Annotated in this window: 44 protein-coding genes, 4 tRNA genes and 3 pseudogenes (2 of these 51 only partly in view); 29 read left to right on the top strand and 22 right to left on the bottom strand. The window is 72.9% G+C overall.

The genetic code is table 11. The annotated features are described in order from the left end of the window. Positions 1-1,522 carry the 5' portion of a pyruvate dehydrogenase (acetyl-transferring), homodimeric type gene (aceE, locus tag C3V41_RS04435; RefSeq protein WP_106109266.1) on the bottom strand. The gene continues 1,229 nt to the left of window position 1, outside the view, so only the first 1,522 of its 2,751 coding nucleotides appear in the window; it begins with the start codon at positions 1,520-1,522; its stop codon lies off the left edge, out of view. Between the two features lie 345 nt (positions 1,523-1,867). Between aceE and C3V41_RS04430 the strand changes: the two genes are divergently transcribed. The 4 genes from C3V41_RS04430 (at position 1,868) to C3V41_RS04415 (ending at position 4,247) form a co-directional block, all read left to right on the top strand. Next, entirely contained in the window at positions 1,868-2,272 is a 405-nt protein-coding gene (locus C3V41_RS04430) for a DUF3052 domain-containing protein (RefSeq protein ID WP_106109265.1), read from the top strand. Positions 2,273-2,456: 184 nt separating this feature from the next. Next, positions 2,457-2,529, top strand: a tRNA-Val gene (locus C3V41_RS04425). 210 nt (positions 2,530-2,739) lie between these two features. After that, positions 2,740-2,830 (top strand) — tRNA-Ile (locus tag C3V41_RS04420). 88 nt (positions 2,831-2,918) lie between these two features. Continuing rightward, on the top strand, positions 2,919-4,247 hold the full coding sequence (locus tag C3V41_RS04415) for an MFS transporter (RefSeq protein ID WP_106109264.1): 1,329 nt from the start codon (positions 2,919-2,921) through the stop codon (positions 4,245-4,247). Positions 4,248-4,352: 105 nt separating this feature from the next. Here the strand turns inward: C3V41_RS04415 and C3V41_RS04410 are convergent. The 3 genes from C3V41_RS04410 to C3V41_RS04400 form a co-directional block, all read right to left on the bottom strand. Further along, positions 4,353-4,434, bottom strand: a tRNA-Leu gene (locus C3V41_RS04410). A gap of 556 nt (positions 4,435-4,990) precedes the next feature. Next, positions 4,991-5,065 (bottom strand) — tRNA-Asn (locus C3V41_RS04405). Positions 5,066-5,156: 91 nt separating this feature from the next. Continuing rightward, entirely contained in the window at positions 5,157-5,672 is a 516-nt protein-coding gene (locus tag C3V41_RS04400; protein ID WP_129591477.1) for a hypothetical protein, read from the bottom strand. A 358-nt stretch (positions 5,673-6,030) separates the two neighbouring features. Here C3V41_RS04400 and def point away from each other — a divergent pair, with 358 nt between their 5' ends. Further along, positions 6,031-6,522 (top strand): peptide deformylase, encoded by a 492-nt coding sequence (def, locus tag C3V41_RS04395; protein ID WP_106109262.1) that lies wholly within the window; start codon positions 6,031-6,033, stop codon positions 6,520-6,522. 332 nt (positions 6,523-6,854) lie between these two features. Beyond that, a complete protein-coding gene (locus C3V41_RS04390; protein ID WP_106109261.1) occupies positions 6,855-7,355 on the top strand; it encodes a DUF3145 domain-containing protein in 501 nt (166 codons plus the stop codon). 81 nt (positions 7,356-7,436) lie between these two features. Here C3V41_RS04390 and C3V41_RS04385 read toward each other — a convergent pair whose 3' ends face one another. Further along, complete coding sequence (locus tag C3V41_RS04385; protein WP_106109260.1) at positions 7,437-8,165, bottom strand: DeoD-type purine-nucleoside phosphorylase; 729 nt, start codon at positions 8,163-8,165, stop codon at positions 7,437-7,439. Positions 8,166-8,341: 176 nt separating this feature from the next. Here C3V41_RS04385 and C3V41_RS04380 point away from each other — a divergent pair, with 176 nt between their 5' ends. From C3V41_RS04380 to holA, 12 genes and pseudogenes are all read left to right on the top strand, one after another. Continuing rightward, positions 8,342-9,955: a sodium-dependent transporter gene (locus tag C3V41_RS04380; protein WP_106109259.1), complete on the top strand. Its 1,614-nt coding sequence runs from the start codon at positions 8,342-8,344 to the stop codon at positions 9,953-9,955. 1 nt (position 9,956) lies between these two features. Then, positions 9,957-10,130 (top strand): methionine/alanine import family NSS transporter small subunit, encoded by a 174-nt coding sequence (locus tag C3V41_RS04375; protein WP_106109258.1) that lies wholly within the window; start codon positions 9,957-9,959, stop codon positions 10,128-10,130. A gap of 42 nt (positions 10,131-10,172) precedes the next feature. Continuing rightward, positions 10,173-10,967, top strand: a pseudogene (locus tag C3V41_RS04370) (HAD-IIB family hydrolase); the annotation flags it as partial. A 176-nt stretch (positions 10,968-11,143) separates the two neighbouring features. Then, entirely contained in the window at positions 11,144-12,760 is a 1,617-nt protein-coding gene (locus tag C3V41_RS04365) for a metallophosphoesterase family protein (protein ID WP_254423678.1), read from the top strand. 59 nt (positions 12,761-12,819) lie between these two features. After that, entirely contained in the window at positions 12,820-13,545 is a 726-nt protein-coding gene (locus C3V41_RS04360) for a vitamin K epoxide reductase family protein (protein ID WP_106109257.1), read from the top strand. Next, complete coding sequence (locus C3V41_RS04355) at positions 13,545-14,285, top strand: metal-dependent transcriptional regulator (protein ID WP_106109256.1); 741 nt, start codon at positions 13,545-13,547, stop codon at positions 14,283-14,285. The genes C3V41_RS04360 and C3V41_RS04355 overlap by 1 nt, the downstream gene beginning before the upstream one ends. A gap of 119 nt (positions 14,286-14,404) precedes the next feature. Next, positions 14,405-14,830, top strand: a complete 426-nt coding sequence (locus C3V41_RS04350) for an HIT family protein (RefSeq protein WP_106109255.1) — start codon at positions 14,405-14,407, stop codon at positions 14,828-14,830. A 218-nt stretch (positions 14,831-15,048) separates the two neighbouring features. Continuing rightward, the gene (locus tag C3V41_RS04345) at positions 15,049-18,030 is read left to right on the top strand and encodes a leucine--tRNA ligase (RefSeq protein WP_106109254.1); all 2,982 of its coding nucleotides are present in this window, start codon (positions 15,049-15,051) and stop codon (positions 18,028-18,030) included. Between the two features lie 110 nt (positions 18,031-18,140). Then, entirely contained in the window at positions 18,141-18,983 is an 843-nt protein-coding gene (locus tag C3V41_RS04340) for a DegV family protein (RefSeq protein WP_106109253.1), read from the top strand. A gap of 126 nt (positions 18,984-19,109) precedes the next feature. Next, positions 19,110-19,883 carry a ComEA family DNA-binding protein gene (locus C3V41_RS04335; RefSeq protein WP_254423677.1) on the top strand — a complete coding sequence of 258 codons (774 nt, stop codon included), beginning with the start codon at positions 19,110-19,112 and terminating at the stop codon, positions 19,881-19,883. Next, positions 19,880-21,526 (top strand): annotated as a pseudogene (locus tag C3V41_RS14360) (ComEC/Rec2 family competence protein); the annotation flags it as partial. The gene C3V41_RS04335 and the pseudogene C3V41_RS14360, both read left to right, overlap by 4 nt. A gap of 347 nt (positions 21,527-21,873) precedes the next feature. After that, the gene (holA, locus tag C3V41_RS04325; RefSeq protein WP_106109251.1) at positions 21,874-22,908 is read left to right on the top strand and encodes a DNA polymerase III subunit delta; all 1,035 of its coding nucleotides are present in this window, start codon (positions 21,874-21,876) and stop codon (positions 22,906-22,908) included. 264 nt (positions 22,909-23,172) lie between these two features. On the opposite strand, the gene C3V41_RS04320 is transcribed toward holA, so the two are convergent. The 14 genes and pseudogenes from C3V41_RS04320 to C3V41_RS04260 form a co-directional block, all read right to left on the bottom strand. Next, positions 23,173-24,660 carry a DUF1846 domain-containing protein gene (locus tag C3V41_RS04320; protein WP_106109250.1) on the bottom strand — a complete coding sequence of 496 codons (1,488 nt, stop codon included), beginning with the start codon at positions 24,658-24,660 and terminating at the stop codon, positions 23,173-23,175. A 196-nt stretch (positions 24,661-24,856) separates the two neighbouring features. Then, positions 24,857-25,117, bottom strand: coding sequence for a 30S ribosomal protein S20 (gene rpsT, locus C3V41_RS04315; RefSeq protein WP_106109249.1), 261 nt, complete (start codon positions 25,115-25,117; stop codon positions 24,857-24,859). Between the two features lie 197 nt (positions 25,118-25,314). Further along, on the bottom strand, positions 25,315-26,043 hold the full coding sequence (locus C3V41_RS04310; RefSeq protein WP_106109248.1) for an ATP-binding cassette domain-containing protein: 729 nt from the start codon (positions 26,041-26,043) through the stop codon (positions 25,315-25,317). Further along, positions 26,036-27,874, bottom strand: coding sequence for a hypothetical protein (locus C3V41_RS04305; protein WP_254423676.1), 1,839 nt, complete (start codon positions 27,872-27,874; stop codon positions 26,036-26,038). The genes C3V41_RS04310 and C3V41_RS04305 overlap by 8 nt, the downstream gene beginning before the upstream one ends. Positions 27,875-28,072: 198 nt before the next feature. Then, a complete protein-coding gene (locus C3V41_RS04300; RefSeq protein WP_165271575.1) occupies positions 28,073-28,486 on the bottom strand; it encodes a lactococcin 972 family bacteriocin in 414 nt (137 codons plus the stop codon). A 198-nt stretch (positions 28,487-28,684) separates the two neighbouring features. Next, the gene (locus tag C3V41_RS04295; protein WP_106109245.1) at positions 28,685-29,458 is read right to left on the bottom strand and encodes a type II toxin-antitoxin system PemK/MazF family toxin; all 774 of its coding nucleotides are present in this window, start codon (positions 29,456-29,458) and stop codon (positions 28,685-28,687) included. 99 nt (positions 29,459-29,557) lie between these two features. Next, complete coding sequence (locus C3V41_RS04290; protein ID WP_106109244.1) at positions 29,558-31,087, bottom strand: hypothetical protein; 1,530 nt, start codon at positions 31,085-31,087, stop codon at positions 29,558-29,560. Positions 31,088-31,272: 185 nt separating this feature from the next. After that, positions 31,273-32,130, bottom strand: coding sequence for a tryptophan synthase subunit alpha (gene trpA, locus C3V41_RS04285; protein ID WP_106109243.1), 858 nt, complete (start codon positions 32,128-32,130; stop codon positions 31,273-31,275). Next, positions 32,130-34,610: a tryptophan synthase subunit beta gene (gene trpB / locus C3V41_RS04280; RefSeq protein WP_254423675.1), complete on the bottom strand. Its 2,481-nt coding sequence runs from the start codon at positions 34,608-34,610 to the stop codon at positions 32,130-32,132. The genes trpA and trpB (C3V41_RS04280) overlap by 1 nt, the downstream gene beginning before the upstream one ends. Before the next feature lie 11 nt (positions 34,611-34,621). Continuing rightward, a complete protein-coding gene (gene trpD, locus C3V41_RS04275) occupies positions 34,622-35,707 on the bottom strand; it encodes an anthranilate phosphoribosyltransferase (RefSeq protein WP_106109242.1) in 1,086 nt (361 codons plus the stop codon). Between the two features lie 24 nt (positions 35,708-35,731). Further along, on the bottom strand, positions 35,732-36,433 hold the full coding sequence (locus tag C3V41_RS13280; RefSeq protein ID WP_174714795.1) for an anthranilate synthase component II: 702 nt from the start codon (positions 36,431-36,433) through the stop codon (positions 35,732-35,734). A gap of 189 nt (positions 36,434-36,622) precedes the next feature. Then, positions 36,623-38,287, bottom strand: a pseudogene (locus C3V41_RS04270) (anthranilate synthase component 1); the annotation flags it as partial. 252 nt (positions 38,288-38,539) lie between these two features. After that, positions 38,540-39,844, bottom strand: coding sequence for a tryptophan synthase subunit beta (gene trpB, locus C3V41_RS04265; protein ID WP_254423674.1), 1,305 nt, complete (start codon positions 39,842-39,844; stop codon positions 38,540-38,542). 237 nt (positions 39,845-40,081) lie between these two features. After that, positions 40,082-40,867 (bottom strand): hypothetical protein, encoded by a 786-nt coding sequence (locus C3V41_RS04260; RefSeq protein ID WP_106109240.1) that lies wholly within the window; start codon positions 40,865-40,867, stop codon positions 40,082-40,084. Between the two features lie 191 nt (positions 40,868-41,058). Here C3V41_RS04260 and lepA point away from each other — a divergent pair, with 191 nt between their 5' ends. Beyond that, a complete protein-coding gene (gene lepA / locus C3V41_RS04255; RefSeq protein ID WP_106109239.1) occupies positions 41,059-42,936 on the top strand; it encodes a translation elongation factor 4 in 1,878 nt (625 codons plus the stop codon). A 39-nt stretch (positions 42,937-42,975) separates the two neighbouring features. Continuing rightward, entirely contained in the window at positions 42,976-43,899 is a 924-nt protein-coding gene (gene trmB, locus C3V41_RS04250) for a tRNA (guanosine(46)-N7)-methyltransferase TrmB (protein ID WP_106109238.1), read from the top strand. A gap of 165 nt (positions 43,900-44,064) precedes the next feature. Here the strand turns inward: trmB and C3V41_RS04245 are convergent, their stop codons facing one another. Continuing rightward, positions 44,065-44,796, bottom strand: a complete 732-nt coding sequence (locus C3V41_RS04245; protein ID WP_254423673.1) for a YwaF family protein — start codon at positions 44,794-44,796, stop codon at positions 44,065-44,067. Positions 44,797-45,163: 367 nt separating this feature from the next. On the opposite strand from C3V41_RS04245, the gene hemW reads away from it, so the two are divergent. Then, positions 45,164-46,681: a radical SAM family heme chaperone HemW gene (hemW, locus tag C3V41_RS04240; protein WP_254423672.1), complete on the top strand. Its 1,518-nt coding sequence runs from the start codon at positions 45,164-45,166 to the stop codon at positions 46,679-46,681. Between the two features lie 359 nt (positions 46,682-47,040). Here hemW and C3V41_RS04235 read toward each other — a convergent pair whose 3' ends face one another. Together C3V41_RS04235 and C3V41_RS04230 are read right to left on the bottom strand one after the other, a co-directional pair. After that, positions 47,041-47,817, bottom strand: a complete 777-nt coding sequence (locus C3V41_RS04235) for a hypothetical protein (protein ID WP_106109237.1) — start codon at positions 47,815-47,817, stop codon at positions 47,041-47,043. Between the two features lie 94 nt (positions 47,818-47,911). Further along, complete coding sequence (locus C3V41_RS04230) at positions 47,912-49,495, bottom strand: plasmid pRiA4b ORF-3 family protein (protein ID WP_106109236.1); 1,584 nt, start codon at positions 49,493-49,495, stop codon at positions 47,912-47,914. A gap of 311 nt (positions 49,496-49,806) precedes the next feature. Here C3V41_RS04230 and hemH point away from each other — a divergent pair, with 311 nt between their 5' ends. The 8 genes from hemH to C3V41_RS04190 all read left to right on the top strand — a co-directional run. Continuing rightward, positions 49,807-50,772, top strand: coding sequence for a ferrochelatase (gene hemH, locus C3V41_RS04225; protein ID WP_106109235.1), 966 nt, complete (start codon positions 49,807-49,809; stop codon positions 50,770-50,772). Between the two features lie 372 nt (positions 50,773-51,144). Further along, positions 51,145-53,178 carry a threonine--tRNA ligase gene (gene thrS, locus C3V41_RS04220; RefSeq protein WP_106109234.1) on the top strand — a complete coding sequence of 678 codons (2,034 nt, stop codon included), beginning with the start codon at positions 51,145-51,147 and terminating at the stop codon, positions 53,176-53,178. Next, positions 53,171-53,890 carry an HIT family protein gene (locus tag C3V41_RS04215; protein WP_106109233.1) on the top strand — a complete coding sequence of 240 codons (720 nt, stop codon included), beginning with the start codon at positions 53,171-53,173 and terminating at the stop codon, positions 53,888-53,890. Before thrS ends, C3V41_RS04215 begins: the two co-directional genes overlap by 8 nt. Positions 53,891-53,953: 63 nt before the next feature. Next, positions 53,954-54,628, top strand: coding sequence for a phosphatidylinositol phosphate synthase (gene pgsA / locus C3V41_RS04210; RefSeq protein ID WP_106109232.1), 675 nt, complete (start codon positions 53,954-53,956; stop codon positions 54,626-54,628). After that, positions 54,625-55,647, top strand: a complete 1,023-nt coding sequence (locus C3V41_RS04205; RefSeq protein WP_106109231.1) for a phosphatidylinositol mannoside acyltransferase — start codon at positions 54,625-54,627, stop codon at positions 55,645-55,647. The genes pgsA and C3V41_RS04205 overlap by 4 nt, the downstream gene beginning before the upstream one ends. Then, entirely contained in the window at positions 55,644-56,825 is a 1,182-nt protein-coding gene (locus tag C3V41_RS04200) for a glycosyltransferase family 4 protein (RefSeq protein WP_106109230.1), read from the top strand. Before C3V41_RS04205 ends, C3V41_RS04200 begins: the two co-directional genes overlap by 4 nt. A 1-nt stretch (position 56,826) precedes the next feature. Then, complete coding sequence (locus tag C3V41_RS04195) at positions 56,827-57,498, top strand: hypothetical protein (RefSeq protein WP_106109229.1); 672 nt, start codon at positions 56,827-56,829, stop codon at positions 57,496-57,498. Between the two features lie 2 nt (positions 57,499-57,500). Then, positions 57,501-57,671, top strand: partial view of a hypothetical protein gene (locus tag C3V41_RS04190; protein WP_106109228.1) — the 5' portion only. The gene runs 1,425 nt beyond the window's last position; the window shows 171 of its 1,596 coding nt (coding positions 1-171); it begins with the start codon at positions 57,501-57,503; the stop codon falls past the right edge of the window.

The following is a 57,671-nucleotide window of genomic DNA, read 5'->3' as shown; positions in this document are numbered from 1 at the left end:
CGGACCCGCTCCTGAGACCGGCGTAGGCCTTGTCCCCGGGCAGCTCCAGGGTCCTGGGGGCGTCACGGCGCTCAGGCAGGAAGCCCCCCAGCTGACGGCGGCGCTCCAGCATGTAGAGCAGGGCCGGGTCGTTAGGGGCCGGCCTGTAGTAGGGGGGCCGGTAGGGGTCCGCCTCCAGCTGGGCGTCCGTGATCGGGATGTGAAGGCGGTCACGCAGGCCCTTGAGGTCGTCCAGGGTCAGCTTCTTCATCTGGTGGGTGGCGTTGCGCCCCGTGAAGTGGCTCCCGAGCATGTAGCCCTTGACGGTGTGGGCCAGGATGACGGTGGGCTGTCCCCTGTGCTCGGTGGCGGCCTTGTAGGCGGCGTAGACCTTGCGGTAGTCGTTGCCCCCGCGCTGGAGGGCCCAGATCTCCTCGTCGGTCCAGTCCCTGACCAGCTCGGCGGTGCGCGGGTCGCGGCCGAAGAAGTGCTCGCGCACGTAGGCGCCGTCGTTGGCGGAGAAGGTCTGGTAGTCCCCGTCGAGGGTCTCCATCATGAGGTGCTCCAGGGCGTGGTCCTTGTCCGCGGCCAGCAGCTGGTCCCAGCCGCGGCCCCACATCACCTTGATGACGTTCCACCCCGCCCCCTTGAAGAAGCCCTCCAGCTCCTGGACGATCTTGCCGTTGCCGCGCACCGGGCCGTCCAGGCGCTGGAGGTTGCAGTTGACGACGAAGGTCAGGTTGTCCAGCTGCTGGTTGGCGGCCAGCTGGAGCATGCCGCGGGACTCGGGCTCGTCCATCTCGCCGTCGCCCAGGAACGCCCAGGTGCGCTGGGCGGAGGTGTCCTTAATGCCCGCGCCCGCCAGGTAGCGGTCGAACCACGCCTGGTAGATGGCCTCGGCCGGACCCAGCCCCATGGAGACGGTGGGGAACTCCCAGAAGTCCTCCATGCGGCGCGGGTGGGGGTAGGAGGACAGGCCGCGCCCGCCTGCGGGGTGGGAGTACTCCTGGCGGAAGCCGTCCAGGTCGGCCTCGCTCAGGCGGCCCTCGATAAAGGCCCGCGCGTAGTTGCCGGGGGAGGCGTGGCCCTGGAAGAGGACGTGGTCGCCGCCACCGGGGTGGTCCTTGCCGCGGAAGAAGTGGTTGAAGCCGACCTCGTAGAGGGTGGCGGTGGAGGCGTAGGAGGAGATGTGCCCGCCCACGCCCACCCCGGGACGCTGGGCGCGGGTGACCATGACCGCGGCGTTCCAGCGCAGCCAGCGGCGGTAGGTGCGCTCGGCGCCCTCGTCGCCGGGGAAGTAGGGCTCGTCCTCGACCGCGATGGTGTTGACGTAGGGGGTCGTGGTCTGGGTGGGGACGTTGACGTTCCTCTGGCGGGCCTGGGCGAGCATGGACAGGAGGATGTACCGGGTGCGGGGAGCCCCCTTCTCGGCAATGAGGGCGTCCAGCGAGTCACGCCACTCGCGGGTCTCCTCGGGGTCGTTGTCGGTGACCTTGGTCAGGAGGCCGTCAATCAGCGGGGTGGAGTCACTGGTGGGGCTCACGGGATCCTCTTTCTCGCGTCGGTGCGGTAGACGGCTCGGTCGCCCTGCGCTCAAGGGCGGTCCCGGCTGGCGCCGCTGGGCTTGACGGGAACCAAATCTACGACCCGGCACCACGGGCCGACACACCTCAGAGGGCACAAGGTCCCATATTGTGTATGAGGTTAGACACTTTTCTTTGGGTTGCAGGCGACCTCCGACGGTACAGCGGCAGCCGGAGGTATCCAGATAGTGTGCCGCGCTTGCGTCAGGCGGGGGTGGTGCGGTGGGCTAGGGGTTGAGGTCCCCGCCCACGGGGCCTCGTTACCGACGAGCATGGGGCGCTGCCCCGGAAGGACGGTCGCAACCGTGGTGAGCACAGTAGGTGGGGCGTTCGGCTTCACCTCAGGGACCATCGTCCAGGAGTTCGGCTACGACGACGACGTCGACCCGGCCCTGCGCGAGGCCGCCGAGGCCCTGACGGGCACCGAGCTGGTAGACGAGGACTACGAGGACGTGGCTGACTCCGCGATCGTGTGGTGGCGTGCTGACGACGGCGACGTGGACGACCTCACCGACCTGCTGGTGGACGCCCAGGCCAACCTGGACGGTGACGGCCTCATCTGGGTACTGACCCCCAAGGCGCGCACCACCGGCGCCGTGCCGACCTCCGAGATCGAGGAGGCCGTGCGGACCGCCGGCATGCACGCGACCAGCGCCGCCTCCATGGGGGAGCACTGGAGCGGTATCCGCGTCTCCAGCCGACGGCGCTGAGCGGCTGGCCCGGGGACGGGCCGTACCCGGGGCCGCCGACTGCGGCATGAGCGTGCGCCTGACGGCCGCTGGCCGCGCCCGGGATGCCGAGGCCTGCGCGCTGGGTAGGTGGCCGTGCTGGCGTCGCGGTGCCCTGACGGCGTAACCTGGGCAGCCGTAGCCTGCCCCGCGTCGGGGGAGGCAGGGACCTGTAGCTCAGTTGGTAGAGCAACGCGTTTACACCGCGTCGGTCGTCGGTTCGAGTCCGGCCGGGTCCACCTGGTCCCTGCTGGCGGCCTCACTGCCGTGAGGCCAGCGGTAGGGAGGGCGGTCAGCCCGCTGTGGCAGTCGTGCGGTCTGGTGACCAGAGTGGCGGGGCGTGGTCAGTCGTGCTTGATCGCTCGCTGTGAGGTATCCTCTGGGTGCTCGTGCCGGCGTCGGCTCGCGGCTCCGGCTCGGGGGTGCGCGTGCTGCTCCAACGCGAGCAGGCCCCCATAGCTCAGTGGTTAGAGCAGCGAGCTTATACCTCGTCCGTGCCTGATAAGCACATGGTCCTGGGTTCGAATCCCAGTGGGGGTACCGCGGCACGGCCCAAGGAGGGCTCCTGCGGACAGTGGGCGCGCCCCGGGTGCGGGCCGGGCTCCCCGGCGGCTGGTAGGAGTGTCCCATGGGAAGACTGCGGGTAGCTGACCGGCTGAGGGTCGTCTCCCTCGTGGCGGTCGTGTTCGTGACCGCTTTTGACGGCCTGGCCCTGTCCACGCTGGTACCCCAGATCGCCGTCGACCTCCACCTGGGCGGTCTCTACGGCGCCTTCACGGCCGTCTACGCGCTCGCCCAGCTCTTTGGCGCGCTGTTCGTCTACGGGCGGGTCCGCTCGGCACTGCCGCTGGGGGCGGCTCTCTTCTGCCTGGGCGCAGCAGGCTGCGCCGTGAGCCCCACGGCCCTGTGTCTCGTCTGCGCGCGCTGTGTGCAGGGGGTGGGCGGCGGTCTCGCCGTCGGGGGCGTCTACGCCTCGATCGACCGCGACGTCGACGAGGGCGACCGCCCCGTGGTGTTCGCCGTCCTGGCCTCGGTGTGGGTGGTGCCCTCAATCATAGGCCCGGGCCTGGCGCAGCTGGTCATGGCGGCGTGGTCCTGGCGGGCGCTGTTCCTGGTGACCGCCGTCGTGGCGGCCGCCTGCGCCGCCCTCCTGGCACGGGCCTCGCAGCCGGGGGAGGGGGCCTCGTCGGCCCTCCCGCTGGGGACCCGGGTGGTCCTCATGACGGTCGGTGCCATCTCCGTGGCCACCGCGCCGTTCGCGGGACGCGGCCCGGTGGCCGTCGTGCTCGCCCTGGTGACGCTCACCGGCCTGGTCCTCATCTACAGGGCCTTCACGCTCGTCAGACCGGTCCCGGTGCCCGGCACCCCGGTCCGCACCCTCGCGACGCCGCTGCTGTGCCGAGGGGTCGCCCAGGCGCTGTACGGCGGCGCGGAGGGCGCGGGTGCGTGGTACGTCCACGGGATCCGCCCGGGTGCGACCTTCCTGGTGGTCACGACCGGGGCCTGCGTCTGGGCGGCGGCGTCCTGGGCCCAGTCACGGGACGCCCTCAGGTCCTGGGTCATCCGCAACGGGCTCGTGGTGGGCCTGCTGCCGGTCGTGAGCGTGGCCGCGTTCACATCCGCCGTCCTCCTTGGCGGCACGGACGCCAAGATCCTCTCCCTGTGTGCCTGCACCACCGCCGCCGGGGCGTTCGTCGGCGTCGTCGAGCCGATTATCAGCTCGGCGCTGTTCAGCCAGCGGGCGCCGGAGAGCTCCACGGCCCTGCCGGTCGTCATCCAGGTCGACGACCTCCTCGTACCGGGCGTGGTCGTCGCGGTCCTGGGCACGGCCATGGGCTCAGCCGCCACCCACGCCCTCCTCGCACTCCTCGCGGGCCTGGGCCTGCTCGCCCTGGTGACGTGGACGGCCTCCGGCGGCCTCACAAGGCGCTGGCTGCACCACACCACCAAGGGATGACGCCGTGCGGACGGCGATGCCGGCGGGTAGCCCCGAGGCGGGAGCCGCGTCCGGCGATCCGGTGGTCCTCGTCAAACCGGTCTCACAGGGCACCCCCACCCAGGGTGCCCCCGACGGGGCTCGAACCCGTACGCCTCTCGGCATCGGCTTTTAAGGCCGCTGTGTCTACCAGTTCCACCACGGGGGCTGATGCCACCGACGGTGCGCCTCGGTGCGCAGGGTGGTATCGCCGCATTCTACTGTGTATCTTACAACGACACCCCTGCGTCGGGCAGGGAGTTGAGACGGCTCCCACGGGTGGACTTAGCCCACTAACTGCCCGGTTATACGATCGCGCTGGTCAGGGGGGCCGACAGGGCCCAGCCTACCACCGCCGGCCGGGTGCGGCAGGGGGAGGCAGGCGCCGCTGCCGTGGGCCCCGGGTCCTCGCCGGTGTGCGGACGACCACCTCCGTGCGTGCCCTTGCAACATTACGCCATCCTGTGCGTACCGTTGGTGGTGTCGGAGGGGGCGGACGCCCTCGAGGACAACAAGAAGCCCCCCGGACCAGCCGGGGGGCGCATAGTGGGAAGGCGCGGAAGGAGGGAGTTCGATGATCCTCAACATCATCGGAATCCTGGTAGCTCTTCCTGCGTCCATGGTAGCAGCAGTCACGCTCTACCGCACGGCGGCCCGGCAGCGGGCGGCACCGCGGTCATGGCCGCCGCCGTCAACGGAGCCCCGGCCGGTGGGGCCGGGGGTGGTGGCTCCCGCGATTGGACTCGAACCAATAACCGTCCGATTAACAGTCGGATGCTCTGCCATTGAGCTACGCGGGAAACGCGCCTGGCGCGGGATGAACCCTAGCAGGCCTGGGCGGGGGAGTCGAATCGGCTACCGGCGCCGATTCGGCGTCGTTCCAGAGCAAGCTCATGCTGTGGGCAGTCCCACAGCGTCGCGCGCCTCCCGGAGGACCTCCTCCAGGACCGCCGCCTGGGCGGGGGAGCCGGGGGCGCCTGGGCTGGTCCGCACGTACAGCCCGCCCTCGGCGTCGCGCCGCACGCTCGCGCTCACCCGGGTGCCGTCCGGCAGCGTGCGCGACACCAGGTGGACCACGGAGGCCTCCACCCGCTGCCGCAGCACCCGGGCGAAGCCGTCCACGTCCCGCCCCGGCGCGTCGGTGCCGACGACCAGGTGCAACGGGGCGGGGGAGCCCAGGTGGACCGTGAAGGTCCGGGTCCCGGCCTCCCACGCCCCGCGCTCGACGTCGTCCCACGCCACCCGGGTCACCTCGCCCTCGGGGCCTGTCAGGGCCAGGTGCGCGGGGCCGGCCACCGCCCAGCCGCCGTCGGCCAGCGGCACCCAGGCCACCGCCCGCTCCCCGGTGGGCAGGAGGCTGGCGGCCTGCGCGGGCAGGGGGCTACGGCGGGAGAGGGACAGGCGCATGGCCCCAACGGTACGCGGCGTCCCCTGGCCGGGCATCCGACGACGGCGTGGGGCGGGCCGGGCAGAGTGCCTTCGGTCACAAGCCTGCGGGTACCCGGGCGCGTGCGGCCCCGCCCCCCTGTCCCGGGGCCGGGCCGGCTACCTGGGGGTGCCTGGGGGCGTGGGCCCCGCCAGCACGCTCGGCCCGCCAGCTCGAGCCGGGGTAGCCGGGCGCGTGCGGCCCCGTCTGGGTCGACCACCTTGACCTCACCGATAACCGGGGGTACCCGGGCACGTGCGGCCCCGCCTTCCCGCCCGCGGGGTGCAGAGCGGTACGCCGTGGTGCCGAGGGTCACCCGGTGCGTGCGAAGATGGGCCCATGGCTTACCGTGACATCCGTATTATCGGCGACCCGGTCCTGCGTACCGCGTGCGACCCCATCACCAGCGTCGACGCCACCGTCAAGGCGCTCGTGGAGGACCTGCTGGAGACCGTTGACGAGGACGGTCGCGCGGGGCTGGCCGCCAACCAGATCGGTGTGAGCCTGCGCGCCTTCTCCTGGAACATTGACGGCGAGATCGGCTACGTCCTCAACCCCCGGCTGGTTGAGCTCTCCGAGGACGAGTACCAGGACGGTGAGGAGGGCTGCCTGTCCGTCCCCGGCCTGTGGTACCCCACCGAGCGCGCCTGGTACGCCCGCGCCGAGGGGACCGACCTGGACGGCAGGAAGGTCGTCGTCGAGGGCGAGGGACTCATGGGCCGCTGCATCCAGCACGAGTGCGACCACCTCGACGGCCACCTCTACCTGGACCGCCTCTCCCGCAGGCACCGTGTCGAGGCCATGAGGGAGCTGCGCAAGAGGGGCCTGTGAGGCCCTGCCCACTGGCCCGTGGGCCAGCTCCCGCGTCAGGCGCGTGACGGCCGCGGCAGGGGCGGGCGACGCCCCGCTCCCGGGTGCGGCTGACGGGACGCTCGCCCTGGACCAGGGGCTTTCGCGCCCGTCCGCGGCCTGCGGCCCGGCCCCCGCACGGCGGGCCGCTGGACCCGTCGCGCCCGAGCAGGAGAGAACCTGCCATCTGCCGTGATAGCGGTCGCCGACGGATGGTAGCCTGTTCCTGCACGCCGCGTGCGTCACGTGATCGCCCGGTCCGGTCCGAGAACGTAGGGGAAGACGACTCTCGAACCGACCAGGAGGAGATACCCGTGAACGGTGCTTACACCCGCGGTGTCCTTTTCGTGCACTCCGCGCCCCGTGCGCTGTGCCCCCACATTGAGTGGGCCGCCGCCGAGGTGCTAGGTGCGCGTGTCCACCTGGACTGGACCGAGCAGGCCGCCGCCCCGGGTATGGTGCGCGCCGAGACCAGCTGGGTCGGGCGCGTGGGCACCGGCCCCCAGCTGGCCAGCGCCCTACGCGGCTGGGCCAACCTACGCTACGAGGTCACCGAGGAGGCCAGCCCCGGCTCCGACGGCGGGCGCTGGTCCCACACCCCGGATCTAGGTATCTTCCACGCCCAGACCGACGTCCACGGCAACGTCGTCATCCCCGAGGACCGTATCCGCGCCGCCCTGTCCCACTCCGCCGACCCCGCGCGCATGCGCCGTGAGCTGGACCTGGCCCTCGGCCAGGCCTGGGACGACGAGCTCGAGCCCTTCCGCTACGCGGGCGCGGGGGCGCCCATCCGCTGGCTCCACCGAGTCGCCTGAGGACCAGCCGCGGGCCCGTCCTCCGGCCCGCCACTGCCGCCCCAGGACCCACCGGGTCCTGGGGCGGCGGCCGTGTCCGGGTCAGCTCAGGGCGGCGGCGGCCGCCAGTCGCAGCGCCCCGGCGAAGCGGGTCTCGCGCTGGGCGGGGTCCATGTCCTCGCGGTGGTCCAGGAGGTGGTCGGAGACCGTGAGCACCGCCAGGGCCCGCCTGCCCGTCTGGGCGGCCACGGCGTACAGGGCCGCGGCCTCCATCTCCACCGCCAGCACCCCGTAGGCGGCCAGCTGCTCGGTCTGCCCCTGGGGGGTGAGGTAGAAGTGGTCGCGCGAGACGATGGTGCCGGTGTGGACCGCCCCCTCCAGCTCCCCGCTGCCCGCTGCCCGCCGGGACTCCTCCCAGGCGGCCCGGGCCAGGTGGAAGTCCGCGACCGCGCTGAAGCGCACCCCCGGGATACGGGCGTCGTTCATGGCCGAGTCGGTGTGGGCGCCGGTGGCGATGACCACGTCCCCGACCCGCACACCCGGGGCGATCCCCCCGGCGGTCCCTACGCGCACAATGCGCTCCACCCCGAACTGGCTGAACAGCTCGGTGGCGTAGATGGTGATCGAGGGCTGTCCCATACCCGAGCCCATGACCGACAGGGGGCGCCCGTCCACGGTCCCGGTCAGTCCCAGCATCCCGCGCACGTCGGTGACCAGGCGGGCGTCAGGCATGAGGGCCTGGGCGATGCGCAGGGCGCGACGCGGGTCGCCGGGCATGAGCACGGCGGGGGCGAAGTCCCCCGGGGAGGCGTCAATGTGGACGGTGGACATAGCGGTCCTCTCTCCTGGTGCGCCGCGGGCCGGACACCGCGACGTCGTCACCCCAGTGTCCCACATGCTGGACACCACTCGATCCGCAACGTGGTACGGGCTACCGTTTCGGCGTCATGACGCCATTATCCCGCGCGGGACCGACGGCGTCCGTCCGCAACCCTGGAGAGGTCACCATGGCCTTCACCCCCTCATCCACCCCTGACGTGCCGCCACGCGAGCAGTGGAGCGGTCAGGTCGGCTTCCTCCTGGCCGCTATCGGCTCGGCCATCGGGCTGGGCAATATCTGGCGCTTCCCCGGCGTCGCCTACCAGAACGGCGGGGGCGCCTTCGTGGTGCCCTACGTGGTGGCCCTCCTGTGCGTGGGCACCCCCGTCCTGCTCCTGGACTACGCCCTGGGGCACCGGTTCCGGGGCGGTGCCGCGACCGTCTTCAGGCGCCTGTCGCGCAGGCTGGAGTGGCTGGGCTGGCTCCAGGTGGGTATCTGCTTCATTATCATGGCCTACTACGCCGTCATTGTGGCCTGGTCCCTGCGTTACACGCTGTTCTCGGTCAACAGGGCCTGGGGGAGCGACGCCGGCGCCTTCTTCACCCGCTACATCGGCGTCAGAGACCTGCCCGACTCCGGTGCGCCGGGCTTCTCCGCCCAGCCGGTGGCCGGGGTGGTTATCCCCCTGCTCGTTGTGTGGGCCCTCGGCATTGTGACCATTGCCCGGGGGGTGTCCGACGGGGTGGAGAAGGCCAACCGGGTCTTCCTGCCGCTGCTGGTGGTCATGTTCATCGCCCTGGTGGGGCGCGCCCTGCTCCTGCCCGGGGCCACCACCGGGCTCAACGCCCTGTTCACCCCCGACTGGTCGGCGCTGGGGGAGTCACGGGTGTGGATCGCCGCCTTCGGGCAGATCTTCTTCTCCCTGTCGGTGGGGTTCGGCATTATGCTCACCTACGCCTCCTACCTCAGGCGCCGCTCCAACCTGGTGGGCACGGGCATGGTGGCGGCCTTCGCCAACTCCTCCTTCGAGATCCTGGCGGGTATCGGCGTGTTCGCGACCCTGGGGTTCATGGCCCACGTCCAGGGCTCGAGCGTGGCCGACCTCAAGGGGATAAGCGGCGTCAACCTGTCCTTCGTGACCTTTCCCACGGTCATCTCCCAGATGCCCGGAGGGGCCCTGTTCGGGGTCCTCTTCTTCTCCTCCTTCTCCATGGCGGGGCTGACCTCCTTCATCTCCATTATCCAGATGGTGGCCTCCTCGGTGGCGGAGAAGTACTCCCTGAGCACGCCCCGGGCCACCCTCGTGGTGGGCCTGCCCGCCGCGGCCCTGTCCTTCGTCCTGTTCGGCACCTCCACGGGCCTGTACAACCTCGACGTCGTGGACGCCTACGTCAACAATATCGGGGTGGTGGGCTCGGCCATCCTCATGTGCGTCATCGTGGGCCTGGTGCTGCGCCGCCTGCCCGAGCTCCAGCGCCACCTCAACCTGGTCTCGGAGTCCCGCGTGGTGGGCCTGTGGTGGCGTCTGCTCATCGCCCTGGTGGTGCCCGGGCTGCTGGGCTTTATGTTCGTGCAGACCTTCTGGTCCTACGCCACCAAGGGCTACTCCTACGCCCACGGCTTCGAGGCCGTCTTCGGCTGGGGGGTGCTGGGCGCCGTGATCGTGTTCGCGGTGGGGCTCCCGGGAGCCACCCGGCTGGTGCGCCGCAGGCGCTCGGGCGAGGACACCCAGCCCGGGGACGACTTCAGGCCCCTGGACCTCCGGGCCCTGGCCGCTGCCGAGGACGAGGAGGTGAACTGACGTGACCGGAACCGCTATCGCCCTCATGCTGGTGGCTATCGTCATTATCTGGGGCGGCCTGGCCGTCTCCGTCACCGCCCTCGTCTCCCGGGGGCGTCGTGAGGCCCGGGACGCCCGGCGGGCCGCCGTGGCGGCCGCCCGCGAGCACCTGGGCAACGCCGGGACGCAGGGCTGAGCGGTCCTGCGCCCTGCCACACGCCTGCGAGACAATATGAGCATGACTGACACCGTCGCGCCCGCCCGGCCCCTGCCCCGACTGGTCGCCTTCGACCTGGACGACACCCTGGCCCCCTCCAAGTCCCCCATGCCCGCCCCCATGGCCGCCGCCCTGCGGGCCCTGCTGGACGTGGTGCCGGTCTGCGTCATCTCCGGGGGCCAGATCAGCCAGTTCCAGAACCAGGTCCTGGCCCACCTGGGCGCCTCCGAGCCCCAGCTCGCCCGGCTCCACCTCATGCCCACCTGCGGCACCCGCTACTACAGGCACGCGGGGGAGGGCTGGGAGCTGGTCTACGCCAACAACCTCACCCCCGCCCAGGTCGCCGAGGGGTTCGCCGTCATCGAGGCCCAGGCGCGCCGCCTGGGCCTGTGGGAGGAGCGCACCTGGGGCCCCATCCTGGAGGACCGGGGCTCCCAGATCACCTTCTCGGCCCTGGGCCAGGAGGCGCCCCTGGAGGTCAAGAAGGCCTGGGACCCCACCGGTGAGAGGAAGGGGCGCCTGCGCGACGCCGTCGCCCCCCACCTGCCCGACCTGGAGGTCCGCTCCGGGGGCTCCACCAGCGTGGACGTCACCCTCAAGGGCGTGGACAAGGCCTACGGCATGCGCAGGCTCGCCGAGGTCACCGGTATCGCCCTGGACGACATGCTCTTCGTGGGCGACCGCCTGGACCCCGAGGGCAATGACTACCCCGTCAAGGCCCTGGGCGTGCCCACCCACGCCGTGGAGGGCTGGCAGGACACCGCCGCCTACGTCACCGACCTCGCCGCCCGTATTGCCGCCAGCGCCCCCGACGGCGCCCTCGGGGCTGGTGCTCCCGGGACCAGCGCACCCGCCGGTGCCCCTGCTGGCGCTCCCGCCGGTGCTGGCTCCCCTGCTGAGGCCGGCTCCCCTGCCGGTGCTGGCGCTCCCGGCGCACCCGGCGCGGCCAGCTCCCCGGGGTCCGGGGCGGGCCCCGACGACCAGGCGTAGCCGTGCCCGGGCACCCCCTGCGCAGGGCCCTGGGCACCTGGTGGCGGGATCGCAGTGTCGGCTTCCGCAGGATTGTGCGCACCCTGGTCCTGCTGCTGGCCAGCACCCTGGTCTGCCTGGGGGCCGGGGCGGTCACGGCCACCGCCTCCTCCCCGGTCGGCCCCCACCAGGCCCGCTGGTCCACCACCCTGGACTCCACGCTCACCGTGGACCTGGGGCCGCTGGGCAGCGCCAGCCTGGACTCGCCCGCCGGGCCGCTGGGGGTGCGGGTGCTCCTGGGGGAGATCCCCTCCGACGCCGCCACCCCGGGCACCGACGACCTGGCCGCCCTCCTGACCGGGGACCTGGGCTCCTACTCCTCCCTCGCCGCCCACCCCGACCTCACCGTCCGCCAGGGGCTGCGGGCCCTGAGGGACGACGCCCTGCGCCGTGCCGGCCTGCTGGAGTCCCTGGTCCTGTGCGCCGTGGCCGCCGGGCGCCTGCTCACCCGCGGCCACCTGCGTGACGCCGTGGCCGCCCTGGCCGCCGCCGCCCGCACCCACCGGAGGGCCAGCGTCCTGGGGACGGCAACCGCGCTGGCCGCCGCCGTCGCCGTGGTGGTGCCCGCGGTGTGGCCCGCCACCTCGGTGCAGAGCCGGACCCTGGAGGTCCTGGCGGGCACCAGCGCCTCCCGGGCCCGCTTCTCCGGCAGGCTCGCCGACGTGGTCGCCGCCTACGGGCCCCAGCTGACCAGCTACCTGACCAGCACCCGGGCCTTCTACGCCCAGGCCGCCGACAGCCTGCGCTCGGCCTGGGCCCAGGCCGACGCCGCCGAGCCGGTGCGTGCCCCGGACGGGGACGTCGCCGGCCCGTCGCCCACCGGGTCCCCCGCCTCACCTGCTCCCCGCCTGGGGCCGGTCACCGCCGTGCTGACCACCGACCTGCACTGCAACCTCGACGTCATCGACCTGGTGGGGGTCCTGGACGAGGTCGCCGGCGCCACCGTCCACATGGACGACGGCGACCTGACCATGACCGGCTCCGACCCCGAGCAGGTCTGCGTGGACGCCCTGAGCCAGGCCGTGCCCGACGGCGTCTCCCGGGTGGCCACGATCGGCAACCACGACTCGGCCGCGACCGCCGCACGCCTGACCGCCCAGGGCTGGACCGTCACCGACGGCACCGTCCACCAGGTCGGGGGACTGCGCGTCCTGGGCGACACCGACCCGGACCGGACCACGGCCACCGGCACCACGGCGCGCGGGCAGGAGGACGTCCAGGCCCTGGGGGCCAGGCTCGCGGCCACCTCCTGCCGTGTCCCCACCGACGTGGTCCTCGTCCACCAGCCCGCCGCCTTCGGCCCCCTGGCCGCCACCGGGTGCGCGCCCCTGCTCATTGGCGGCCACCTCCACAGCGAGCAGGGCCTGAGCGCGACCGCGGGCGGGCGCGGCACCGTCCTGGAGCTCGTGGCCGGGGCCGGCAAGGGCGGGACCTCCATCGGCGCCGTGACCGAGGACTCCTACGCCCACGTCCTGTCCTTCTCCCGTGACGGCACCCTGCTGGCCTGGAGGACCGTGGTCCTCCACCCCGACGCTTCTGTGACGGTCACCACCTGGCAGGATGTCCCTACCCCCTCCTGAGGGCGGGCACGCGACCAGGACGGGCTTAGGTAGGGTAGGCCCGACGGAAAGGAGGCGCTATGGCGCGTGTACCCACCGAGGCCGAGATCGAGGCGATGAGCGAGGACGAGCTCGAGGCCTTCCTCTCCGGTGACCAGGATCCTGGTGGCAGGCCCCGGGGGGACGCCCTGCGCCCCGCCGTCGCGCCCGGGGGCTGGCAGGCCACCAGCGGTGCCCCGCGCACCTACGCCTGGCTGCTGGTGGTGGCCTCCGTCATCGGTGTCGCGGCCTGCTGGGAGCTCATGGTCTCTGAGCTCAGGCAGCTGCGTGAGCCCCTGGCCGAGCTCTCCTGTGACATCAACCCCCTGGTCTCCTGCGGCGCCTCCCTGAACGTGTGGCAGGGCAACCTCCTGGGCGTGCCGAACTCCTTCGTCGGGGCCATGGCCTTCGCGGTGCTGCTGGTGGTGGGGCTGCTGCTGGCCTCCGGCCACCGCCTGCCCCGCTGGGTGTGGTGGGGCCTGACGGCCGGGACCGTCGCAGGGGTGCTGTTCGTGGCCTGGTTCCTGGGGGTCTCGGTACTCACCCTCGGCAGGCTGTGCCCCTTCTGCATGCTCATCTGGGCGGTGACCCTGCCGGTGGCCGCGCACACCTGGGGCCAGGCGGCCCTGGGCGGCCACCTGGGGCTGGGAGAAGGGGCGGCGCGGCGCCTGTGGGCCCTGCGCTGGTGGCTCACCGCAGCCGCCTACCTGGCGGTCGTGCTCACCGTCGTGGTCGGCCTGTGGGACAGCTGGATGCTGGTGCTCTGATGCCTGCCTCACCCCGGTCCGCGTCCTCGGCCTCGGAGGACTCCACCGTCACCCAGGACTACCTCAAGGCGGTCTGGTCGGTCTGCGAGTGGGGGGAGGCCGGGGCCTCCATCACCGGCCTGTCCAGGCGCATGGGGGTGGCCGTCTCCACCGCCAGCGAGAACGTGGCCAGGCTCGTGGACGCGGGCCTGCTGGTGCACGAGCCCTACCGGGCGGTCACCCTCAGCTCGGAGGGGTGGCGTCGGGCCACGGCCATTATCCGACGCCACCGCCTCCTGGAGACCTACCTGGTGGCCAACCTGGGGTTCACCTGGGACGAGGTCCACGTCGAGGCCGAGGAGCTGGAGCACGCCGTGTCCGACCGCCTCATTGACCGTATTGACGCCGCCCTGGGCCACCCCGTCCGCGACCCCCACGGGGACCCGATCCCCGGCCCCGACGGCGAGGTCGTGGTACCGCGCCTGCGCAGTATCGACACCCTGCGCGTGGGCCAGACCGGGGTGGTGGGCCGTATCAAGGACGAGTCCGTCACCCTGCGCCACCTCACACGTGCCGGGATCGGCCTGGACACGCGCGTGACCGTGGTGGAACGGGTCCGGCCCGGCGCCCCGGACGCCTCGGAGGGTGAGGGGCCCCGGCGCCTGGCCACCGTGGTCCGTGCCGTCCGGCCCCCCGGGGCGCCCGCGGCCCAGGGGGCCGACGCCGTCCTGCCCGCCGGGACCCTGTGGGTGGTGGACTGAGGCCCCCACGCCTCCCAGGCCCCGTGCTGGCCCCGGTGCCCTGTACGGGGCCCGGGTCCTGCCGTCCGGCGCCCTGCCAGCAGGGCGCGACCGGGCCGGGGCCGGGGCACAATAGGCCCATGAGTACCGTCTTCACCAAGATCATGAACGGCGAGCTCCCCGGGCACCTCGTGTGGGCCGACGAGGTCTGCGTCGTCCTGGCCACCATCGAGCCGCACACCGACGGCCACGTCCTGGTGGTCCCCCGCGCCGAGATCGGCTCCTACGTGGACGCGCCCGAGGACGTCGTGGCCCACCTGGCCGTCGTCGCCAAGCGTGTCGGTGCCGCCCAGACCCGGGTCTTCGGCGCCCCCCGGGCCGGGGTCATGGTGGTCGGCTACGGGGTGGACCACCTCCACGTCCACGTCCTGCCCATCTGGTCCGAGGCGGACGTCTGCCCGTCCTCCGCCCGCCACGACGTCCCCGACCAGGAGATCGGGGCCGCCATGGAGCGCCTGCGCGCCGGGCTGACCGAGGACGGCTGGGGGGAGTTCGTCACCAGGTAGCCCGCCCCCCGCGAGAACGGTACTTGTTTGTCGTGAGAACGGTACTTGTTCGCCGCGAGAACGGGGACTGCCTACGGTCCCGGTGGGGCCCGGGCCAGCCCGGTACGTGGCCTGTGGCGGGCACCCCGGTGAGCGACGTCGTCGGGCCGGGGATAGGCTGTGCGCCGGACACCCGTGCGTGACGCGGCCCGCCCGCGGACTGAAGAGAGGCTTGAGCGATGAGCGACGTGCCCACCGGCGCCAGCACCACCCCCTACCGCTACACGGCGGCCCTGGCGCAGGAGATCGAGACCACCTGGCAGGACCGCTGGGAGGCCCGGGGCACCTTCCACGCCGACAACCCGGTCGGCGCGCTCGCGGGGGAGGGGGCGCGCAGGGACAAGTTCTTCGTCCTGGACATGTTCCCCTACCCCAGCGGCAAGGGCCTGCACGTGGGCCACCCCCTGGGCTACATCGCCACCGACGTGGTGGCCCGCTTCACCCGCATGACCGGTCGGAACGTGCTGTACACCATGGGCTACGACGCCTTCGGCCTGCCCGCGGAGCAGTACGCGGTGACCACCGGCCAGCACCCGCGCACCTCCACCGAGGCCAATATCGCCACCATGCGCCGCCAGCTGCGGCGCCTGGGCCTGTCCCACGACCCGCGCCGCTCCCTGGCCACCATCGACCCGGGCTACGTGCGCTGGACCCAGTGGATCTTCCTGAAGATCTTCAACTCCTGGTTCGACCCCACCGCCCCGCGCCGCGACGGGCGGGGAACAGGGGCGGCCCGGCCCGTCAGCGAGCTGCGCGCCAAGCTGGAGCGCGGTGAGGTCGCGGTCCCCTCCGGCCGCGCCTGGGCGGATCTCAGCGCGCAGGAGAAGGACGCCGTCGTGGACGGCTTCCGCCTGGCCTACGTCTCCAACGCGCCGGTGAACTGGTGCCCCGGCCTGGGCACGGTCCTGGCCAACGAGGAGGTCACCGCCGAGGGACGCTCCGAGAGGGGCAACTACCCGGTCTTCAGGCGCAACCTGCGTCAGTGGATGATGCGTATCACCGCCTACGCCGACCGCCTGGCCGAGGACCTGGACACGGTGGACTGGCCCGAGAAGGTCAGGCTCATGCAGCGCAACTGGATCGGCCGCTCCGAGGGGGCCCAGGTCACCTTCGCCCTGCCCGGGGCCGCCGCGGCCGGCGCCTGCCAGGACTCCCTGGAGGTCTACACCACCCGCCCCGACACCCTCTTCGGGGCCACCTTCATGGTGGTCTCTCCCGAGCACCCGCTCCTGGGGGGCCTGGACTCCTCGGCCTCGGTGCGCTCCCAGGACCAGACCGACGCCGACGCCGCGGCGCTGACCGTCCCCGCCGCCTGGCCCGAGGGTACCCGCGAGGCCTGGACTGGCGGCCACGCCACCCCCGCCCAGGCCGTGGCCGCCTACCGCGCCCAGGCCGCCGCCACCTCCGAGACCGACCGCACCGACGAGGGGCGGGACAAGACCGGCGTCTTCACCGGCTTCTTCGGCGTCAACCCCGTCAACGGCGCCAGGGTGCCGGTCTTCGTGGCCGACTATGTGCTCATGGGCTACGGCACCGGCGCCATTATGGCCGTGCCCGCCCACGACGAGCGCGACTGGGCCTTCGCCACCGCCTACGACCTGGACATCGTCCAGACGATCGGCCCGGCCGACGACCCCCTGGGCGTCGACCTGTCCAGGGGCGCCTACACGGGCGACGGCGTCGTGGTGAACTCCGCGGCCGGCGACCTGGACGTCAACGGCATGGGCAAGGACGAGGCCAAGGCCGTCGTGACCGCCTGGCTGGAGGCCCGGGGGACCGGGCGCGGTGCGGTCACCTACCGCCTGCGCGACTGGCTCTTCAGCCGCCAGCGCTACTGGGGCGAGCCCTTCCCCGTGGTGTGGGACGAGGCCGGGGGCGTCCACGCGCTGCCGGAGTCCATGCTGCCGGTCGAGCTGCCCGAGGTCACCGACTACTCGCCGCGCTCCTACGACCCCGACGACGCGGCCTCCGACCCCGAGCCGCCCCTGGGCAAGGCGGTCGACTGGGTGGAGGTCGAGCTGGACCTGGGCGACGGGCCCAGGAGGTACCGCCGGGAGACCAACACCATGCCCAACTGGGCGGGGTCGTGCTGGTACGAGATGCGCTACATCGACCCTACCGACCCGGAGCACCTCGTCGACCCGGTCAACGAGGCCTACTGGATGGGGCCGCGGCCCGAGGCTGGCAACACCTCCGGGGGCACGGACCTGTACGTGGGCGGCGTCGAGCACGCCGTGCTGCACCTGCTCTACTCCCGGTTCTGGCACAAGGTCCTGTTCGACCTGGGCGTGGTCTCCTCCTCCGAGCCCTACCACCGCCTGTTCAACCAGGGCTACATCCAGGCCTACGCCTACACCGACTCCCGCGGCCAGTACGTGCCCGCCGACGAGGTCCAGGAGGGCCCGGCCGGGGACGACGGCGAGCCGGTCTTCACCTGGAGGGGGCAGGTGGTCCGGCGCGAGTACGGCAAGATGGGCAAGTCCCTGAAGAACATCGTCACCCCCGACGACATGTACTCCGCCTACGGCGCGGACACCTTCCGCGTCTACGAGATGAGCATGGGGCCGCTCGACGCCGACCGCCCCTGGGACACCCGCGCCGTGGCCGGGGCCCAGCGCTTCCTGCAGCGCCTGTGGCGCAACGTGGTCGATGAGGCCACCGGCGAGGTCACGGTGGTGGACGACCCGGCCGACCAGGCCACGGCCCGCCTGGTGGCCCGCACGGTCGTGGGGGTCCGTGAGGACTACGAGGGCATGCGCCTGAACACGGCCATCGCCAAGCTGATCGTGCTCAACAACCATCTCACGGGGCTGGCGGCGGTGCCGCGTGAGGCCGTCGAGGCCCTGGTCCTCATGACCGCCCCCGTGGCCCCCCACATCGCCGAGGAGATCTGGAGCCGCCTGGGGCACGAGGACTCCCTGGCCCACGAGCCCTTCCCGGAGGTGGCTGACCCCTCCCTGCTGGCTGCCGAGGAGGTCACCTGCGTGGTCCAGGTCAAGGGGAAGGTGCGTGACCGCCTCCAGGTGGACCCCGGGATCGGCGAGGCCGAGCTGGAGGCCCTCGCCCTGGCGGCCCCCGGCGTGGTGCGTGCCCTGGCGGGACGCGGCGTGCGCAAGGTGATCGTGCGGGCCCCCGGGCTGGTCTCGGTCGTGCCGCAGTGAGCGTTGCGGCACGGGTGCCCGGGCTCCGCGGCCGTGCTGGTAGACGCGCCAGGGAGGGCTCTGCGCGGCACGGGTGCCCGGGTGACGGGCGCACGGGCTAGGGTCGGCCCATGACCCTGGCCGTCGTCACCGACTCCTCCGCCTGCCTGCCGCGGGCCCTGGCCGACTCCCGTGGTATCGAGGTCGTCGCGCTCCACCTCGACAAGGAGACCGGGACGACGTCCCGCCCCAGCGTCACCGAGCTCGCCCGGGCCTACCGGCGGGCCGCCGGTAGGGCCGACGAGGTGCTCGCCGTGCACCTGTCGGCCTGCCTGTCGGGCACGGTGGACAATGCGCGCCTGGCCGCCGAGGAGGTCAACGAGGCGCTGGCGGGCGGGCCGGTGACCGTGGTGGACACCGGCACCTGCTCCGGCGGCGTCGGCCTGGCCGCCCTGGCGGCCGCGGGCGCCCCGGACGCCAGGCGCGGGGCGGCCCTGGCCCTGGAGTCGGCCTCCCGCTCCCGGGTCCTGTTCCTGGTCCCCGACATCTCGCACCTGCGTCGCGGGGGGCGGATCGACCGCACGACGGCCCTGCGGGGGGCGACCCTGGGGATCCACCCGATCCTGGAGGTCCGTGGCGGGCGCATCGTGGTCGCGGAGACCGTGCGCGGCGCGGCCCGGGCCCGGCGCCACCTCATGGCCCGTGCGGTGCGGGCGGCGGGGGGCTCCGCCCTGAACGGTCCCCGCCCGCCCGCGGTCCCCGTGCGGCTGGCCGTCCACGACGCCGGGGCCGCGGCCGCCGCCCAGGAGCTGGAGGACGAGCTGGCTGAGGCCATGGCCGCCTCCGGGGCGGTCCTGACCTCCGTCCTGCGCTCCCACGCCGACCCCGCCCTGGCGGCGCACGTGGGCCCCGGGGCCCTGGGTGTGGTCGTGGCCCCCGCCCTGGGGGCCGTCGACGACCCGCTACAGGCCTGAAACCGCGGGACCGCGCGGCGTCATCCGGCGCCCGGGCCTGTGGACAACCGCCTGTGGGGCCGGGTTGTCCACAGGTGGCTGACAAGGGCGTGCACCGGCCCGGTACCGCCTCCTACCGTCGGTACCATGAGCGGTTTCCACCTCCGGCCCCGGCGGTCCCTGGACGACCTGGTGCGCCTGGCCTGCTCCACCGACCCCCAGGAGGCCGAGGAGCACCCCAGGCGCCTGGCGCTGGCGCCCCGGGCGGCGCTCGGGCTCGGCGTCGTCCTGCTGGCCCTGGCCCTGGTCCTGGCGCTGCGCACGGTCACGGGCGCCGCCTCCGGAGGCCAGGGCGCGGCACCACCCGCCACGAGTGCCTCCGCGGCTGCCACGCCGGACGGTGCCCGGCCGGGGGCCGTCCCCAGTATCGCCGACCCTGCCCCGTCCTCCGCCTCCCCGGCCCCCGAGGGACAGGATGTCGTGGTCCACGTCACCGGTGCGGTGGTCTCGCCCGGGGTGGTGCACCTGCCCGCCGGGTCGCGGGTCACCGACGCCCTGACGGCCGCCGGGGGGCCCAGCGCCGACGCGGACACCAGCCAGATCAACCTGGCCCGCCCCCTGGCTGACGGGGAGCAGGTGCGGGTGCCCCGTGCCGGTGAGGACGCCTCCGCCTGGGACGCCCGGGCCCCCACCGCGGCCACGGGCACCCCGGGGGCCAGCCCGGGGCAGGGGCAGGTCAATATCAATACCGCTGACGCGGGGGAGCTGGAGAGGCTGCCCGGTATCGGGCCCGCCCTGGCCCAGCGGATCGTGGACTACCGCCGTGAGCACGGCCGGTTCGGGGCCGTCGAGGACCTCACCGACGTCCCCGGTATCGGGCCCGCCAAGCTCAGGGCCCTCAAGGAGGTGGCGACCGTATGAGCCGGGTGGGCCCGCCTTCCGGGGGGCCGGGAGCCGCAGGCGGTGGTCGGCTCCCCGGGGGCCGGCGGGCGGCGAGGGTGCCCCCGGCGCCCGCCCCGGGCCGTGGGCGCCGCCGCGGGAAGGATCCCGCGCTGGCCGACAGGGCCCCCGAGCCCCTGGACCTGCGTCTGGCCCCCACCGCCCTGACCGCCTGGGGCGTGGCGGCCTGGGCGGTGGCCAGGCCCGCGGGGTCCTGGAGGTCCCTGAGCGTCCTGGCGGCCCTGGCCGGGCTCCTGGCCCTGGTCCTGCTGCGGCCCGTCCTGCGCTTCCGCGCGGCCCGGCACCGGGACGACCCCCGGCCCGGCTCCCAGAGCCCCGACGTGCCCGCCCACCTGGTCGCGGGCTCCCTGGCGGCCAGCCTCCTGCTGCCCCTCCTGGCAGGGGGCGCCGTCCTGGGCACCACCGCGGCCCACCAGTGGTCCCGCTGTCACGACCCCCTGAGCACGGCTCTGGCCCGCGGGACGCCGGTGACACTGGTGGGCACGGTCTCCCGGCAGCCCCGCGTGGCCGGGGCGCGGGGGGAGACGGTCCTGACCACCCTGGAGGTGGGGAGCGTGGACGGACGTGTCTCGACCATGAGCGTGACGCTCCTGGGCCGGGACGCCCTCCTGGACGTCCCCATGGGCTCCCGCCTGCGGCTCCACGCCACGCTCAGGGCCCTGCCGGCGGGGCAGCGTGAGGGGGCGCTGGTCCGGGCCACCACCTTCAGGGTGCTGGCCCCTCCCAGTGGGGTCCTGGGACTGGTGACCGGCCTGCGCGCGGGGCTCGCCCGGGCCGCGGGCCAGGAGCCGGGCGGGTCGGGGGACGTCAGGGACCGTGGCCAGGCGGCGCAGGGCGGTGACGAACCCTGGCCGAGCGGGACCCGGGCCCTGGTGCCCGGGCTCGCCCTGGGTGACGACCACGCCCTGCCCACCGACCTGCGTGAGGCCATGCGGGACGTGTCCATGACCCACCTGACGGCGGTCTCCGGGGAGCACGTCGCCATGGTGCTGGGGCTGGTCCTGACGGCCCTGGGGGTGCTGCCGCGCCGGTGGCGCGCAGGGGCGGGGGCGCTGGTCCTGACGGCCCTGGTGGTCCTGGTCCGGCCGGGCGGCTCGGTGCTGCGCGCGGCGGTCATGGGCGCCGTCCTCCTGGTCGGGGTGGCCGCGGGAAGGCGGTCCAGCGCCCTGCCGGCCCTGGGTGTGAGCGTCGTCCTCCTGGTCCTCGTCGACCCCTTCCAGTCCCGGGACTACGGGTTCGCCCTGTCTGTGGCGGCCACCGGGGGGATCCTGCTGGGGGCGCGCAGGGCGCAGGCCGCCCTGGGCCGGTACCTGCCCCGCTGGCTGGCCGCCCTGGTGGCGCTGCCCCTGGTGGCCCAGGCCGCCTGCGCCCCGGTCCTGGTCATGCTGCGTCCGGCCGTGGGGGTGTGGGCCGTGCCCGCCAACGTCGTCGCCGCCCCGCCGGTGCCCGTGGCCACCGTGTCCGGCCTCCTGGCCACCCTGGTGGCCCCCTGGTGGCCGTGGGGCGCGCGGGTGCTCGCCTGGCCCGCGCTGGCCGCCTGCGCCTGGCTGGCGCTGGTCTCCCGCTGCCTGGCGTCCCTGCCCGGCGCCGTCCTCCCCTGGCCCCAGGGGGTGGCCAGCGCGCTGGGGCTGGCCGTGCTGGAGGTCGTCATCCTGGTGGCCTGCTCCCGCAGGGCCCGTGGGGGCTGCCGCCGGGGCGCGGTCCTGCTCACCTGGGCCGGGCTGGTCCTCTTAGAGCACGTCCGTGCTGCCCGGCGTGCCCCGGGCCGCCACGAGGTGGCCCGCCCGCACCGCGCCCCCAGGGGCGGTCGCCCCCAGGGCCCTGACCGGGAGCGGACGCCAGGGGGCGGGTCCCGGAGGGCGGGCGCCAGGGGGCGGGCCTCAGGGAGAGGGCGCGCGGCAGTGAGCCCGGCACCCGTGAGCGAGACGGCGTGCCGTGGCAGGCTAGCCCCATGCCTGCCTCCCGATCCTCCCGCCCCGCACGGGGGTCACGTCGAGCCCCCGCCGGTCCGAGCTGGCAGGAGGTCGCGCTCGCGCCCCTGGTCCTGCTGCGCGTGGGCGAGGAGGTGCTGGGGGACCGGGCCGTGGAGCGTCTCCTGGTCCAGGCACGCGACAAGGACCCGAGCACGGAGGTCGTCCGGGTCGAGGCCGCCACCTACGAGTCCCACCAGCTGGACACGCTGGTCTCCCCCTCCCTCTTCGGGGAGCCCAGGGTCGTCCTGGTACCCAACCTGGAGCAGATGAACGACGCCCTCCTGACCGACCTCCTGGCCTACACCCGCCAGGTCGAACCCGATGTCGTGGTCATCCTGCGCCACAACGGGGGCCAGCGCGGCAAGCGGCTCCTGGAGGCCGTGGCGGCATCCCCCTACCCGGTGGTGACCATTGAGGCCGTCAGGTACCCCAAGGACAAGGCGGCACTGGCCGCGGCGGAGGTCCGTCAGGCGGGCAGGCGCGCGGAGCCCCAGGCCATCGGGGCCCTGGTGGACGCCCTGGGCAGCGACCTGCGTGAGCTCCTGGCCGCCGTCGGGCAGCTCCTGGCCGACACCCAGGGCACCCTCACCCTCCAGGCCGTCAACACCTACTACGCGGGACGTTTCGAGGCCACCGGCTTCACCGTCGCCGACGCCGCCGTCGCCGGTGACGTCGCCAGGGCCGTCACCGCCCTGCGGCACGCGGTGGACACCGGCACCGACCCGGTCCTCATTGTCTCGGCGCTGGCCACCAAGACGCGCCAGCTGGCGCGCGTGGCCGCCATGGGGGGGCGTCGGCTGGGTCCCCGGGACGTGGGCATGAGCTCCTGGCAGGTGGACAACGCCCGCCGGGCCCTGTCAGGCTGGTCCGACGACGCCCTGGCGGCGGCCATCCAGGCGGTGGCGCGCGCGGACGCGGACGTCAAGGGCGCCAGCCGCGACCCGGTCCACGCCGTCGAGCGGTGCGTCCTGACCATCTGCGACGCCCGCCGGGGCCGCCTGCCCGGCCTCTGAGTCCTTACCGGAGCACTACGAGCCCCGCAACCCCGCACCGGCGGCGCGCCAGGCCGACGCCGTGGCCCGCGCCCAGGAGCGTGGCCGCGGCCCCCGCACCGGCGGCGCGCCAGCCGCCCGGGCTCCGAGCGGTGGTGTCCGTGCCCGAGGCGGACCTGCTGGGCCAGACCCCGCCCCGCCCGGGCTTTGGGCGCTGGCCCCGGCCCGGTGCGCTCAGCGTAGGCACGTGGTACCGCACGGCCTACCCCACCGGCCCCGGTGCGCTCAGCGCTTCTTGTACAGGGACTTCGTGGCGTAGACGGGCTCGTTGGTCACCTGGATCCCCAGGGAGCGGAAGATGCCCTCGTCCACGCTCCCCAGGATGGTGGAGGTGTGCACGTCGCAGCCGCGCAGGGAGTCCAGCTGGGCCAGGGCGGCCGCCGCGTTGGGGTCCCCGTTGGCCGAGACCGCCAGGGCGATGAGCACCTCGTCGGTGTGCAGGCGCGGGTTGCGGCTGCCCAGGTGCGCCGTCTTGAGGTGCTGGATGGGCTCGATGGACTCCCGGGCCAGGAGCTCGACGCCCGGGTCGATCCCGGCCAGGACCTTCAGGGCGTTGAGCAGCATGGCCGAGGAGCAGCCCAGCAGGGGGCTGGTCTTGCCCAGGACGATCTGGCCGTCGGGCAGCTCGATGGCGGCCGCGGGGGCCTGGGTGGCGGCGGCCAGGCCCAGGGTCGGGGAGACCACGGGCCGGTCCTGGGGGCGGACGCCCACCTTGGCCATGAGCAGGGCGATGTGGGCGGACTGGACCGGCTCGGCGCCGTCGCGCTTCTCGGCCACCAGCGCCTTGTAGTAGCGGCGGATGATCTCCTGCTTGGAGGCCTGGCGGCAGACCTCGTCGTCGCTAATGCAGTAACCCGCCATATTGACCCCCATGTCGGTGGGGGAGGCGTAGGGGGAGGACCCCAGGATCTTCTCGAACAGGCGGCTCAGGACCGGGAAGACCTCCACGTCCCGGTTGTAGTTGACGGTCTGGACCCCGTGGGCGGCCAGGTGGAAGGGGTCGATCATATTGACGTCGTCCAGGTCCGCGGTGGCGGCCTCGTAGGCGATATTGACCGGGTGGTCCAGGGGCAGGTTCCAGATGGGGAAGGTCTCGAACTTGGCGTACCCCGAGGACACCCCCCGGACGTGGTCGTGGTAGATCTGGGACAGGCAGGTGGCCATCTTGCCGCTTCCCGGGCCCGGGGCGGTGACCACCACCAGGTCCCGGGTGGTGGTCACGTACTCGTTACGGCCGTAGCCGGACTCCGAGACCACGCGCGTCACGTCACCGGGGTACCCGGCAATGGGGTAGTGGCGGTAGACCCTGATACCCAGCCCCTCGAGCTTGCGCTTGAAGGCCTGGGCCTGGTGGTTGTCCTCGGTCCACTGGGTGACCACCACGCTGCTCACGTACAGGCCGTAGTCACGGAAGGCGTCAATGTGGCGCAGGACGTCGTCCTCGTAGCCGATCCCCAGGTCCGCGCGCACCTTGTGGCGGGCGAAGTCCCGGGCGTTGACCGCCACAATGATCTCGACCTCCTCGGCCAGGGAGGCCAGCATGACGATCTTGTTGTCCGGGGTGAAACCGGGCAGGACCCGGGAGGCGTGCATGTCGTCCACGAGCTTGCCGCCGAACTCCAAGTAGAGCTTGCCGCCGAACTGGGCGCGTCGGCGCGCAATGTGCTCGGACTGCAGGCGCAGGTACTTCTCCCGGTCGAATCCGGTACGCATGGACTCTCCTCGATCATCGTAGATTTAGCGTGCGACGACAGTGGTGCAGGCGGGGGCGGGAGGCGGCCCGCTGCGAGAGCACCACCCCGCACAGGGGCGCCGCCCCGGGTGCCGGTCTGCACAGAGGCGCTGGCCCGCACAAAGGTAAGGGCGCCTCCCTGGGGAGACGCCCTTCTTCTCACTGCGGTGCCGGCCTTCAGAGCGCGGCCACGCGCCTGGCGAGCTTGGACTTGCGGTTGGCGGCCTGGTTCCTGTGGATAATGCCCTTGGAGGCGGCCTTGTCCAGCTTGCGGCAGGCCTTGCGCAGGTGCTCCTCGGCGGCGGCCTTGTCGCCGGCCTCAATGGCCTCCCGGACGCGGCGCACGTAGGTCTTGAGCTCGGACTTGACGGACTGGTTGCGCAGCCGGGCCTTCTCATTGGTCCTAATGCGCTTGATCTGGGACTTAATGTTAGCCACTGTGGGTGAAGCTTTCTGTGTCTGTGGTGGTCGTTGGCCGGAGAGAGGGTTCGCGCCACAGGCCGGTGAGGTGTGGTGGGGCGCCTGCCCGACCCGGTCGCCGGACCCCGCAGCCGGCCAGGCCAGAGGTCCAAGTGGGGACTCTACCAGCCGGGGTGGCCTGAGTCCCGGCGCTGTTCCTGCGGGCTGGAGTGAACTTAGTCGCCCGCTGCGCCCTGCCCGTCACCGGTACCTGCGCCCTGCTCGTTGCCGCCAGCGCGCTCCGCCTCCTCGCCGGTACCGGTGAGGAGGCTAATGTGCTCCTCGGCGCGCTCGACGAGCCCGGGGTCGTGGGTGGCCACGAGGACCGCGGCCCCGGAGGAGACCCACTCCTCCAGGAACCCGGTCACCATCTCGGTGAGCTCCTCGTCCGCCCCGGCGGTGGGCTCGTCCAGGACGACCAGCCTCGGGCCGGCCATGAGCAGGGTGCGGGCCAGGGCCACCCGCATACGCTCCCCGCCGCTGAGCAGGCCCGTCCGGGTCCTGGCCAGGTGGCTGATCCGGGTCCTGGCCAAGACGTCGGCGGCCCGCTCCCGGCGCTGGTGGCGGGGCAGACCCAGCGCCCACGCGGCGTGGCGGAGGGTGCGCGCCACGGTCCACGAGTCCTCCAGCAGGAGGTCCTGGGGCTGGAGGACGATCGTGGTGCGGTGCGCCCGGCGGACGTCGCGCTGGCTCATCTGACTGGAGGGGAGGCCGTTAAAGGTGACGGTTCCGGTGAAGTCGAGGTCGTACAGGCCCAGGCACCACGCCGTGGTGGTCTTCCCGCAGCCGTTGGGGCCGGTGAGCGCGGTGACGGTGCCTCCTGCCAGGGTCAGGTCGAGGCCGTCCACGAGGAGGCGCCCGCCCCTGGTAATGGTCAGGCCCGTCGCGGTGAGCGTGTCAGCCATGGCGGGTGGTCCTCCTGTCGTGGTGATTGTGGGTGGGCCGCGCTCCCAGGACGACGGCCCCTACGAGCACGAGGGCGCACACTGACTGGGTGACGACCAGCTCGGGGGCGGAGAGGGTCAGGAGCGGCCAGATCAGGACGAGTGCGGGCGGGATAATCAGGGCCGCGGTGACCAGGTGCTCGGTCAGTCGGCGCTGGCCCAGTAGCTGGCTGATCTCGCGCCTGCGTCTGCGTGCCTGGGCCCAGGCGCGCGCCGCGAGCCCGCAGCTGACCACGGTGCCCGCGGCCGAGGCCAGGAGGATGAGGGCGTGGAGTATCAGCGTCTGCGTGGTCTGCGCCCGTAAGGCGGTGCCGACGGCGCCCACGGAATCGAGGCGTGCCACGAGGCCCTCCACGTGGTGCTCACGCAGCTCCTCACGCAGGGAGTAGACGGTCTGGCCGGTGAAGACCGCCGCCCCCTGGGTAATGGCGGATAGGTAGTCGGTCGGTGCGAAGTAGCCGTCGGGGACCACGGCAATGAGGCAGCTACTGGTCCGGGTGCCCTCGCTGCTGAGGAAGTAGCTCACGGCGGGCAGGTCCGCGGGCAGTACCGCGGTGGCCTCGGTCTGGTCGTGGGTGACCACGGTAATGTCGCCGCTGGTCCCTCCGAACTGGGTGTTGAAGCGTGCCTGGTCGACCAGCATCTGGGTGAGGGCGGCGTCCTGGCCGGCCAGTGCCGCCGGTCGGTAGAGGGCGACCTCATTGTCTGCGACGGTGGGCAGGCCGTAGTGGGCGGCGGCCGTGTTATTGAGGTAGAGGGTGGGCGGGCCGCTGGAGTCTCCAGGGGTGCCGTCCGGGATGGCCCACGTCAGGACGAGGCGTCCGTCCTTGTTCGCCTGGGCCACGAACGAGGCGATCTGCGGCATGAGGGCGTTGAAGGTGTTCTCGCTGACGGACCAGATGCCCAGCGAGACGGCCCGTGGCAGGGAGCGCTGGGCCTGGGCCTGGTCGCGCAGGGTCCGTGCATTGAGGACGTCGGCCACGAGGGTGGTGCTCGACGTCGAGAAGGACCAGGTCATGGCCAGGGCGAGCCCCCAGGTCAGGACGGCGAGCCCGTAGCGTGGGCGCGCCGTGGTCCCGGGGCGCCGTCGGCTCCCGGCGGCCAGGACCGCCCAGCCGGCGAGCGTGCCGGCGGTGGTCGCCGCTACGACCAGTCCTGCGCACCAGGCAATGAGCTCCGCGGTCGTGCGGTGGATACTCAGTACCGTCGAGGCGTAGACGTCGTAGGCCACCACGAGGCTGAGCGCCGCCAGGGGCAGCAGGACCCACCGGCACGCGGCCAGGAGGTTGCTCTTTAGGAGGTCAAGGGCCAGGCTCGTGTGGGAGCGCCCGAGCAGGCGGGCGCACCTGTACGGGGCCAGTTGGGAGGCGGTGGCGAGGGCGAGCACAATCCCTAAGGACGCCTGCGCCAGCAGCAGGCTCATACCGAGCACGGAGCTGAGCGCGGCGGCGCGGACCCGGCCCGTGGTCAGGATCTCGGACCTGTATACCTGCCTCCCCCACTGGCCCCTGACCTGGTCAATGAACTGGGTGACGCCGTCCTGGTCCCCTATGACGTGCCACCCGCCCAGGGCGTCGTCCTGGGCGGTGCTGCCGCTGTAGACAATTGACTCCGGCAGGAACAGGGAGTCCAGGGGCGGGCGAATGTAGTCGTGGGCGTCGTGGCCCAGGATCTCCACGGAGGTCGTTGAGAGCGAGTCGTCAATGATGTCAAGGTACTCCGTGGTGTGGCGGACCTGGGCGACCTCGACGCCGGTGCGCTCCGCGACCTGTCGGACCTGCTCGGGGCTCACGCCGGTCTCACTAATAGTGACATAGCCGGTGGTCTCTGCCGGGAACAGGGGGGACAGCGTCTGGGGGACAAGGAGGACTATTGCCAGGCACAGAGCGAGATTGAGGGCCCAGGTGGTTCTGAGAAGGCTCTTCATAAGAGGGGCGCGGTAGGTGACGGCTCCTTTAGGCTCCGTCACCTACCGCATGGAATCAGTGACTCAGCAGAACCAGTAGTAGGCCTCATTCGTGTCGGTCGAGCGTCGGACCTGTGCATGAGACCACCGTCCAGGGGCTGTTCGGGCACTTCGCACGGTGATCAACCCGTTGTAGGTCCGAACCGACGATCCGTGGCACCGGGTCGGGTGGTAGAAGTTGGACCAGACAACCGACCAGTCCGTGCCGTAGTACCACGACCCGCCATCAACGTGCTGCCAGTAGGAGCCGAAGAGGCCAGCAGGTCGGAGCTCGCTACCTGCGGTGCTCGAACTGGCGTCGTCCTCGATGACTACGGATCCGTAGGACGTGGCGTCGTCGGGAACCGGGTCCTCAGAGGCAGTTGCTGTTGGTGTGACGCTCAGTGCCAAGGCGAGGAGCGGGGTTGACATGAGTGTGAGGAACTTACGAACGAGCATGGTACCCTCCGGTACGGTGTGGGTGCTGGTAGCGGTCGTGTTGAAGGGGTGTCGAGCAACTTCCATTGCCCGACACACTGAAATATAGGGACTTGAGGGACGTCACACAAGGGGTCCTAAGTCCCAGAATTGATCACTCAACACGCTGACGGGCTAGCTGTGCGGCAACCGCCCAGGTTAGGGCCGTTTGGGAGCGGGTCAGCCCCAGTGTTCTCTGAGAGCAGACACGACGCCGTCAAAGGTGCGCCTGTCCATGGTGGCGCCCTCGCGCCGTACCGCCTGCGGGCTCACCAGGAGCAGGCGGTCCAGGCGCACCTCGCTGGGGCGGCCCCGGGGGTCCCAGGCCCCGGTGCCCACGTCGTGCCAGTAGCGGCCCCAGTGCGCCTCCTGGGCGGCGTCGAGGTCGTGGTCCTGGCTCGTCATCTGGGACACCACCAGGCGGGCCGACGGGCCCGTGCCCTGGCGGGCCAGTACCAGCACCGGCCGGTCCTTGCCCTGGGAGGCGTCCTCCTCGTAGGGCACCCAGGTCCACACCACCTCACCGGGGTCGGCCTCGCCGTCCGGGTCGGGGGAGTAGGCGAAGTCGGGCAGGCCCCGGGCGGCCACGTCGTAGACGGTGACGCCCTCGTGGGCCCTGGGCCGGGCGCCCGCACCCCGCGAGGTACGGCCCTGGGACGTCCCCTGTCCGCCCGCCTGGGTGGTGCGGTGCGCCCCCTGTCCGCCCGCCCCCGGGGCCGCGGTTTCCGACGAGGCCCTGGTGGCCCTAGAGGCCGTGGGCGCGGCCTGCCTGGCCGTGGCGTCGGCGGACCGCCTCGGTGCACCAGGGGCGGGATCCCCCTCGGCAGGGTCCGCCGCTGTACCGGGGCCGCCGACGGTAGTCGCGGGCTTGAGGGCGCGGTCCAGGGCGTCACCGGCGGCGTCGCCAGCGGCGTGCCCGAGCAGGGTGAGGACCTGTTTGAGGAGAGAGGCCATGGCGCAACCCTATGGGCAGGCCCGGCCCCGTGGGGCGCCTACACGCTGACGTCCCCCCGACAGCGGCGTGGCGGGGGGACGTCAGGACCGTGGCGGTGGTCAGCCCTTGGGCTGCGTCACGGCGGTGCAGGTGGGGTAGGTGGTCGCGTCCACGCCGGAGCCGTTGGTCTCGACGTCGATCTCGGCGCTCAGACCCTTGGAGGTGTCCCCGGTCACGCAGGTTCCCGCCGCGTCCCAGGCCTCCTTGGTCATGGCGGCGGAGTCGACCTTGTAGTAGGCCGAGAACTTGAAGCTCATGGAGGAGCCGGCGATCAGCTCCGCCGCCGTGTTCATCCGGACGCTGCCGTCAGCCCCGGGGAGGTAGTCGTCGCGGAACCACCACGGGCCGCTGGTCGGCGACACGTACGACAGCTGGAACCCGGCCGGGGTACGGGGCCGCAGGACGATGCCGGAGGTCCGGCCGTCGGCGTCGGTCTGGTTGGTGAAGGTCACCGTGTAGTCGACGCGGACGTAGGGGGAGCTGAAGAAGACGTCCGGGTCGTGGACCTCGGTGGTGCTCGGCTCGCCGGTGACCGCGACCTGGGTGACTGCCCGGTTGTCCGTGTACTCACCGGTGAAGGTCTGGCCGCCCGTGGTCACGCCCGTGGTCACCGCGTTGCGTCCCACGACCCCGCTCAGGTCCACCTGGCAGGTGACCTCCTTGCCGCCGGGGACCGACGCCTTGCCGCTGGAGACCGTCAGGGACGGAGCCGGGCCTACGGCGGTGACGACCTCACCGCCGTAGGCGCCCAGGTCGCAGCTGAGGCTGGTGACCGAGGCCGGGCCCCGGGTCCGGGAGGTGGTGACCGTGAAGTCCGACATGGGGCTGGTCGAGTCGTTCCTCACCGTGGCGGTGAAGTGGCCCGCGTCCTTCGCGGTGTCGTCCTGCGTGCCGGCGCCAATGGTGACAGTCGCGTGGGCGGTGTCAGCAGCTGGCTTCTGCACGGTGGCCACCGGCGTCCTGGACGTCCCGTCCGAGACCGTGACGGTGGGGGTGAAGGAGTAGTCGCGGGCACCGGCACCGGGGGCCAGGGCCGTGGCCCCCATGGTCAGGTCGAGGTAGCTGCCCGCGGCCCAGCCCTGGAAGTCCACCTGGTAGGTCAGGCTCAGGTGCCCGGGGGTGCAGGTGACGGCCTTGACCTCACCCACGCTGTCGCCGTGCCAGGTGTAGTACAGCTTGGCGAAGAAACGGAGGTCGGAGCTGGCCAGACGCTCAATAGGGGCGTCGGTGTAACGGCTGGTGAAGTACGCGGCCGTCCCGGCCACGTGGTCCTCGCCGGGGCAGGTCCAGGCCCACTTCCCGGGCTCTGAGTCGGCCTCGATAGTGAGGGTGACGTCCTTGCCGGCCACGGCGGCGGAGGGGACGTGGAGACCCCAGGTCAGGCAGCCGTCGGCGTCGTTCTCACCGGAGCAGCCCTCACCCCCCGGGTAGTAGCGGCCGGTGGCGGTGATATCGGCAGCTTCCTGGGGGGCGGAGTCGTCGGCGTATGCCGGGGCTAGCAGGAGGGCGGTGAGGACCAGGGGGAGGGTCAGGGCGACGCCGAGAAGCCGGAGCCACGGTGGGGCTGCCTGAGCTCGTGGAGTGTGCATGGGAGTCCTTTCCCCGGAGGACGCCGGGACTGAAACCAAGGTCTCACCAATGTAACTGTTTGATATATATCCTGTAAAGACGTGCGTATCCCTATTGCCCCCTCCCGGCTGCCTGGACCTCCCGGGCCGGGTTCCGGGGCCCTTTTGCCCGCAACCCGGCCCGGGAGGTACCCGTGCGCCTGCTCTCACCGGCGGGTGGCCTCCTTCATGGCGGAGGTGAAGGCCACCAGGTCGTCGCGCAGGGCCTCCAGCTCACGCTGCCGCCCGGGATCCCGGCCCTGGTCGTGGGCGGCAGCCAGGGCCGGGACGTGGGCCTCCACGATCCTGACCGTGGCCGAGCCGCTGATCGCCCCGTCGGCCCCGGCGGCGACCGCCTCGGCCACCTGGTCGGGCCGCGATATGCCGAAGCCCAGCATGACCGGGGCGGCGGCGTCGGCCCGCAGACGGGCCACCGACTCCGCCAGCCCCGCGGTGGAGGAGGCGTGCTCGGTGCCGGTGACCCCGACGCGCGAGACCGCGTAGACGTAGCCGCGCGAGGCCGCGGCCACCGCGTCCAGGGTCTCGGCCGAGGCCGACGGCGGGGCGATGTAGACCGGATCCACCCCCGCCTGCCGGGCCGCCCGGCTGAAGCGGGCGGACTCGCGCACGGGGACGTCAGGCACCAGGACCGAGTCCACCCCCGCCTGAGCGCAGTCGGCGTAGAAGCGCCCCAGGCCCAGGCAGAAGGGCACGTTGCCGTAGACGAGCAGGCCGATAGGCAGCTCCGGGTGGCGCCGACGCACCCGCGCCACCACCTCCAGGCAGTCGTGGAACCCGGCACCCGCCCCCAGGGCCCGCAGGTGGGCGCGCTGGATGGTGGGGCCGTCGGCCACCGGGTCGGAGAAGGGGATCCCCAGCTCCAGGGCGTCCGCCCCGCCCCTGACGAGGGCCTCGACCACCGCCTCACTGACCTCGGGCGTGGGGTCTCCCACCATGACGAAGGGCACGAAGGCGCCCTCGTCCCTGTCCCTGAGCGCGGCGAACATTGCGGCGTAACGGCTCATTACAGGTCCTCCGTGGTCGCGGCGGTCGGGGTGCTCACAGGGGCGCCGGCCGTGCTGGTTGCGCCAGCCGGGCCGTCCGTGCTGGTTGCGCCAGCTGCGCCAGCCGGGCCAGCTGGGTCGGCTGCGTCGTCCGGGACGGCCGCGCCTACCGGGACGGCCGCACCGGTCCCGGCTGGGGCGGGCTCAGCCGCACCGGTTCCGGCGGGGCGCAGCCCGGCGTACTCGGTGCGCCTGCCCATCTGGGCCACCATACGCGCGGCCCGCTCCACGGCGGGGTCGGCGCAGAAGGGGCCCAGGCGGGCGACCTGCTCCAGGTCCTTGTCCCCGCGTCCGGACAGGCACACCAGCAGCACCGGCGGCTCGGCGTCGGCGGGCACGTCCCGGGCCACGCGCAGGGCGTGCGCCAGGGCGTGGGCGGACTCCAGGGCCGGGACAATGCCCTCGTGGCGGCTCAGCAGCCTAAAGGCCTCCAGGGCCTCGGCGTCGGTGACCCCCACGTAGGTGGCCCGCCCGGTGTCCGCCAGCCAGGCGTGCTCCGGGCCCACACCCGGGTAGTCCAGGCCCGCGGACACGGAGAACGACTCCTCGACCTGCCCCTCGGAGGTGCGCATGAGGTAGGAGCGGGCCCCGTGGAGGATCCCCACCTTCCCGGCGTTAATGGCCGCCCCGTGCCGGGGCGTGTCCAGGCCCTCCCCGGCGGGCTCCACGCCCGTCAGGCGCACCGTGGGGTCGTCAACGAACTCCGAGAAGACGCCGATGGCGTTGGAGCCCCCGCCCACGCAGGCGATCACCTCCTCGGGCAGGCGGCCGGTCAGGGCCAGCACCTGGGCGCGGGCCTCCACGGAGATGACCCGGTGGTACTCGTGGACGATCGTGGGGAAGGGGTGCGGGCCGGCGGCCGTGCCCAGCAGGTAGTGGGTCTCGTGGAAGGAGGCGGTCCAGTCGCGCAGGGCCTCGTTGACGGCGTCCTTGAGGGTGCCCGCGCCGCTGGCCACCGGCACCACCCGCGCCCCCATGAGCTCCATGCGCTCCACGTTCGCCGCCTGGCGCACCACGTCGGTGGCGCCCATGTAGATCGTGCACTCCAGGCCCAGCAGGGCGCAGACCATGGCCGTGGCCGTCCCGTGCTGGCCCGCGCCGGTCTCGGCGATCACGCGCTTCTTGCCCATGCGCCGGGCCAGCAGGGCCTGCCCGAGCACCTGGTTGCCCTTGTGGGCCCCACCGTGGACCAGGTCCTCGCGCTTGAGCAGGATCCGGGCCCTGCCGTCCAGGGGCAGGTTGCGCAGCTCGGTCACCGGCGTAGGACGCCCCAGGTAGCGGGTCATGAGCTCGTCGAGCTCAGCGCGGAAGCCCGGGTCGGCGTGGGCGGCGATAAAGGCGTCCTCCAGCTGGTCCAGGGCCGGGATGAGCAGCTCGGGCACGAACTGCCCGCCGTAGGGCCCGAAGTAGGCCGGCAGGCGCGGGTGGTGACCGTCCGCCGCCTGGGAGCCGCCCGGCCCCGACGGCGCGTCCGACGGCGCGTCCGACGGCGCGGGCGTCTCGGCGTCCGGGGCCAGGAGCCCGGCGGCCCGGTCCAGGGCGGCCCGGCGCCCGGCCCGGCCCCCGTCGGCGCCCTGGGCCTCGTGCTGGGGCACGGCCTGGGCCAGGGCACGGGCCGCCGCGCCGGGGTTGTCGGCGCCGGACAGGCAGGAGCCCACCAGCAGGGCGTCCACCAGCCCCGCCAGGGCGCGCACGTCAGCCGGTGAGCCCACCCCCGACTCCCCCACGAGTACCACCCCGGCCGGGGCCAGGGGGGCCAGCTCCCGGGTCCGAGACAGGTGGGTGGACAGGGTGCGCAGGTCGCGGTTGTTGATGCCGACGACGGCGGCGCCCAGGGACGCGGCCCGGTGCATCTCGGCCGGGGTGGAGACCTCGGTGAGGACCCCCATGCCCAGGGAGCCGGCCAGGGCCGCCAGCTCACGGTAGGCGTCGTCGGGGAGCACCGAGAGCATGAGCAGGACGGCGTCGGCCCCCAGGTGGCGGGCCGCCAGGACCTGGACCTCGTCCACGACGAAGTCCTTGCACAGCACGGGGCAGTCCACCACCTGACGCACCGCCGCCAGGTCCTCGTAGGACCCTGCGAAGCGGTCCGGCTCCGTCAGCACGCTGACGGCGGCCGCGTAGGGCCGGTAGGCGGCCGCCAGGGCGGCCGGGTCGTAGTTAGAGCGGATGGTGCCCCGGGAGGGGGACGCCGCCTTGCACTCCATGACGAGGGCCGGCTGGGGAGCGGACCGGGCCCCGGAACGGGTACGCAGCGCCTCCTCGAAGGAGCGCCGTGAGCGGGGCAGGTCGGCGGCCCGCAGATGCCCCCAGGCCGCTCGCAGCTCGGGCAGGCGCTCGCGGCGTGCCGCCAGGATCGCGTCCAGGACCGTGCCCGTGGTACGCAGGCGCTCGGAGACGGGGACACGCTCCACCGGGCGCTGGCTGCTGGTCGTGGTCATGGCCGCTCTCCTCAGTCCTGCCCGGCGGCGGACGCCGTGCCCGCCCCGCCCCCGGCGAGCTGCGCGGCGGTGGTCATGCCCTCCAGGTGCCGGGCCACCGCCCCGGAGGCAATGTGCTCCAGCGCCATGGCGGTGCCGTCAGCCAGGTTGTCGGCCGGACCCGCCAGGTACAGCAGGGCGCCGGCGTTGACCGCGACCGCGTCCCGGTGGGCGGCCTGGCCGCGTCCGGCGAAGACCTCCCGCAGCAGGTGCGCGTTCTCGGCCGCGTCGCCGCCCCGGATGTCCTGGAGCGTCCACCTGGACACGCCCAGCTCCTCGGGGGTGACCTCGTAGGCCTTGACCCCCCGGGGCGTGGCCTCCCGCACCAGGGTGGTGCCGTGGACCGCGATCTCGTCGGTACCGGCCCCGTGCACCACCAGGGCGCGCTTGCGTCCCAGGTGGGTCATGGCCTCGGCGATCATGTCCAGCATGTCCGGGTCCCACACGCCCATGAGCTGGTAGGTCAGGTGGGCCGGGTTGAGCAGGGGGCCCAGGACGTTGAAGATCGTGGGCGTGGCCAGCGCCCGGCGGATCGGTGCCACGTGCCGCATGGCCGGGTGGTAGGCCTGGGCGAACAGGAAGCAGAAGTGGTCCCGGGCCAGCAGCTCGACCGCCGTGACCGGGTCCGCGTCCAGGGGCAGTCCCAGGGCGCTAATGACGTCGGCGGCCCCCGCCAGGGAGGAGACCGCCCGGTTGCCGTGCTTGGCCACCGAGATCCCCATGGAGGCCGCCACGATCCCGGCGGCCGTGGAGATATTGATGGTGCCCGCGCCGTCGCCGCCGGTCCCTACCACGTCCACCAGCGGGAAGGTGACCGCCGGGAAGGGGCGGGCGGCGGAGCGGAAGGCGGTCGCGGCACCGGCGACCTCCTGGGCCTCCTCACCGCGGGCGTGCATAGCCGCCAGGAGGGCGGCGGTCTCCGCCTCGGACAGGTCCCCGGCGCCCAGGGCGGCGAAGACCGTGGAGGCCTCGGTCTGGGTGAGCCGGTGGCCCTGGATGACGGAGCGCAGGAACACGTGGGCGTCCTCTGCGTTCGGAATGTTCTGGTTCTCAGACATAGTATTTCCTTTCTAATAAGGTCTTTAGAGCGTAGAGCGGATGGACGGCGCCGTGGCGTCATTGACGGGTGCGGCGAGGTCGGTGACCAGGGCCTTGAGGATGGCGGGACCGTGGGGGGTGAGCACGGACTCGGGGTGGAACTGGAGGCCCACCACGGGGGCGTCCACGTGCCGGGCGGCCATGACCACGCCGTCGGTAGTGACGGCCAGGGCCGTCAGGTCAGCGGGCAGGGCACGTGTCCCCAGGGAGTGGTAGCGGGCCACGTCCAGAGGGCCGCCCGCCAGGGGGGCCAGGGCGGCGTCGGCGCGCCCGGCGGCGGTGACCTCCACACGGGTGGAGCGGCCGTGCACCGGGCCGACCGGCCCCACCCTGCCCCCGCATGCCTCCACGATCGCCTGGAAGCCCAGGCAGATCCCCACCGTGGGGACAGAGGAGGTGGCCACGGCCGCCCTGACCAGCTCCATGAGGCAGCCGGAGTCCCGGGGGTGGCCGGGACCGGGGGAGAGGCACAGCACGGGGCGCTGGCCGCGCTCCCGCTCGGCCGGGGTCGGCTCCAGGGCCGAGCGGACCGTGGCCGCGGGGGCGGAGCTGCGGTACACCTCGACCTGCATGCCCAGGGTGGCAATGAGGTCCACCAGGTTGTAGACGAAGGAGTCGCGGTTGTCGAGCAGGACCACACGTGTCCGTGGCCCGCGGGGGCCCGGGGCGGAGCCCGTACGCCGCAGGGCGGTGGGGGCCTCAGAGGCCGCGGGGGCGGTGGGGGCCGCGGGGCGCAGCCCGCGGGCGCCCGCGGTCGGAGACGGGGCCCGGGGGCCCGGGGTCGCTTCGTGGCAGCCGGTCCCCACCCCGGTGGGCGATCCCACGACGTCGTCACCGGCACCGGGGGTACGGTCCTTTGACGGGGCCCGGTGGCCGATACCGAGGACGGCCCCCTGGGAGCGGGCCACGGCCTCCAGCACGGCCCGTGCCTTGTGGACCGTCTCGGCGGCCTCGGCAGCAGGTACCGAGTCCGCCACCACCCCGGCCCCGGCCTGCACCAGGGCCCGGCCGTCGGCGACGAAGGCGGAGCGGATGACAATGCAGGTGTCCAGCTCCCCGTCGCCCCGGAGGTAGCCCACGCTCCCGCCGTAGGAGCCGCGTCGTCCCCCCTCGAGGGTGCGGACCAGCTCGGCAGCACGCAGCTTGGGGGCGCCGGTGAGGGTGCCCATGGTCATGGAGGCGCGGAAGGCGTCCAGGGCGTCCAGGTCCGGCGCCAAGGTGCCGGTGACCTCGCTGACCAGGTGCATGACCCGGGAGTAACGGTCCACACGCATGAGGTCGGTCACCCGGCGGGTGCCGGGCACGCTCACCCGGGCGACGTCGTTGCGGGCCAGGTCCACCAGCATGACGTGCTCGGCGACCTCCTTGGCGTCCGTGCGCAGCTCCAGCTCCAGGCGCGTGTCACGCTCGTGGTCCACGCCCCCCTCAGGGCCCAGGCCCCGGGGGCGGGTCCCGGCAATGGGGCGGATGGAGACCTCGCCGGTGCGTGCCGAGTGCAGCAGGGCGGACTCGGGGGAGGCGCCCAGGAGCTCGAACCCCGGCGCGGCCAGGTAGAACATGTAGGGGCTGGGGTTGGCCTCACGCAGCTCGTGGTAGGCGGCCAGGGCGTCGGGACAGGGCAGGGTGAAGCCGCGTGAGGGCACCACCTGGTAGACCTCCCCGGCGCTAATAGCCTCCTGCATGGTGCGCACCACGGCCTCGAAGTCGGCCTCCCCCACGGTGGGCCGGGCCTCCAGCACCGGGGCGGGGCGCCCGGGCCCGCACCCCGGGTACTCTGGTTCCGAGTGCGCCAGCTCCGGGGCGGGTGCCCGGCCCGAGGGGGTGGCCGGCCCGGGCAGGGAGGCGAAGGCCGTGACGGCCTGGGCCAGCTCCTCGACGCGGGCCTCCAGGCCGGCGCCGTCCACCGAGGCACCCACCAGGGTCGCGCTCCGGGTGGGGTGGTCCACCACCAGGATGATACGGGCCTCGTAGAACAGGTAGTCCGGGCAGGTGTTCCCACCCGTGGGCACCGCCGGCAGGCTCTCGAAGGTGGCCAGGTAGTCGAAGGCGAACACCCCGGCTACCAGGGGCAGGTGGGGGTGGTCGACCTCGCGCGCCGCCAGGAGTCGCAGCGGCTCGATCGTGGAGGGTGCCGTCAGCCGCTCACGCTCCTCCAGGCTGCCGTCGTCAGGGGCCGGGGGGACGCTCAGGGTCAGGCGCTCGGGGGTGCGGGCGGTGACGTGGGCGGGCAGGCGGGTGGCCAGGGCCTCCAGGCTCGCGGCGCCGTCGGCCCGGGCCTGTGGCAGGACCTCGACGGTGACGGCGTCCCCCTCGCAGGTCAGGCGGGTGGAGGCCTGGAGGACCGCGATGGTGGTACGTGAGGCCTTGGTGGCGGTGTCGACGGACTCCAGCAGGACCGTGTCCACGGGCCGGGCGCCGGGCCCGCCGACGGTGCCCACCAGCCCGGTGCGGGCCAGGTGCTCCAGGAGCCGTCCGGCGTCAGGAGGGTAGGCCACCGCCCGGGTGACCACCCGGGGAGGGGGCAGGGGCGTTGGTGTCATGGTGGTTCCTCCTGTTCGTGACGCCAGGAGGTGCCCGTACACGTCAAGAGCCCGCCTGGTCGGCGAGCTCTTGGGGGTGGTCCGTTCCGGTCACGCGCGCAGTGTGGCTCGCCTGCTGGGGAGCCACCACCACTGCGCGGTACGGGAGACTGTCACGACGGCGATTAAACCACACCTCACCGGGGGCCTGCACGCCCGGCACCGCCGCCGGGTCCGCTGCCTGCGGTGAGGCGGTGGGCCCGGCAGGAGCACTCAGGACAGGTGGTCGCGCACCTCGTCCATATCCTTGTCGCCGCGTCCGGAGAGGTTGACCAGGAGGGCAAGCTCGGAGCCCGCGTCGTCTCCGGCGGCGTGCTCGCGGGCCATCCTCAGGGCCTGGGCGACGGCGTGGGCGGACTCCATGGCGGGGATAATGCCCTCGTGGCGGCTCAGCAGCCTAAAGGCCTCCAGGGCCTCGGCGTCGGTGACCCCCACGTAGGTGGCCCGCCCGGTGTCGGCCAGGTGGGCGTGCTCGGGGCCCACCGAGGGGTAGTCCAGGCCCGCGGAGACCGAGTGCGAGGGCAGGACCTCCCCGGAGTCGGAGAGCATGACGTAGGAGCGGGTGCCGTGGAGGATCCCGGTGCGCCCGGCGCAGATGGGGGCCCCGTGGAAGGGGGTGTCCAGGCCCTTGCCGGCTGGCTCCACACCCACCAGGGCCACCTCGGTGTCCTCAAGGTAGGAGGCGAAGGCGCCGATGGCGTTGCTCCCGCCTCCCACGGCGGCCACGACGGCGTCGGGCAGACGGCCCAGGCGCTCGGTGACCTGCTGGCGGGACTCCGCGGAGATCACGGACTGGAAGTAGCGCACGATCGTGGGGAAGGGGTGCGGGCCGGTGGCCGAGCCCAGGACGTAGAAGGTGTCCTCCAGCTGCTCGCACCACTGGCCCAGGGCCACGTCAATGGCGTCCTTGAGACCTGACGTGCCCTGGGTCACGGGAACCACCCGCGCGCCCATGAGCTCCATGCGCTCCACGTTGGGGCGCTGGCGGGCCACGTCGTGGGCGCCCATGTAGATGGTGCACTCCATGCCCAGCAGGGCGGCCACCATGGCGGTTGCCGTCCCGTGCTGGCCCGCGCCGGTCTCGGCAATGAGACGCCTCTTGCCCATGCGACGGGCCAGGAGCGCCTGGCCCAGGGTGTTGTTGCCCTTGTGGGCCCCGCCGTGGACCAGGTCCTCGCGCTTGAGCAGGATCCGGGCCCCGCCGCCCAGAGGCAGGTTGCGGCACTCGTAGACGGGGGTGGGACGGCCCAGGTAGGTGGTGCGCAGCTCGTCGAGCTCGGCGTGGAAGGCGGGGTCGGCGACGGCCTCCACGAAGGCGGCCTCGAGCTCGTCCAGGGCGGGCAGGAGGAAACCGGGTACCTCCTGGCCCCCGAAGCGACCGAAGAAGGCCGGCAGGATGGTCTCACGGGGCAGGTCGGTACCCGGGGCCGGGGGCGTGTAGCCGGGGGCGTCGGGGCCCAGGGGGCCGGTGGGTACGCGGTTGGCGGTGGGGGCGGAGCCCGGAAGCGTTGTCGTCACCCCTGGGACGGTAGGGACGGGCCGCCCCCGGCGCAAGTCAGCGCGGCCCGGGGCCCGGGCTCCCGGCAACTGGGGCGCGTCGGGTGCCCGCCATTCGGGTGCCCGCCGTGCGGACGGCCTTCTGGTGCCTGCCCACGTGCGGGGACAGTCCCTGCCCCTCATCGCCCCTCATCGGGACGGGCAGGGCCGAGGACGCCGCGTCGGGTGCCTGGCCTGCCGGGACGGTCCCCGGACCTCTCAGGCGTGCATGGCGGCGTCCAGGTCGGCCAGCCAGCGGTCGTAGCCCGGGCCGGCCCAGCCCTGGCCCTCGGGGGCCGCGGGGTCGCGCTGGAACATGGTCGGGTAGGAGCCCGGACCCAGGGCCAGGACTGCCTTGAGCTGGTCGGGCAGGCTGACGAAGAAGCACCACTCCACGTTCGTCAGGCGCCCGGAGATCTTGTCCGGCTTACCCAGGTTCTTGACGGCGAAGCGGCCCTCGGCCTCCATACGGGCCACCTGGAGGGCCAGCACGGGGGCGGAGAACCAGGCGAGGTTAATGTTGTGCTTCTTGCCGTGCACGTCCTTGATCGTGACCGTCCGCTGACGGTAGGCCCGCCGGTAGCTGGCGATCTCGTCGTGGCGCAGCTGGGTCTCCCGGCCCCGCCAGTCGGTGGTGATAGTGACGTGCGGGGCGTCCACCAGGGAGCAGTTGCGGTAGGACTGCAGGACGAAGACGCTCACACCGGCCGAGAGCAGGCCCAGGAGCACAATGAAGATCTTGGCGACGACGTCCGGGACGACGATCCCAATGAGGACCAGGATGACAGCCAGTACCAGGAAGAACACGAACAGGACCTTGACCAGGCCCGCCGGCCTCTGCCTGACCACGTCAGCGGTCTGGGCCACGCCCCCGGGAGCGGCTGGTGCCTGTGTTATCCGACCGGCCTCCACCCGCTTGTTCTTCTGGTAGAGCTGGGAGACGAGGCCGCTGATGAGCGCGACGATCACGAAGATAATCAGCTTGGTGATAGCGGCAGTGGACACGGGACATCCTCCGGGACGGGGTAGCGGGTGCAGGCGGGAGCCTGCGGGGATGGCAGCGACCTTACCCCGGGTCGGTGCTTCTGGGAAGACCCGACGCCGGGGCCCGTCGTCCCCGCGTCGCTGGTCGTGGGACACTGACCCCAGTCAGACCCGCCCGTCCTCGGGCGGCCCGCCGGACCCGGAAGGCCCACGTGTCACCGATCCTCACCCCCGAGCAGGCTGCGAGCGTCACTCCTGCCACGACCGACCCCGCACGTATCCGCAACTTCTGCATTATCGCGCACATTGACCACGGCAAGTCCACCCTGGCCGACCGCATGCTCCAGGCCACCGGCGTCGTCGCCCCCCGTGACATGCGCGCCCAGTACCTGGACCGCATGGACATTGAGCGCGAGCGCGGCATCACCATTAAGTCCCAGGCCGTACGCATGCCCTGGGGCGTCACCGGTCCTGACGGCACCACGCACGCCTACGCCCTGAACATGATCGACACCCCCGGGCACGTGGACTTCTCCTACGAGGTCAACCGGTCACTCGCCGCCTGCGAGGGCGCCGTCCTCCTGGTGGACGCCGCCCAGGGCATCCAGGCCCAGACCCTGGCCAACCTCTACATGGCCATTGAGGGGGACCTGACCATTATCCCGGTCCTGAACAAGATCGACCTGCCCGCCGCCGAGCCCGAGCGGCACGCCGAGGAGATCGCCTCTCTCATTGGCTGCCAGCCCACCGACATCCTCCACGTCTCGGGTAAGACCGGGCAGGGCGTGCCCGAGCTCCTGGACCAGATCGTCCGGACCGTCCCCGCCCCCCACGGGGACCCCGACGCCCCGGCGCGCGCCATGATCTTCGACTCCGTCTACGACACCTACCGGGGCGTGGTCACCTACGTGCGGGTCGTCGACGGGGCCCTGCGCCCCCGCGAGCGCATTGAGATGCTCTCCACCGGGGCCGTCCACGACCTGCTGGAGATCGGCGTCATCAGCCCCGAGCCGACACCCACCCAGGGCCTGGGGGCGGGGGAGGTCGGCTACCTCATTACCGGGGTCAAGGACGTGCGCCAGTCCAAGGTGGGTGACACCGTCACCTCCGCGGCCTCCCCCGCCACCACGCCCCTGGGCGGCTACCAGGACCCCAAGCCCATGGTCTTCTCCGGGCTCTTCCCCGTGGACGGCTCCGACTTCCCGGCCCTGCGTGACGCCCTGGACAAGCTCAAGCTCAACGACGCCGCCCTGACCTACGAGCCGGAGACCTCCGTGGCGCTCGGCTTCGGCTTCCGCTGCGGCTACCTGGGGCTGCTGCACCTGGAGATCATCCGCGAGCGCCTGGAGCGCGAGTTCAGCCTGGACATTATCTCCACCGCGCCGTCGGTGGTCTACGAGGTCACCATGGAGGACCGCAGCTCTCACACAGTGACCAACCCCAGCGAGTTCCCCGCCGGGAAGGTGCTCAGCGTCTCCGAGCCGGTGGTGCGGGCCACCATCCTGACCCCCAGCGAGTTCGTGGGCACCGTCATGGAACTGTGCCAGTCGCGCCGCGGGACCATGGGGGGCATGGACTACCTGAGCGAGACGCGCGTGGAGATGCACTACACGCTGCCCCTGGCGGAGATCGTCTTCGACTTCTTTGACGCCCTGAAGTCGCGCACCCGCGGCTACGCCTCCCTGGACTACGAGATGGACGGGTCCCAGGAGGCCAGTCTGGTCAAGGTCGATATCCTCCTCAACGGCGACAAGGTGGACGCCTTCAGCGCCATCGTCCACAAAGACGCCGCCTACTCCTACGGGGTGAAGATGACCAGGCGCCTGAAGGACCTCATCCCGCGTCAGCAGTTCGAGGTGCCCGTCCAGGCCGCCATCGGTACCCGGGTCATTGCCCGGGAGACCATCCGGGCCCTGCGCAAGGACATGCTGGCCAAGTGCTACGGTGGTGACATCACCCGTAAGCGCAAGTTGCTGGAGAAGCAGAAGGAGGGCAAGAAGCGCATGAAGGCCATTGGTCGCGTGGAGGTCCCCCAGGAGGCGTTTATCGCGGCCCTGGGGGCGGACACCCCCACGGGAAAGGACAGGTGACGGCCCGCGTCGGGCAGCCGACTGGCCGGGAGGAGCACGATGCAGCAGCACCCGCCCCGTTCCCACGCCATCCGCTCGCGTGTGCGCTCCTTCTCCCGGGCCGGCGGGCGCCTGACTGACGCCCAGCAGGAGGCGCTGGCCCGTTTCGGGGGCAGGTACGTCATTGACGTGCCCCGCGCCGACGCGATCCGCACCGTCGACGCCTCCTTCCGCCTGGACCCGGCTGCCGCCTTCGGGCACCCCGGGCGGGCCCGGCCGCTCGTGGTCGAGGTCGGCTCGGGCGGCGGTGAGGCCCTGCTGGCCCACGCCCTCGCCCACCCGGGGACCGACCACCTGGCCGTGGAGGTGTGGGAGACGGCGATCGCCCGGATCGTGCGTGACGCCGCCAGGGCCGGCCTGGACAATGTGCGCGTGGTGCCTGCCGACGCCGCCCAGCTGCTGGCCACGGCCCTGCCGGTGGGCAGTGCCAGCGAGGTGTGGGTGTTCTTCCCCGACCCCTGGCGCAAGGCCCGGCACCGCAAGCGCCGCCTGGTCACCGAGTCCTTTGCCGACTCGGTGGCGCGCGTGCTGCGTCCCGGGGGCGTGTGGAGACTGGCCACTGACTGGGCCGACTACGCCTGGCAGATGCGTGACGTGGTCGAGGCGGTCTCCTCACCACACGGGGCGGGGCGGGGATCTGGTCAGGGCCTGCCCCCGACCCGGCCAGGGGCGGGCGCCGTCAGCCCCTGCTTCCGCCACGACGACGCCGGGGCGCGCCCCGACCTGGGGGCGGACACGGCGGTGGACGGGGACCCGGGCAACGGCCTGGACCCGGGCTCGCCGTCGGGAGTGCGCGGCGGCTGGTCGGAGCGCTTTACCGGGCGGGTCATGACCCGTTTCGAGGCCCGGGGCCTGAAGGAGGGGCGTACCGTGCGCGACCTGTGCGTGGTACGTACCTCCCAGGCGTGGGTGTCCCCGGGCTAGCCGTCGGGGACGTACGTTAGTCGTTGGGGACGGCTGTCGGCGACGTACCTTAACCATCACGGACGTACCTTCGTCGTCGGGGACGTACGTTAAGGGTACGTCGCCAATGACTAAAGTACGTCCCCGGCGAGTGAGGGGGTGGGGGGAGTGGGTGAGCGGGGGAGTCTAGGCGGTCGTGGGGGAGAGGGCGTCGTCGCCCCGCCCCAGGAGGCCGCGCTCCTCGTCGGGCACTAGGCGTGAGACGCCGTAGCCCAGCCAGAACAGGCCCAGCCCCACCGTGAGCGTGCCCACGTAGTACAGGGGCTGTCCCAGGGACGGCAGCACCGGCATGCTCTTCTGGTAGAAGTAGTTCCCGTCCGTCAGCACGTTGGCCACCACCGCCACCAGGGAGTAGGCGACCATCCACCCGAAGGCGCGCCACAGCGCCTCCCGGCTCGGGCGCCAGTCGCTGGTCACCCACGCCAGCGCCGGCATGAGCAGGGTCACGACGTGGTTGACCAGGAAGGTCCAGCCGAACAGGTTCCAGAACGGCCACACCTCCTGCGGGTAGGAGAAGCTGAACCAGGCCCACAGGCTGAAGTAGAACAGCACGTCCATGACCCGCTTGGAGCCGGTGGCCAGGTAGGCCACGCACAGCACCGCCGAGACCCGCGAGATGTGCAGCGGCAGCGACTCCCCCCAGTCCCACCCGGTGAGCGCGTACATGCCGTACAAGGTGGCCTGCTGGGCCAGGGAGGCAATGAGGACCCCTGCACGTACCCGTCGTGCGTGCCTGCGTACCCACCGGCGTCGGCCAATGAGGAGGGCTGCGGCCGCCCCCAGGCAGCCGACGTACGCCATGTGGTCCAGGCCGCCGACAGGTATCCACCCCGGCATCGGGTCAAGGAAGTGCTTCACCCGGTCATGCTAACCGTGCCCGACGGGCATCGCCCGCCAGCACCAGGTGGCGAGTCCGACGTCGCCAGCGGCCCCGGCTCCCTCCTGCCAGCTGGCCCAGGTGGTCCGGGTCAGGAGAGGGGGCTGGCAGTGCGGCTGGTGCGGTGAGCCGGTCCGGGCCGAGTGGGGAGGAGTACGCCGGTCTGCTGCTGGCCCGGGTAGCATTCCGGGTCGGAAGGAAGGCGGTGGTCACCATGAGGAGCTCCCCGGACCCCTCCCGGCTCTCATGCTGGCGTGGCTGCGTGGTTCTCGGGGGGCGCTCGTACTGGCGTGGCTGCGTGACCCTTGAGGGACGCTCCTGCTCGCCCCGGCGCCCCGGGGGCGCGCGGTGAGCCCGAGGCAGCCTGAGGGCGACCCCCTGCCCGGCATGGGGGACCTGCCCCCGCAGGTAGGGGCCCCTGCCCCCGGGGCCCGAGGGACCTCGGGGGCGGGGGTGGTACCTGCGCCGGGGGCCGGGGACCCAGGGGCGGGTACCGGGAGCCGGGCCACGCCCCGGCCCTTCTCCGTCTACCTGCACGTGCCCTACTGCCGGGTGCGCTGCGGCTACTGCGACTTCAACACCTACACCAACCTCGCCATGGGCCCGGGGGCGTCGGTGGGTGACTACGTGGACACCCTGGAGCGTGAGCTGCACCTGGTCCGGGCCGCCATGGACCGGGCCGGGCTGCCTGCGCGACCGGCCCAGACCGTGTTCGTGGGCGGGGGGACCCCGACCATGCTGGTACCTGGGGACCTGGTGCGCATGGTCGGCGTCGTGAGGGAGGTGTTCGGGCTGGCCGACGGCGCGGAGGTCACCACGGAGGCCAACCCCGAGACCGTGGACGAGGCCTACCTGGCCGCGCTGGCCCAGGGGGGCCTCACCCGGGTGTCGTTCGGCATGCAGTCGGCGGTGCCGCACGTGCTGGCCACCCTGGAGCGCACCCACCGGCCCGAGCGGGTACCTCAGGTGGTGGGGTGGGCGCGCCGGGCCGGGCTGCTGACCTCCCTGGACCTCATCTACGGCACGCCGGGGGAGTCCCTGGACGACTGGCGCCGCAGCCTGGAGGCGGCGGTGGGCACGGGCCCGGACCACCTCAGCGCCTACGCCCTGGTCATTGAGGAGGGCACCCGGATGTGGGGGCAGGTACGCCGCGGTGAGCTGCCCATGCCCCAGGACGACGACGAGGCCACCAAGTACGAGGTGGCCGACGCCGTCCTGGCCCAGGCCGGCTACGAGTGGTACGAGATCTCCAACTGGGCGCGCCGGGACGCCACCGGGCGCTCAGGGCGCCCCGGGGCGCTGCTGGAGTGCCGCCACAACCGCGCCTACTGGCAGGACGCCGACTGGTGGGGCGCGGGGCCGGGGGCCCACTCCCACCTGGGGGACGTGCGCGCCTGGAACACCAAGCACCCGCTGGCCTGGGCGCGCCAGGTCGCCGACGGGCGCCTGCCGGTGGCCGGGCACGAGGTCGTCGACGCCGCCGCGCGCGAGCTGGAGCGGGTCATGCTCGGCATCCGGCTGCGTGAGGGCATAGCCCTGGACGGCCTGCCGGGCGCCGTCCCCGGGGAGGCTGACGCCGCCGGGGCGGGCGGGGCCGGGCACTCGGGGCCCGCCGTGCGAGAGGAGGGCGGGTCGGGTCCTGGGGAGGGCAGTGGCCCGGGTAGGCCTGGTGGCCCGGGGGCGGACGGGGCGACGGACGCTGGGGGTCAGGGCGCTGGGGCCGGGCACCTGGCACCGGTGGTGGGCCAGCTGGTGGCTGACGGCCTGCTCGACGCCTGCGCGGCCGGGCGGGGCCGGGCGGTCCTGACCCTGCGCGGCCGCCTCATGGCCGACGCCGTCACCCGGGCCCTGACCGACGGGCTGTAGACGCTGGGCGCCCGTGGCGGTGCTGCCGGGCGACGGCGTCGAGCGGGCCTGGTGCGGGGCGGGGTCAGGACGAGGGCGTCGTTCTAGGTATAACGCGAGCAGGACAAGGCCCGGTTACAGGGGCCGGGATGGTGGTTGCACATTCATCCTGGGGTCCTGGTCGGGCTGGTGGCGTCATTCCAACGATTTCCCGCCCTGGGAGGCGGAGAGGAACAAGATGAATGTGCAACGCGGACGCCGTTGCACATTCATCCTGCTCTCCGGGCCCCGGGCCGCCAGGTGGATCCGCGAGATCTTGCCATTTTATGATCGCGGTTTATAAAAGAATGTGCAACTCCACCAGTCGGCCCGGCTGTCCCCTACCGCTCCTGGCTGTGGCCTGAGGCGACCAGGACGAACCGGCCGCTGAGCACGCTGCCGCGCCGGGGCGCCGGGGCGGCGTCGTCAACGGGCAGGGCCACCGTCATGGGGACGACGCAGTCGGCGTCAATAAGCCAGAACTCCTGGCCCGTCAGCGTGTTCCGGCGCCTGCCCACCCTGCGGCAGACGGCGGACACCATGGCGGCCGAGTTCGCCTGGTCGGCGTCCGCCTGGCCCGAGGCGAGGCTGAAGAGCCACGGCGAGATGAGGCCGCGGGCGGCCAGGACCGGGCGTCCGCCGCTGGCCGCCCGCCTGGCCCGCAGGTAGGACCGCTCGGGGCCGTGGACCTCGTAGTCCACCCCCAGGGCGCCCACGCTCACCCGGGCCTGTCTGGGACGCCCCACGGCGGAGAGCCTGTAGCGGGGGAACCACGGGGCGTCGTCGAGATAGGCCAGGAAACGTGCCACGACCTGGTCCTCCCCGGCCTGCCCGGGGTCGATGACGTCCACCTGGGCGAGCGTGTCCGTCAGCCTCCACACCCGGGCGGGCACGCGGCGCCGGGGCACGTACGCCACGGTCGCGTTCATGTACGTGCCCTCCTTCCCGTACCCTATGGCGACCGCCGCCCCGGAGGGGTCGGTAAAGAGCCCGGCGTCGTCGAACCCCGTACCGTCCACGTCCCAGAAGACGGCGGAGTCGCACAGGTGCTCCAGGAGCGCCCGGCCGGGTTCGGGGCTGAACCCCAGGGCCTGGAACTCTGACTCAACGGCAGTCACGACGACCTCCTGTCAGGATCTGTCAACGGTAGGGCCACGCAGGCCTGTCAAGGGCTACGCGGGTCGGTTAGGGCCGCGCCAGGGCGCAGCGGCGTCAGGGGCCGTCGGGCGCGCTCAGGACCCGCAGGAGCAGCACGCGCCCCAGCGGGGTGGGCGCCCAGGCGGTACGGAACAGGTCGCCGGGGAACACGCGGCAGACCCACAGCACCATCTGCGTCTCCTCGGCGACCCGCATGACGTCCCAGCCCGTCAGCGGCCTGGCCGTGGTGGTGATCCCCAGTGACACCACCGCCGCTGCCAGACGCGCGTTACGACGTCGGTGCTGCTCGTGGTAGTCGGCAGGATCGGGCTCCTGGACGCCCCGCTCCTGCACCGGCTGGCCGGCCAGGTCCAGTACGGTCGTGAGCGCGATCAGCCGGTCCATGTCCTGTCTCTCCACCGGCAGCCGGGAGACGACCAGGTCGAGCAGCGCCTGCGGGTCGGACAGGGCGGTGCGCGCCGCCTCGGTCACCGTCAGCCGCTCCTTGGTCCTGCGCAGGATCCGCATCCGGGTCAGGGCGTGGCAGATCACCAGCAGGGCACGGGTGTCGGCTTCACGCCTGAGCCTGCCCAGGTAGTCGTCGTCCAGGCCCAGGGCCGCCGCCAGCGCGAGGGCGTCGGCGGGCCTGAGGTAGCCCGACGCCGTCAGGGACAGCCCGTCGCCCACGTGCTCCAGGTAGCGGCGCAGGCCCCCGGTGAGCTCGGCGCAGTCCTCCGGCGTGAGGGCCTCCGTGTCCTCCAGGCGTGCGTCCAGCACCATCTGGGCCAGGGGAGTGGGCTGGCGACGCACGGCCGTCAGGAACGCCCTGCGCAGGCTGTCGCGCACGACCCCCGGGGGGAGTCTAACGACCAACGGGTGGTCGTCCGGGGGGTCGCCGACCAGGGAGCCGTCTGGGGAGCCCTCCTCGGCCCCCGCTGGGACGGGGTCGCCCGGGTGGTCGTCCACCGGGGAGCCGTCTGCCCTCGCTGGGGCGGGGTCGTCCGGGTGGTCGCTCACCGGGGAGCCCTCCGGGGAGCCGTCCGCCTCCGGCGGGTCGGGGGCGGGCAGGGCCGCCAGACGCGCCCGGGCCCCGGCGGTGTCGAACCTGGTGAGCCACTCGTGCAGGGCCATGGCCCCCTCCAGGCCGCTGACCTCCAGGGCCCACTCCAGGAGCTGGGCCTGGTCCTCGGTCAGCGGACGCTGGTCGGCAGTCGCCTGCGCGGCCTCCACGAGTGCCGCGTAGCCCGGGATGCCACCGCACTCCTCCAGGACGTGGCCGCCCGTGGCCGCCAGGATCCGCAGGTCCGCGCAGTCCTCCTCGTGCGTCTCGGTAATGGTCAGGCGCAGCTCCCAGCTGTCACCGTAGTCGTACACGTAGGTGGCCACGGCGTCCTGGGTGGGCAGGAGCGTGCGGAGCGAGACGTCCTGCTCACTGGCCTCGTCACCGTCCCGGGGGTCGGCGGTCCACCGTGGTGCCGCGCCCCAGAACTCGCCACCACGGGTGAAACCGTGCAGGTGGTAGTCCTCCCAGCCCATGACCTGCTGGATGACGGAGCTGACCAGGGGCAGCGGCGCATCCCAGGGCAGCAGGACGTCCCGGGTGACGCTGGGTCTGGCGTCCCGGAGATCTATGTGCAGAGTGACGGAGCGCGCTTCCATGCGGACAGTCTGGCAGAAGGCACCCCTTAGGGCGCCTATATGCCCCTCCTGCGCGCCGCCCCGGCCCGTCCGGCATTTACGGCAGGCGCCCCTGAGATATTACGCCCCCCGCACGGCGCCACCACCCCCTCCCCGCACGCCTGCCAGGTGCCCGGCCCGGGCCCGCCCGCCCGCGCCCGACCCGGCCGCCACCAGGGCCGGGACCCGCTCCCAGACGCCCCGCCAGGAAGGTGACACCGCGTCGTAAGGTGCAGGGCGCCGTCGTGCCTAGACTCACCCCGGTCCAGACGTACGAGGCACGGAGGCACGTGATGACCCGCACCGGGATCCTGCTGGCGAACACGGGCACCCCAGACGCCCCCACCCCGGCGGCAGTGCGCCGCTACCTGGCGGAGTTCCTCTCCGACCCGCGCATTATCGAGACCTCCCGCTGGATCTGGTGGCCGGTCCTGCACGGCGTCATCCTGCGGGTGCGCCCCGCCCGCTCCGCCGCCCTCTACCAACGCACCTGGACCGCCGAGGGCTCGCCCCTGCGCTACCACACCGAGACCCTGGCCGCCGAGCTCGAACGCCACCTGCGCACCCAGGACGACGACGTCGTGGTCCGGGCGGGCATGCGCTACGGCTCGGGCAGCATCGCCCAGGCCATGGACGCCCTGGAGCAGGCCGGCTGCGAGCACCTGGTCGTCCTGCCCCTCTTCCCCCAGTCCTGCGGGGCCACGACCGCCTCCGTGGCCGACGCCGTGGGCGCCGTCACCGCCTCCCGGCGCAACCCGCCCACCGTCACCTTCGTGTCCGACTACCACGACCACCCCGCCTACCTGAGGGCCCTGACCGAGCACGTGCGCGCCTCCTGGGCCGGGCACGGGCGCCCCGACCACACGGTCCTGTCCTTCCACGGCATCCCCCAGTCCTACGCCGACAACGGCGACACCTACCGGAGTCGCTGCGAGCACACCGCCACCCTCCTGGCCGACGCGCTGGACCTGGGGGAGGAGTGGACCCTGTCCTTCCAGTCACGCTTCGGCCCCGCCCAGTGGCTGCCCCCCTACACCGTGGACGTCCTGGCCGACCTCGCCTCCCGCGACCTGGGGCGCGTGGACGTGGTCTGCCCCGGATTCGCCGTGGACTGCCTGGAGACCGTGGACGAGATCGGCCGGGAGGCCGCACGCCACTACCACGAGCACGGGGGCGGGGACTTCCGCTACGTCCCGGCCCTCAACGCCTCGCCCGCCCACGGCCTCGCCCTGGCCGAGGTGCTCCGCCCCTACCTCTAGGCGCCCGCGGGCCGGGCCACCGCGCGTACCCCTCCCCTGGGCCCCGGTACCCATCCCGGTGGTGCTACCGAGCGCGGCCCCGGTGGTGCTACCGGGGGCGGCCACCGTGCGTACCCCGGACCCACCCGTGACCCACCCGCCGAGGCGCTCGCGGGCCCGGGGGCGGTCGAGGTCGCCCGGCCAGCCGTTCTCGCGACGAACAAGTACCGTTCTCGCGAGCAATAAGTACCGTTCTCACGGCGAATAAGTACCGTTCTCGCGAGGGGGGAGGGGCGGGTGGGGCGCTGACGTGGGCGGTGCCAGGAGCAGGCAGTAGACTCGCCGTCGAGGGCGCACCCGTACAGCGCCTCGACGTCAACCCAAGGAGTCCCCGTGACCGAACAGCTCAGCATTACCCTCGACGGCGCCCCCCGGGTCATCGAGGCCGGGACCACGGGAGCGTCCCTCTACCGGGGCGACGTGTCGGTAGTGGCTGTGCGCGTGGACGGCGAGCCCCGGGACCTGGAGCGCCCCCTCCCCGACGGCGCCGTGGTGGAGCCCATTACCCTGGACAGCCAGGACGGCCTGGACATCCTGCGCCACAGCGCCACCCACGTCATGGCCCAGGCCGTCCAGGAGCTCTTCCCCGACGTCAACCTGGGTATCGGCCCCTTTATCACCGACGGCTTCTACTACGACTTCGGGGGTATCGACGCCGTCACCCCCGAGCTGCTGCGCGAGATCGAGAGGCGCATGAAGCGGATCGTCAAGGAGGGCCAGCGCTTCGTGCGCCGTGAGATCACCGAGGACGAGGGACGCGCTGAGCTGGCCGACCAGCCCTACAAGCTCGAGCTCATCACCACCAAGGGCGCGGGCGCCGAGTCCGCCTCGGTGGAGGTCGGCGGCACCACCCTGACCATGTACGACAATGTACGCCGGGACGGGACCGTGGCCTGGAAGGACCTGTGCCGCGGCCCCCACCTGCCCTCCACCCGCCTCATCGGCCAAGGGTTCGCCCTGACCAAGTCCTCCTCGGCCTACTGGAAGGGCGACCAGTCCGGGGACTCCCTCCAGCGCATCTACGGCACCGCCTGGGCCTCCAAGGAGGATCTGCGGGCCTACCAGGACCGGATCAAGGAGGCCGAGCGCCGCGACCACCGCAGGCTGGGGGCCGAGCTCGACCTGTACTCCTTCCCCGAGGAGATCGGCCCCGGCCTGGTGGTCTTCCACCCCAAGGGGGCCATGCTGCGCCACCAGGTCGAGAGCCACGTGGTGGCGCGCCACATGGAGTACGGCTTCGACTTCGTCCACACCCCCGAGATCTCCAAGGGCGGCCTGTTCCACACCTCGGGCCACCTGCCCTACTACGCCGACACCATGTTTCCGCCCATGCTCGCCGACGAGGAGCGCGACGCGGCGGGCAGTATCACCAAGGCCGGGCAGGAGTACTACCTCAAGGCCATGAACTGCCCCATGCACAACCTCATCTTCCGCTCCCGGGGCCGGTCCTACCGTGAGCTGCCGCTGCGCTTCTTCGAGATGGGCCGCGACTACCGCTACGAGAAGTCCGGCGTGGTCCACGGCCTGACCCGTATGCGCGGCTTCACCCAGGACGACTCCCACACCTACTGCACCCCCGAGCAGGCCGGTGAGGAGATCAAGGCCCAGATCCAGTTCTTCCTGTCCATCCTGTCCGACTTCGGGCTGACCGACTTCTACCTGGAGCTGTCCACCCGCGACAACGGGGCCAGGAAGGACAAGTTCATTGGCTCCGACGCCGACTGGGCCGCGGCCACCGCCGCCCTCCAGGAGGCCTGCGACGCCTCCGGGCTGGCGGTGGTCCCCGACCCCGGTGGCGCCGCCTTCTACGGGCCCAAGGTCTCCGTCCAGGTCAAGGACGCCATCGGCCGCACCTGGCAGATGTCCACCATCCAGTACGACTTCAACCAGCCCGAGCGCTTCGACCTGGAGTACACCGCCCCCGACGGCACCCACCAGCGCCCCGTCATGATCCACTCCGCCAAGCTGGGCAGCGTGGAGCGCTTTATCGGCGTGCTCACCGAGCACTACGCGGGAGCCTTCCCGGCCTGGCTGGCACCCGTCCAGGTGCGGCTCGTGCCCGTGGCCGAGGTCTTCGACGACTACGTTGACGACGTCGCCGCCCGCCTGCGCGCCGTGGGCGTGCGGGTCGAGGTGGACCACTCCGACGACCGCTTCGGCAAGAAGATCCGCAACGCCTCCAAGGACAGGATCCCCTTCACCCTCATTGCCGGGGGAGAGGACGAGCAGGCCGGTGCCGTCTCCTTCCGCTTCCGTGACGGGGAGCAGACCAACGGCGTGCCCGTGGCCCAGGCCGTGGAGCACATCCGCCAGGTGATCGCGAACCGGGTCAACGACCCGGCCGGGGAGAGGCTGAACCGTGGCTGAGACTACCGACGGCGTCGTACCGGACGGGTCCTCCGCCGGGGTGCGCGTGGAGGCGGCCTGGGACCACCCCGGCGCCCCCGACGCCTTCCAGCGCCTGTGGACCCCCCACCGCATGGTCTACATCGGCGGCCAGGACAAGCCCAAGGACTCCAGCCACCACCAGTGCCCCTTCTGCCGGGCACCCGGGCGGACGGACCAGGACTCCCTCATCGTCCACCGGGGCCGGAGCGCCTACGTGCTCATGAACCTCTACCCCTACAACACCGGCCACCTACTGGTGTGCCCCTACCGGCACGTCTCGGACTGGACCCAGGCGTCGGCCGCCGAGCGGGTCGAGATCGGCGAGCTCACGGCCCGGGCCATGGAGGTCCTGCGGGCGGTGAGCCACCCGCAGGGCTTCAATCTGGGCGTGAACCAGGGCGAGGTGGCCGGGGCGGGGATCGCCGCCCACCTCCACCAGCACGTGGTGCCCCGCTGGAGGGGGGACGCCAACTTCATGCCCCTCATTGCCCGCACCAAGCCCGTCCCCCAGCTCCTGGGGGACCAGCGCGAGGTCCTGGCGGCCGCCTGGGACGAGGCCCCGGGCGGGGACGCTCCAGTGGGGGACGCCCCAGTTGGGGGCCCCGCCGGGGACTCCCCGGCAGGGGGCGCCCCGGCTGGTGGCCCTGCCGAGGGCGCCCCGGGCGACGCCCCTGCCGGTGCCCCCGGCTGACCGCCTCGGCACCGCCCGGGGGCGCCGCTACCGCCCCACCTCCCACAGCGACCAGAGGAACCTATGCTCGGACAGCACGGCCGGGGCCTGACCAGGGCCCTCTTCACCCGCCCGGCCCTCGCCATGGCGCGGGCCGGCATCACCCCCAACACGCTCACCGTGACCGGCACCGTCCTGTCCGTCACCGCCGCCGTGGTCACCCTGCCGCAGGGGCACTTCCTCGTGGGGCCGCCGCTCCTGGGGATCCTGCTCGTCGCCGACTCCTTTGACGGGATCCTGGCCCGGGCCACCGGACAGAGCTCGGTCTTCGGCGCCTTCCTCGACTCCACCCTGGACCGGCTGGCCGACGGCGCCGTCATGGGCTCCCTGGCCGTCTGGGCCGCCCTGCGCATGGAGCCCGGCACCCTGCGCACCGTGACCGTGGTCCTGGCCACCGCCAGCGTGGTCCTGGGTGCCGTCGTCCCCTACGCCCGGGCCCGGGCTGAGTCCGTGGGCGCCGCCGCCGCCGTGGGCCTCGCCGAGCGCACCGACCGTCTCGTGGTGTCCCTGGTAGCGGCCTTTATCGTGGGCCTGGGCGCCCCCCAGTGGGTCCTGAGCGGTGCCCTGGGGTACGTGGCCGTGGCCTGTCTGGTTACCGTCGTCCAGCGGGTGCTCACCGTCCGTGGGCAGATCGGTCCCGGGGCCGCTGTCCGGCAGGAGCCCGCGCTGGGCGCCGGGACCTCCGGGGGCCGGGCATGAGCGGCCGCCTCACCGCGGCGCTCTACCGGACCGCCTGGCGCTGCACCCGCTACTTGCCCACCTGGCTGGGCTACGGCCTGGCCCACGCCGGGGCCGACGTGGCCTGGACGGTCCACCGACTGCGCCCCACCCGCACGGGCGTGGGCCAGCTGGAGAGGAACCTCGCCCGCCTCCTGCCCGCCGACACCACCGCTCGCGCCCTCCACCGCGCCTCCCGGGCCGCCATGCGCTCCTACACGCGCTACTTCTACGAGGCCTTCGCCCTGCCCTCCATGAGCCTGGAGCAGGTCATGGCCCGGGTACGCGCTGACGTCCCCGAGAGCCTGCGCCAGGACGCCCGGGACGGCTCGGTGGTCCTGGCCCTACCCCACATGGGCAACTGGGACCTGGTGGGGACCTGGGCCTGTCAGGAGCTGGCCCAGGTGCTCACCGTGGCCGAGAGGCTGGAGCCGGCGGACCTGTTCGACCAGTTCGTCCGCTTCCGCCAGGGCCAGGGCATGCGGATTATCGGCCAGGCCCCCGGGGAGAAGGTCTTTGAGCACCTGGTGGGTACCGCCAGCCGGGGCCACTACGCCGTCGCCCTGCTGGCCGACCGGGACCTGTCCGCCTCGGGCGTCCTGGCCGACCTGGCCGGGCACCGCGCCCGGGTGGCCGCCGGGCCAGCTGCCATCGCCCAGCGGCTGGGCCTGCCGCTGTACGCGGTCACCATCGGCTACGAGCCGCTGACCGGTGAGCGCCGCCGCCGGGCCGGGTCCCGCTGGGGGCTGTACGTACGTGCCTGTCACGTCCCGGCGCCTGAGGGCCTGGACGGCCGGGCGCAGGTGGAGGCCTGGACCCGGCGGTGGGTCAGCGCCCTGGCCCCGGACCTGGCCGCCCACGCCACCGACTGGCACATGCTCCAGCCGGTCTTCGACGCCGACCTGGACCAGGAGCGGCTGGCGCGTTCCCACGCGCGCCAGGGCGGGGCCGCCACCGCGGATCCTGCGGCGTCCCGTCACCTGCAGGAGGGGAGCGCATGAGGGTCGGTATCGTCTGCCCGTACTCTCTGGACGCCCACGGAGGTGTCCAGGTACACGTCATGGACCTGGCCGGTGAGCTGCGTCGTCGAGGGCACGACGTACGTGTCCTGGCCCCCGCCACCCGGACCGAGGACCTGCCGCCGTGGGTCACCAGCGCCGGGGACACCGTGGCCATCCCCTACAACGGGTCGGTGGCGCGCCTCAACTTCGGTACCGCCGTGGCCCGCCGCGCCCGCAAGTGGCTGGAGGAATGTGATTTAGACCTCCTTCATATTCACGAGCCCATTACCCCCTCGGTAGGCATGCTCGCCCTCCAGGCCGCCGACGGGCCGGTGGTAGCCACCTTCCACGCCGCCATGGACCGCTCCCTGGCCCGCGAGCTCCTCTCACCCATGACCGCCCCCCTCATGGAGAGGATCTCCGCCATGATCGCGGTCTCGGAGGAGGCCCGACGCACCCTCATCCAGTACCACGGCGGTGACGCGGTGGTCATCCCCAACGGGATCTACGTCGAGCCCTTCGCCACGGCCTCCCACCACGACCCGCGCTTCGCCGGGACCCCCCAGGCCCCCACCGTGGCCTTCCTGGGGCGCCTGGACGAGCCCCGCAAGGGCCTGACGGTCCTGGCCGACGCCGTCCCCGCCGTCCTGGAGGCCCTCCCCGGGACACGCTTCCTGGTGGCCGGGCGCGGGGACGCCGGGGAGCAGCGTGCCGCCCTGGCGCGCTTCGGGGAGCAGGTGACCTTCCTGGGCGGGGTCAGTGACGAGGACAAGGCCGCCCTGCTCGCCTCCGCCACCTGCTACGTAGCCCCCCAGACCGGGGGGGAGTCCTTCGGGATCGTCCTGGTGGAGGCCATGGCGGCCGGTACCCACGTCATCGCCTCGGACCTGACGGCCTTCTCCGACGTGCTGGGCGCCGGACGCTACGGCGCCCTCTTCCGCAACGGGGACAGCCAGGACCTGGCCCGCGTCATCGTCGACACCCTGACCGACGTCGACGCGGCCGACGCCCGGCGCCGGGCCGCCGACGCCGAGGTGAGGCGCTACGACTGGTCCACCGTGACCGACGCCGTCCTGGACGTCTACGACATGGCGCTGTCCACCGCCCACACCCGGGTACGCCTGGCACCCGGGCAGCGTACCGTCATGAGCCGCCTGCGCGACGCCCTGGAGGACTGAGATGAGCGTGCCCCACCCCCAGACCCTGCTGGGATGGACCGTCCTGGTGACGCTGCTGGTGGTCATCGGCTGGCTGCTCTACGCCCGCGCGGTCAGGGTGGACCGCCTCCACCGCCAGGTCCTGGGGGCGCGCGCCACGCTGGAGGCCCAGCTCGTCCACCGTGCCCAGGCGGCCCTGGAGCTGGCCACCTCCGGGCTGCTCGACCCCGCCTCCGGCCTCCTCCTGGCCCAGGCGGCCCGGGAGTCCCTGGACTGCGAGAGCCCCCTGGTCGACGACGGCCTGGAGCACCGCCCGCCGGGGGCCGGGGCGCCCCCGAGCCCGACGTCGTCCACGCCCCCCACCGGGGCGGACCCGGCGGCCGGGGACGGTGAGGACCGTCCGCGCGCCCGCGTGGAGTCCGACCTGTCCCGGGTTATCCGGACCGTCCTGCACGCGCGCACCCGGGCGCTCCTGGCCGACGACCCCCGCTCCGCCGAGGTCCTGGCCCGCCTGGACAGGGCCGCCTACCGGGTGGTCCTGGCCCGCCGCTTCCATGACACCCGCGTGGCCCAGGCCCAGCGCCTGCGTGCCGACCTGGTGGTCCGTCTCCTGCACCTGGCCGGGCGCGCCCCCATGCCCCAGACCTTTGACGTGGACGACGACACCGGGCCCGCCGGTGCCGCAGGAGCCTGAGCATGGCCGCCCTCCCCCCAGGCCCCCGCCCGCCCTGGGAGCCGGACCCGCCGGCGCCCGGGGCCGGTGCGGGGGCGGGTACCGACGCCCTGACCGTCAATGCCCTCTACCCCGACGGCGAGCCGGACTGGTCCTCCCCGCAGCTGGACGCGGCGGTCCTGCCGGAGGGCCTC

The sequence above is a fragment of the Actinomyces sp. oral taxon 897 genome, assembly GCF_002999235.1.
Taxonomy (GTDB): domain Bacteria; phylum Actinomycetota; class Actinomycetes; order Actinomycetales; family Actinomycetaceae; genus Actinomyces.
Note: the sequence above shows the minus strand (reverse complement) of the source record. Positions and strands in the feature narration are given on the sequence as shown.

Coding starts and splice junctions, on each gene's coding strand:
- C3V41_RS04415 (WP_106109264.1), top strand. CDS start 2,919: ATGGGAAGACTGCGGGTAGCTGACCGGCTGAGGGTCGTCTCCCTCGTG.
- C3V41_RS04400 (WP_129591477.1), bottom strand. CDS start 5,672: ATGCGCCTGTCCCTCTCCCGCCGTAGCCCCCTGCCCGCGCAGGCCGCC.
- def (WP_106109262.1), top strand. CDS start 6,031: ATGGCTTACCGTGACATCCGTATTATCGGCGACCCGGTCCTGCGTACC.
- C3V41_RS04385 (WP_106109260.1), bottom strand. CDS start 8,165: ATGTCCACCGTCCACATTGACGCCTCCCCGGGGGACTTCGCCCCCGCC.
- C3V41_RS04380 (WP_106109259.1), top strand. CDS start 8,342: ATGGCCTTCACCCCCTCATCCACCCCTGACGTGCCGCCACGCGAGCAG.
- C3V41_RS04360 (WP_106109257.1), top strand. CDS start 12,820: ATGGCGCGTGTACCCACCGAGGCCGAGATCGAGGCGATGAGCGAGGAC.
- C3V41_RS04355 (WP_106109256.1), top strand. CDS start 13,545: ATGCCTGCCTCACCCCGGTCCGCGTCCTCGGCCTCGGAGGACTCCACC.
- C3V41_RS04350 (WP_106109255.1), top strand. CDS start 14,405: ATGAGTACCGTCTTCACCAAGATCATGAACGGCGAGCTCCCCGGGCAC.
- C3V41_RS04345 (WP_106109254.1), top strand. CDS start 15,049: ATGAGCGACGTGCCCACCGGCGCCAGCACCACCCCCTACCGCTACACG.
- C3V41_RS04340 (WP_106109253.1), top strand. CDS start 18,141: ATGACCCTGGCCGTCGTCACCGACTCCTCCGCCTGCCTGCCGCGGGCC.
- C3V41_RS04335 (WP_254423677.1), top strand. CDS start 19,110: ATGAGCGGTTTCCACCTCCGGCCCCGGCGGTCCCTGGACGACCTGGTG.
- holA (WP_106109251.1), top strand. CDS start 21,874: ATGCCTGCCTCCCGATCCTCCCGCCCCGCACGGGGGTCACGTCGAGCC.
- C3V41_RS04320 (WP_106109250.1), bottom strand. CDS start 24,660: ATGCGTACCGGATTCGACCGGGAGAAGTACCTGCGCCTGCAGTCCGAG.
- C3V41_RS04310 (WP_106109248.1), bottom strand. CDS start 26,043: ATGGCTGACACGCTCACCGCGACGGGCCTGACCATTACCAGGGGCGGG.
- C3V41_RS04300 (WP_165271575.1), bottom strand. CDS start 28,486: ATGCTCGTTCGTAAGTTCCTCACACTCATGTCAACCCCGCTCCTCGCC.
- C3V41_RS04295 (WP_106109245.1), bottom strand. CDS start 29,458: ATGGCCTCTCTCCTCAAACAGGTCCTCACCCTGCTCGGGCACGCCGCT.
- C3V41_RS04290 (WP_106109244.1), bottom strand. CDS start 31,087: ATGCACACTCCACGAGCTCAGGCAGCCCCACCGTGGCTCCGGCTTCTC.
- trpA (WP_106109243.1), bottom strand. CDS start 32,130: ATGAGCCGTTACGCCGCAATGTTCGCCGCGCTCAGGGACAGGGACGAG.
- trpB (WP_254423675.1), bottom strand. CDS start 34,610: ATGACCACGACCAGCAGCCAGCGCCCGGTGGAGCGTGTCCCCGTCTCC.
- trpD (WP_106109242.1), bottom strand. CDS start 35,707: ATGTCTGAGAACCAGAACATTCCGAACGCAGAGGACGCCCACGTGTTC.
- trmB (WP_106109238.1), top strand. CDS start 42,976: ATGCAGCAGCACCCGCCCCGTTCCCACGCCATCCGCTCGCGTGTGCGC.
- C3V41_RS04230 (WP_106109236.1), bottom strand. CDS start 49,495: ATGGAAGCGCGCTCCGTCACTCTGCACATAGATCTCCGGGACGCCAGA.
- hemH (WP_106109235.1), top strand. CDS start 49,807: ATGACCCGCACCGGGATCCTGCTGGCGAACACGGGCACCCCAGACGCC.
- pgsA (WP_106109232.1), top strand. CDS start 53,954: ATGCTCGGACAGCACGGCCGGGGCCTGACCAGGGCCCTCTTCACCCGC.
- C3V41_RS04205 (WP_106109231.1), top strand. CDS start 54,625: ATGAGCGGCCGCCTCACCGCGGCGCTCTACCGGACCGCCTGGCGCTGC.
- C3V41_RS04200 (WP_106109230.1), top strand. CDS start 55,644: ATGAGGGTCGGTATCGTCTGCCCGTACTCTCTGGACGCCCACGGAGGT.
- C3V41_RS04195 (WP_106109229.1), top strand. CDS start 56,827: ATGAGCGTGCCCCACCCCCAGACCCTGCTGGGATGGACCGTCCTGGTG.